A 57671-nucleotide genomic window follows, 5' to 3' on the forward strand; every position below is an offset into this window, starting at 1 on the left:
CCACGCCGCCGCCCGGCACACCTACGTCGCGACCGGCTTCGGCGGCTGGGGCCTCAGCGGCGGCGCCATGGCGGGACGCCTGCTGACCGATCTCATCCGGGGCAAGCAGCCGCCGTGGGCCGGGCTGTACGACCCGCGCCGGCTGCGCAGCACGCTGCGTGAGGCACCGGCCTTCCTGAAGCACCAGGCCCAGGTGGCGCGGCACTTCGTCGGCGACCGGCTGGGCCCCGCCGGCTCCGCCGCGCGCGTCGCCCCGGGCACGGGCGCGGTCGTCCGGGAGGGCGCCCGCCACTGGGCCGTCTACCGGGACGAGGACGGCACGGCGCACGAGGTGTCGGCGCGCTGCACCCACCTGGGGTGCCTGATCGCGTTCAACCCGGGCGAGAAGACGTGGGAATGCCCCTGCCACGGCTCCCGCTTCGACACCGACGGCCGGGTCCTTCAGGGGCCCGCGAACCGTCCTTTGGAGCGGCGGTCGCCAGAGCGGCGGTCGCCGGGGAGCGCGTCGGGGAACGCGTAGGGGCTCCCGGCAGATGCGGCGGTAGGCGTTTCAAGGGAAGGCTTCAAGGCGGCAGGAGGGCTCGGCCCTCCTGCCGATCACTTCCTGCCGCTCACTGCGGATCGCTGAAGGGCTCAGCCCTCCTCCGGACCGCCGTCCCTGCCCGGCGTCCGCCCGGAGCCCCTGCGGACCTCCGCGTCGCGCTCCGGACGGAGGTCCAGCATCTCGATCAGCAGCGCGAGGTCCTCGGCGTCCTGCGCGTGCTGGGCCACCGCCAGCCGGGCGCGCTGCCGTTCGTCCCGCGCCCAGGCGTCGTCCGTCTGGTCCGCTCCCTCACCGGTGGCGCCCCCGGTTCCGCTCGGCGGATCGGGCACCCCGGCGGGCGGACCGTGTCTCTCCTTCACGCTTCCATTGTCCGCCGCCCTCCGAGGAGCCCGCCTGCCGGGCCACCCGCGACGCCGGGCAAGGGGCGCCGGACGGGTGCGGGGTGAGGCGGGGAGCGGATCCCGCCGCGTCCGAACGGAGCCGTCCGGCGGCGGGGGTCCGCTCCCGCCGCCGGACGCTCCGGCGTACCGGCTCTAGCGGGACCGCAGCATCAGGTCCACTTCCTTCTCCTGGTCCCCCGCCGTGGCTCCCCGGTCCTCCACGCGGAACATCTCGCCCAGCTTGCGCGTCACGCAGTCCACGGCCTGGTCGCCGCCCTGGAGCTGGGCGCGGACGGAGCCGTCCAGGGAAGCGGGTGCCGCGCTCCCCCGCTCCTGTGACACGTCGAACTCGGTGCTCCAGATGGTGGGGTGGCCGCCGGGCACGTCCTTGGGGCGGTCGGACGGGTCGCGGTCGCAGGGGTAGACGTCGCCCAGCGCGTGGAAGACGGCATCGGCGTCCGCCGCCGTGCCTTCGCTGAGCTGCACCATGACGCGGGCGGCGGCGGACTGCTGCGGGCTGGGGGCCATGAGCCTTCTCCTTCGTCGTTCGGGTTCGGGTTCGGGTTCGGGTTCGGGTTCGGCTGGTGAGGTGGTCGGGTTCTCGGTGGGAGGGCCGGGTACGCGGATCGGGGTGCGCGCGGGGCGGGGAACCGCTCGCGGAAGGCCGTCGGAAGGGGCGGCGGACCTCACGGGTACCCTGCCTGGCCCCCGCCATATCCGCCCGGATCACACCCGGATCATGACGTCGGCCACGTGGTCCACACCCCGCCGCCGGGCGGCCCCCGGCACGGCCGCCGCCGTGTCACCCCGTAGAGCGAACAGGCCGGAACCCCCGTCGTGCCCGTGCCGGTCCGTGGCACGCTGACCCCCATGGACGAGCCTCTGGCCGACTGGGCGCGGCGGCGCCAGGAGCGGCGTGAACGGCACATCGGACGGCTGCGCGCGATCCCCCTCGCCCCCGGGGCGCGCGGAGCGCACGTGCACCCCCAGGCTCCGCGCATGATCGTGGAGTGGACGGGCGAGCAGTGGACGCCGGTCCAGGTCGTCGCCGACCTCGCGGCGGCGCGCGAAGTGCTCGACGCGCCGCGGCGTCCGGTCCCGCGGCCGTCCGATTCGGAGACGCGGCTGGACGACGGCCCGGGCCCGGGCCGTCACCGCAGGCCCGCCGTCTGACCCCTCCCCCACGTCGTCCGTCAGCGCTCCTTTTCGCTCCGCACAGCTCCTTTCCGCCCTCGCGTCCCCGGCTCGTCACCTGCTTTCTCACCGCCTCCGCTCGTCCGGCGCCGGCGCCGCGCTTCCGCTCATTCGACGGCGGCCTTCCTTCGCCCTTTTCGGCGTGCGGGCAGGCGTGCGGGCACACGCTTCCCCGTCATTCGGTGACGCTGCGAAGTCAGTCAATTGGCCGCGTCGGGCCCAAAGTCCTGGAATCCGCGTGACCGACGGCCGTAATCGGCGCGGACAGGCAAATGCGGGTCATCCTCCGGATGCCCGACGTACGTGACGTGGCTAACATCGAAGGCAGGAGGCGTTGGAACCCGCGTTTCCTCCCGTTATTTCGCCGGGACAGCGGGCAGCGCGCCATCGCCCGCGCGGACGTCCCTCGCCCCGGATGGCCCGCACGGACCGGGCCCGGGGAACGGGTAACCGGTCGTGCGACCCGGAAACCCCGGACTTCCTCCACACGAATTCTGGCTTCACACCCCAGTCGGGAAAGCGAACCACCTATGACCACCACCATTGCTCCGGCCGTCAACCGCTGGCGCGGTTCCGACGAGATTCCGGAGACCGAGGCGGCTTTCCAGCGGTTGGCGGGCCTGCCCGACGGGCCGGAGCGGCGCCGTCTGCGCGAGGAGCTGACCTGCGCCTGGTTGCCGCTCGCGCAACGGCTGGCGCTGCGTTTCCGCGACCGCGGGGAAAGCCTGGACGATCTCAAGCAGGTGGCGGCGCTGGGCCTGGTGAAGGCCGTGGACCATTACGACCCCGAGCGCGGTGACGCGTTCGCCAGTTATGCCGTACCGACGGTCGTCGGGGAGATCAAGCGGCATTTCCGCGACCACACCTGGGGCGTCCACGTTCCCCGCCGCGTACAGGAATTGCGGGCCAAGGTGCGCCTTTCCGTCAAGGAACTGGCCACCACCGCCGACGACCGCGCGCCGTCCGTCGGCGCCATCGCGGCGCATTCCGGACTGTCCGAGGAAGACGTCCTGTTGGGGCTGGAGGCCCTGGAAAGCTACCGGTCCCTTTCCCTGGAGGCGGAGCGCCCGGGGAGCGACGACGGATTCAGCCTGTACGGGAGTCTCGGCGAGCCGGAACCCGCTTACGAGACGGTCACCGAGCGGGAAGCGGTCAAGACGTACATGCGCCGGCTTCCGGAGCGTGAACGGCGCATTCTCTATCTCCGGTTCTTCTGCGACATGACGCAGAGCAGCATCGGCGAAGAACTCGGCCTTTCGCAGATGCACGTGTGCCGCATCATCCGGCGGACCTGCGACCAGATCCGCGAACAGGTCGAAGCGCCGGCCGAGACGGAAACGGACGACTCCCGGCGTCCGGCGGCGGTGTGAGCGGGCCGGTGTGCCCGTCGGCCCCGTGGCCACCGGCCCCTTGTGGAAACCCTTGGTTGGAGGAGAGTGACGACGATGCTGAGCCCTGACAAGAACGTGGTACGCGACCTCATATCGACCCACCGCGAGCTGCGGGAACACGTCCGTTCCCATCCCGGCGACACCGATCGACGGCGCCGGCTGGAGGATTCGTCCTACACCCTGTGCGTGATCATGGGCGAGCGCAGTGTCGGGGACGCGATGGACGCGGCCGAGCGGCACGTGCACCAGCCGGAGGGCGGGCTCACCGCTCCCCCGGCCCAGGGCGGCCGGACGGCTAAGGCACAACCGAACTGACCGGCGGCCCGCCCGATACGAGCACGGCCGAGTACAGCCCCTACAGCGCCGGAAGGCGACCGGATGGCCCCCGCCCCACCGGCGGTTCCGTCACCGGTCGCCTTTCCTGCCCACGCCGACCAGCGCCCGGCGCGGGATCATGAACCGCCACACCGCCGCGTCCTGGTCGTAGGCGGTGGTGCTCTCCAGCACCGTGCCGTCGTCGTTCGGGTAGCGGAAGATCGCGCGGGCCTGTTCCACCGCCCACAGGAACGCGGCCTGGTCGCCGAGCGCGTCCTGGGCCTTGCGCAGGCCGTACATGTTGACCAGGTACTCGCCGAGGCGGAGCTCCGCCTCTTCGGCCGTTTCCCCGGTGGAGGTGTACGGATCGTCGATCTCCAGGACCTCGTACGTGGCGTACCCGGCCTTGGCCAGGTGGCCACGGATCTCCTCCGGGGTGTAGTGCGCGTACTGGTGGCCCGTGAGCGAATGGCGGTCCACGACCTGGGCGAACCAGCGGTCCACCGGGGAACCGACCTGGAAGTCGTGCAGCACGAACGTGCCGCGCGGGCGCAGCACCCGGTGGGCCTCCATGGAGACGCCGAGCCGGTCGCCCGGGGCGATGTGGTGGGCGCCGTAGGCGAGCAGCACCGCGTCCACCGACTCGGGGCGGAACAGCAGCCGTTCGGCGCGCTGGAGCAGGGCCGGGACGCCGCTCGCCCACGCCGCTTCGATCATGTGCGGGGAGGCGTCGCAGGTGATGATGTCCAGGTCCCTGATGTCCAGCAGCGCGGCCACCCGCCACAGGAGGCCGTCGCCGCCCAGCAGGTCCAAGACGGCGCGGCGGTCCGGTCCGCCGGGCTGCCGCACGAACTCCAGCAGCCGCGCGATGCCTTGGGCCCGGGCCTCGGCGTTGAGCCGCTGGGCCCGGATGTAGGCCGGTCCCCGGCCGCCGTCGGTCTCGGCGCCGAAGTCGTCGCGGGCGGTGCCCGTTTCCGGGTGGTCGGCGATCCAGCATTCCGTGCGGTGCACATCGATGCGCCGGTGGATGTCCGGGTAGCGCGACCGCAGCCGCTCGATCTGCCCGCGGAGGTCCGTGCCGGAAACCGTTAAACCGTCAGCAATGTCCTCGGACACCGGTCCCCCGATCGTCGCGGTCCGTATACCGTCCGGCCTCAGGGCGGCCCCTGGCGGTGCGTCGATGAGGGGCTGGAACCGGCGTGTCGCGCCGAACCCTGAAAGGTAGTTGTATCCCGGGACCATCAAGGCCGCAATGGGTGTAGCGGCCCGGTTCCGGCCCCCGCAAGGCGGTGGATCGCCATTCCCGCACGTCGTTCCGTACGGGGCGGGGGCGGGCCGGGTTGCCGCGGTGACGCGGGCCGGGCGGGGCGGCCGGACGGGGGCGCGCACGGCGGAACGGGCCTGGGGTCATACAGTCCCCGGCCTTGGCGGTCGGGCTTCCCTCGTGGTGTCCCCGGCGGCCGGGGACACCACCCGGTCACCCGCCCTTCGTCATCCGCTCCCGCACGGCGCGCAGCGCGTCGCCCAGCAGGCGCGCGCCTTCCTCCGCCTCGGCGATCGTCAGCGTCATCGGGGGCGCGATGCGCAGGGCGGCGCCCGACTGCCCGCCCTTGCCGATCAGCAGACCGCGTTGCCGGGCCGCCTCCAGGAGCAGGTTGGCGGCCTCGGGGGACGGGTCGTCCGTGCCGGGGCGGACGAGTTCCACGCCGAGCATCAGGCCCCGGCCGCGTACCTCGCGGACGAGGTCCAGCCCGGCGGTGACCGCGCGCAGCCGCTCCAGGAGCACCCCGCCGACCCGGCGGGCGTTGCCCTGGAGGTCGTGTTCGAGCAGGTAGGTGAGGTTGGCCAGGCCTGCGGCCATGGTGACGGGGCTGCCGCCGAAGGTGGAGACGGAGTTGGCGGGGAGGGCGTTCATCACCTCGGCGCGGGCCACCACGCCGCCCACGGACATGCCGTTGCCGATGCCCTTGGCGAAGGTCAGCAGGTCGGGCGGGCCGCTCGCGGCGTGTGCCTGCCAGCCCCAGAAGTGCTCGCCGGTGCGGCCCCAGCCGGTCTGCACCTCGTCGGAGATCCACAGGATGCCGTGCCGGTCCAGCACCTCGCGGAAGGCCGCGTACAGGCCGTCGGGCGGCATCGTGAACCCGCCGACGCCCTGCACCGGCTCGGCGATCAGCGCGGCCACCGGCCCGGTCTGCCGCAGCAGGTCCTCCAGGTCGGCGACGCAGGCGGCGATGTACCCGGCGTCGTCCAGGTGCGCGTACGGGCCTCGGGTGCGCACGCCGCCGTGCACGTACAGCGTCTGGAACGGCGAGAGGGTCGTCGGGGACCAGGCCGCGTTGCCCGTCACGCCGACGGCCGAGAAGGAGCGGCCGTGGTAGCTGTTCCGCATCGCCAGGACCTGGTTGGAGCGGCGGTGGGCGGTGGCCAGGAGGAGCGCGGTGTCGGTGGCCTCCGTCCCGGAGGTGGTGAAGAAGACCCGCGCGTCGGGGATGCCGGACAGGGCGGCGATCCGCTCGGCCAGCTCCACCATGGGACGCGAGAGGTACAGGGTGGAGGTGTGCAGGATGCGGCCCGCCTGTTCGGCGACCGCCTTGGTGACCTCGGGCAGCGCGTGCGCCGTCATGGTGGTGAGGATGCCGCCGAAGAAGTCGAGGTAGCGGTTGCCGTCGGCGTCCCAGACGTAGCGGCCCTCGCCGTGGGTGAGCTCGATGGGCCGCTCGTAGTAGAGGGCGAGCCAGTCGGGCAGGACGCGGGCGTGCCGGGTGCGCAGGTCGCCGGTGGCTCCTGCTGTTCCGCCGGTGGCTCCCGCGCCCCCGGTGGCTCGCGTGCCGCCGGTCACGGCCGGACCAGCCCCTCGTACGCGTCCGGGCGCCGGTCCCGGTAGAAGGCCCACTGCTGCCGCACCTCGTCGATGAGGCCGAAGTCCAGGTCGCGCACGAGGAGTTCCTCCTTGGTGTCGCTGCCCACGTCGCCCACGAATTGCCCGCGCGGATCGACGAAGTAGCTGGTGCCGTAGAAGTCGTTGTCGCCGTACTCCTCCGTGCCGACCCGGTTGATCGCGGCGACGAAGTACTCGTTGGCCACCGCGGCGGCGGGCTGCTCCAGCTGCCACAGGTAGGCGGACAGGCCGCGGGAGGTGGCGGACGGGTTGTAGACGAGCTGCGCGCCGTTGAGGCCCAGTTGCCGCCAGCCCTCGGGGAAGTGCCGGTCGTAGCAGATGTAGACGCCGACCTTGCCCACGGCGGTGTCGAAGACCGGCCAGCCGGCGTTCCCCGGCCGGAAGTAGTACTTCTCCCAGAAGCCCTTGACCTGCGGGATGTGGTGCTTGCGGTAGCTGCCGAGCACGGTGCCGTCGGCGTCGATGACGGCGGCGGTGTTGTAGTAGAAGCCCGACTGCTCGACCTCGAAGACCGGGACGACCACCACCATGCCGGTCTCCCGGGCCAGCGCGCGCATCCGCTGGACGGTCGGCCCGTCCGGCACCGGCTCGGCCCAGCGGTAGTGCTCCGGTTCCTGGACCTGGGGGAAGTACGGGGCGTTGAAGACCTCCTGGAAGCCGATCACCCGCGCGCCCTGCGCGGCGGCGGCCCGGGCGTGCTCCTCGTGCTTCGCGATCATCGATTCGGTGTCGCCCGTCCAGGTCGCCTGGACCAGTGCGGCACGCACCACGTCGTCGGCCATGAGCTGCTCCTTTGCCGGGTGGGTTGCCGGGTGTCAGCTGTCAGGGCCACGCGGTCCCGTGGATCTCCGCGTGTGGGGCGACGGTAGGCCGCGGGGGGCGGGGTGACAAGACCGGGTGGCTCCGCCGGGGGGTGCCCACTTCAGGTCCGCCCGGCCCGGCCGGTGGCGGCTTTGCCGGTGGTCGGCGGCCTGCCATCTCAAACCCGTCCGGCTCAGCCGATGGGTAGTTCTGCTGATGATCGGCGGGCCGACACCTTCCAGCCCCTCCGGCCCGCACGAGTGGACGACAGCCCGCCAAATCAAGCCCCTCCGCCCGCACGAGTGGACGACGGCCCGGCAAATCAAGCCCGTCCGGCGATTGAGGACAACGCCCCCGGCGTTCACCGGTACCGAAGATCACCCACCGCCCGCCCACGAGCCCGCACGCGCGCTCGCCGGGGTGTCCTCAAACGCCGGACGGGCTGGAATGGGCGAACCCGCACCGGCCATCGCAGGCCCTGCCCCTTGACGCCGTCGGACAAGTGCGACACGTCGTCGCTCCCGTCACTGTGTCCTCAAACGCCGGACGGGCTGGATTCGGCGAGCCCGAACACGCGGCCCTGGAGCGTCCTCAAACGCCGGACAGGCTGGATTCGGCGAGCCCGAACACGCGGCCCCGGGAACGTCCTCAAACGCCGGACAGGCTGAAAGGGGCGGGCCGAAAGGGGACGAGCCCACCCGGCAAGGAACGGGCGGTCCCTGAACCGGACGAGGCGAAGGGTCCGGGGCGCCCCCAGCCCCGTCACCAGACACCCGTCACGCCACCGGCCACCGCTCATACCACCGTTGATCATCCTCCAGCTGCGCGGCCAGCGAGATCAGCAACGGCTCGCTGCTCGCCGGACCGAGGAGCTGGGCCCCCACCGGCAGGCCGTCCGCGAAGCCGGCCGGGACGTTGACGCCCGGCCAGCCGAGGACGTTCCAGGGCCACGCGTACGGGCAGGCCGCGATCATGGCCTGGTCCGTCTGCCAGCCGTTCATGCGGGCCAGCGTGCCGATGCGGGGCGGCGGCGCCGCCGTGGTCGGCGTCAGCAGGACGTCGTAGCGGCCGAACAGCGCGCCCACCCGGTGGCGCTGGCGCGCCTCCGCCGCCCGGGCCAGGCGCAGCACGCGCCCGCCGAGCAGCCGCCCCATGCCGGCCGCCGAGCGCGTGCGGCGGTCCAGCAGCGCGCGGTCGGGCACCCGGTCCGCCCACTGCCGCAGGCCCGCCGTGGCGCGCGGCACGAAGGCCAGGCCGATCAGCCCGTAGTCCGGTTCGGCCTCCTCCACGAAGTGGCCGAGGCGCGCGAGCGTGCGGGCCAGCGCGGTGACGGCGGCGCGCACCTGCGGGTGCAGCGGCTTGGGGGTGCCTGTGAACGGGGGTTTCCAGGACAGGGCGATGCGCAGCCGCCCCGGGTCGCGGCCCGCCGCGGCGTACGCGGACACCCGGCCCGGACGGTGCAGGTCGTCCGGGTGGTTGCCGCTGGCGGCGTCCAGCAGGAGCGCGGCGTCGCCGACCGTGCGGGCGAGCGGGCCGACGCAGGTGATGCCCTCGAACGACTCGGCGTCGGGCCAGGTGGAGATCCGGCCGCGCTGCGGTTTGATGCCGACCAGGTGGGTCCAGGCGGCGGGGATGCGGACCGAGCCCGCGCCGTCGGTGCCGAGCGCCGCGGGCACCAGCCCGGCCGCCACCGCCGCGGCCGAGCCGCCCGAGGAGCCGCCGGGGGTGTGCCCCGGGTTCCAGGGGTTGCGGGTGTCGCCGAACGCCGGGCCCTCGGTGAAGGGCCACTGCCCCAGCTCGCAGGTGTTGGTCTTGCCGACGATGACGGCGCCGGCCGCGCGCAGCCGCCGGACCACCTCGGAGTCCTCGGTCTTGGGCGGGAACTCCCCGGCGCAGCCGAACGCGGTCGGCTCGCCCGCGATGTCCGTGTCGTCCTTGACCGCCAGCGGCACGCCGAGCAGCGGCAGCCGCTCCCCCGCCGCCAGCCGCCGGTCCGCCGCCGCGGCCTCTTCGAGCGCCGCCTCGGCCCGTACCCGCCGGAAGGCGTTGACGGTGTCCGCGGTGGCCTCGATCCGCGCCAGCGACCGCCGGACCAGTTCGACGGAGGTCACCCGCCCCTCGGCCAGTTCCTTCACCTGCTCGGCCAGTCCCTCACCGGCCCGGCCCGCCACTTCCGTGGCCGTTTCCGTCGCTCTCAACGCCCGCCCCTTCGTCCGTACGCCGGGCCCGCCCGTACGGGGCTCCCCATACGCGCCGCGCCCCTCCGCGTGCCTGCCCTCGCGGACGGGCCCGCCGGCCGGCGCATGGCCCGCAGCCGCGCGCCCGTCCGTACGAAGAGACCTGTCCCCATGCCCGCACCCGTCCATACGTGCGAAATAGGCTCGTACGTACGAGTGTTGCGGACCCCTAAGAACGCCACCCGGGGCGTCAGGGACGCGGACACCCGGAGGGCGTCTCCGGGCAACTCCTCGGAGGCGGTTCCAGAGCACGCGCGGGAAGACGTTCCCAAGGGCCAGAGGACGAGAAGGCGAGAAGACGAGAAGACGAGAAGGCGGGAGAACGAGGGGACGCGAGGGCGTCAGGACGGGCCGGACGGACGGGCCCCGGTGGGGTGCCCCGAGCCGGGGAGCCTCACTTCACGGCAGGGCCCGCCCGGTCCGGCGTCCTCACCTCGCGGAGCCCGCCGGCCGGACCACCATCGCCGAGCCGCCGCCCCGGCGGACCTTCTCCGCCGCGGCGAGCCAGCGGCCGTCCGGGAGGCGCTGCACGCCGGTCGCCGCGCCGATCTCCGGGACGAGCTTGAAGACGTGGCCGAGGGCCTCCAGGCGGGCGCGCACCGGGTCGTCCCACAGGCCCGGTTCGAGCTCGGTGGCCGCCGCGTTGCGCTGGCTGGCGCGCGGCGCGGCGACGGCGTCGACCAGCGGCATGCCGCGGTCGAGGTGGTTGAGGAGGGTCTGCAGGACGGTGGTGATGATGGTGGCGCCGCCCGGCGACCCCACCGCCAGGACCGGGGCGCCGTGCCGGAGCACGATCGTCGGGGAGATCGAGGAACGCGGGCGCTTGCCGGGGCCGGGCAGGTTCGGGTCCGGTACGGCCGGGTCGGCGGGGGCGAAGGAGAAGTCCGTCAGCTCGTTGTTGAGCAGGAAGCCGCGGCCGGGGACGACGATGCCGCTGCCGCCGGTCTGCTCGATGGTGAGCGTGTAGGCGACGATGTTGCCCCACTTGTCGGCGACGGTCAGGTGGGTGGTGTTCTCGCCCTCGTACGTGGTGGGGGCGGGCTGCCCGCCGGTGGCGCACCGTTCGGGGTGGCGGGGGTCGCCGGGCGGGACCGGGCTGGTCAGCACCGCGTCGTCACGGATCAGGCAGGCCCGCGCGTCCGCGAACCGCTGCGAGGTCAGCCCCTTGGTGGGAACGGCGGAGAACGCCGGGTCGCCGACCCACCGCCCCCGGTCCGCGAAGGCGATCCGGCTCGCCTCGATGTAGCGGTGCAGGAACGTCTTGCGGTCGAGCTTGGCCAGGTCGCCCTTCTCCAGCATGTTCAGCGCCTGGCCGACGGTGGTGCCGCCGGACGCGGACGGGCCCATGCCGTACACGTCCAGCCCCCGGTAGGAGATCTTCGTGGGGGCGTGCGGGCGCACCCGGTAGGACCGCAGGTCGCGCAGGTCCAGGTCGCCCGGCCGGACCTTGCGCTCCGCGCCGGGGCGCACGGGGGGTGCCTGGACGGTGCGGATGATGTCCCGGCCCAGCCGTCCCCCGTAGACGGCGTCTACGCCCTCGCGCGCCAGTTCCCGGTACGTACGGGCCAGGTCCGGGTTCTTGAAGGTGCTGCCGATCACCGGCAGCGCGCCCTTGGGCAGGAAGAGGCGGGCGGTGGCGGGGAAGTCCCGGAACCGCTCCTCGTTGTCGGCGGTCTGCTTGCGGAACGTCGCGTCGACCGTGAAGCCCTTCCGCGCCAGCCGCTCGGCGGGCGCCAGGACCTCGCCGAGCGAGCGGCTGCCCCACTTGTCGAGCGCCGTCTGCCAGGTGGCGGGGGTGCCGGGGGCGCCCACGGAAAGTCCGCTGGTGATGGCCTCGGCGGAGGGGATCGGCCGGCCGTTCTCCAGGAAGAGGCCCTCGTCGGCGGTGCGCGGGGCGGTCTCCCGGCCGTCGAGCGTGCGGACGGCGCGGGACTTCGCGTCGTAGTGGACGAAGTACCCGCCGCCGCCGACGCCCGAGGAGTACGGCTCGGTGACGCCGAGCGCGGCGGCGGTGGCGACCGCCGCGTCCACCGCGTTGCCGCCCTTGCGCAGCACCTCGATCCCGGCGGCCGAGGCGTCCGCGTCCACGCTGGCCACCGCGCCGCCGTACCCCACGGCGAGCGGCGTCTTGGCGGGGGTGCGGGGCGCCGCGGCGTTTTTCTCAATGCGGTGAAATTTTCCCGTTTCCTTGGCAGCCCGTGGCGCGCCTGGTGGCGAGGTGTCGGGCTCGGCCTGGGCGGCGGCCGGGACCGCCAGCAGGGAACCGGCCAGCGCGGTGGTCACCCCGAGCACGGACCAGCGCCGGGCGCGCGGGGCGGCCCGGTCGGGACGGGTGTGCGGTCGGGTGGCCGGCGTGCGGCCGGGCACCGGGAGGGCTTTCCCCAGGCGGGCGGTCACCGTGCGGCCGGGTGTCGGGCTGGCCTTCGTCATATGGGCGGTCCCTTCAGGCGAACGGCGGGGCGCGCGGCGGCGCGCACGGGCGCGCGGCAGCCGGCGGCAGGGGGCCGGAGCCTACCTCCGGGATCCCGGGTGCGACAGAGCGCGCCGGGGCGTATCCGGGTGCGCCCGGACGCACGGGAGGACCGAGGAGGGCCGGGCGGGCCGGGGAGTCCGGGCGGGCGGGGAGCGGGAGCGGTCCTGGCGGCTCCGGTGGGACGCGGGGCCACCGATCGGTCCCGGTCCGTCCGCCGGTCGGCCGTGCGGCGCGGCCGGGCGGCGCGGCCGGGCGGCGGCCCCACCTGGGAGACAATCACACGTTGGCGGCGACCACATCCGGGAGGCGACGCCGCCCATGAGGGGACGCCACTCGTGAGGCGACCGCCCACCCCACCCCAAATACGAATCGAAAAAACCAATTAGGTACGGTGGAACCGTGCGACTGACCAAGAGCACCGACATCGCCCTGCGCATGGCCATGCGCCTGGCGGTGCTGGACGACACCCGCCACGCGCCGACCACCCGCGAGGTGGCCGAGGCCATCCAGGTGCCGTACACGCACGCCGCGAAGGTCGTCAGCAGACTGCGCCACCTCGGGGTCGTGGAGGCGCGGCGCGGCCGGGGCGGCGGGCTGTCCCTCACCACGGCCGGACGCACCGGCTCACTCGGTCACCTGGTGCGACAGCTGGAGGGGGTGGGTGACGTGGTCGGCTGCGAGGACGATCCACCCTGCCCACTCCGCGCGGCGTGCCGGCTGCGGGGGGCGCTGCGCGTCGCCCAGGAGGCGTTCTTCGCCGCGCTGGACCCGCTGTCCATCGGCGATCTGGTGGAGACGCCCACCGGCCCGCTGCTGCTGAGCCTGACCCCCCGCCCGGAGAGCTGACGCGCCCCCAGTAAGACGGACGCTTCACCCGGAACGGAACCCGGCACAACGCCACAGGTCAGCGGCACCGCGCTGCCCTAAATACGAATATCGAATACCAGAAAAAGGGAGCCCTCGTTGCTGTCACCGACCTCCGCCCAGACCGTACGCGCCACCCTCCCCGCCGTCGGGGCGGCCATCGGAGAGATCACCAAGCTCTTCTACGACAAGCTGTTCACGGCCCACCCGGCGCTGCTGCGCGACCTCTTCAACCGCGGCAACCAGGCCGAGGGCACCCAGCCTCAGGCGCTGGCCGGCTCCATCGCCGCCTTCGCCACGTACCTGGTGGAGCACCCGGACGAGCGGCCCGACACGATGCTCGCCCGCATCGCCCACAAACACGCCTCCCTCGGGGTGCGCGCCGACCAGTACCCGATCGTCCACGAGCACCTGTTCGCGGCCATCGTCGAGGTGCTGGGCGAGGCCGTCACCCCCGAGGTCGCGGCGGCCTGGGACGAGGTCTACTGGCTGATGGCCAACGCGCTCATCGCCCAGGAGAAGGCCCTGTACGCCGGGGCCGGGGTCGCCGAGGGCGAGGTCTGGCGCGAGTACCGCGTGGTCGCCCGGTCCGAGGAGACCGACGACGTGGCCACCTTCGTGGTGCAGCCGGCCGACGGCGGCGCGGTGCCGGCGTCCCGCCCGGGCCAGTACGTCTCCGTGCGGGTCGAGCTGCCCGACGGCGCCCGGCAGATCCGCCAGTACAGCCTGAGCGGGCAGCCGGACGAGGGGCTCCAGTTCTCCGTCAAGCGGGTCCACGAGGACGCCGCCGGCGCCCCGGCGGGCGAGGTCTCCAACTTCCTGCACGACCACTTCCACGGCGGCGAGACGCTGCGCGTCAGCGCGCCGTTCGGCGACGTGGTCCTGGACGGGGGCGACCGCCCGGTGCTGCTCGCCTCCGCGGGCATCGGCTGCACCCCGATGATCGGGATGCTCACGCACCTGGCCGCCACCGGTTCCGGCCGCCGCGTCATCGCCGCGCACGCCGACCGCACCCCGCTCACCCACGCCTTCCGCGGCGACTTCCTGGGGCTCGTCGAGAAGCTGCCGAACGCCACCGCCGAGATCTGGTACGAGGAGCCGGGCGCCGAGGCGTCGGGCCGCGCGGGCCGCATGGACCTGTCGGCCGTGGAGATCCCCGCCGGGACCGTCGCGTACCTGTGCGGCCCGGTGCCGTTCATGAAGGCCGTCCGCGCCGAGCTCCTGGAGGCCGGCGTGGCCGCCGCGGACATCCACTACGAGGTGTTCGGGCCGGACCTGGGGCTGTAGTCCTCAAAGACACGGACACGGACACGGACGCGGGTCCGGCCGACCGGCGCGAGAAGCGCTGGGGCCGGGCCCGCGACGGCATGGAACGCGCCGGGCGCCGGGTCGCCCGCACGTCACCGGCGCACGCCACCGGCTGCCGGGAGCGCCACCGGTGAACGCCCCGGGCCCCCGCCGGCCCGGCGCCTCAGCCCTCCGACACCTCGGCATACACCTGAGAAAGCTCCGGCGCCCCCACGTCGGCCCACTCCTGCCCGGCCCGCACGACGTCGATCTCCCGGCCGGAGGCCAGCCGCACCACCGGCCGGCCGCCCGGCCAGACCTGCCAGACCGCGCCGCTGATCGTCCGCACCAGCACCGTGCCGAGGTAGAGCCCGGCGTCCGTGCCGAGCCACACCACCACGTCCGGGTCGGTCCGCCAGACCGGCTGGAGCTGGTCCAGCGCCTCCAACGACCTCGGGGAGTCGTCGAGTTCGACCCCCGCGTCGGCGGCCTGGGTGCGCAGCAGCTCGCACTCGGACAGCAGGTCCGTCACGCCCGCGGGGTCGGTGTGCGCCGCCACGGCGAGGGCAGGCGCACGGTCGGGGCTCGCACGCCTGCGCCACTTGTCCAGGCGCCACTTGTCCAGAAAGGGCACGTTCATGGGCGTAGCGTCCCACCCGTGCCCGGACGGTGGCCACAGGCGCGCGCCGGGCGGGACGGAGCCGGGGCGGGCGCGCGGAAGGCCGCGCGGGTCAGACGTCCAGGTCCACCACCACCGGCGCGTGATCCGACGCTCCCTTGCCCTTGCGCTCCTCGCGGTCGACGTACGCGTCGGAGACCGCCTTGGCGAAGGGGGCGTTGCCGTAGACGAGGTCGATGCGCATGCCGCGGTTCTTGGGGAAGGCGAGCTGGCGGTAGTCCCAGTAGGTGTACGGACGGTCGTACTTCAGGGGGCGGGGCACCACGTCCGTCAGGCCCACCTCGCGCAGGGAGGTGAGCGCGGCGCGCTCGGCGGGCGTGACGTGCGTGGAGCCGGTGAAGACGGACGGGTCCCAGACGTCCTCGTCGGTGGGGGCGACGTTGTAGTCCCCGAGGACCGCGAACGGGCGGCCCGCGCCCGCGTCCCCGGCCACCGCCGCCCGCAGCGCCTCGAACCAGCGCAGCTTGTACGCGAAGTGCGGGTGGTCCACCTCGCGGCCGTTGGGGACGTACACCGACCAGACCCGCACCGGGCCGCAGGTGGCGGAGACGGCGCGGGGCTCCTGGGCGCCGTCGAAGTCCGGGCCGTCCGGCAGGCCGTGGACCACGTCCTCCAGACCGGCCCGGGAGATCACCGCCACGCCGTTCCACCGGCCGTCGGCGTTCACCGCGGCCTCGTAGCCCAGCTCGCGCAGCGCCTCGTGGGGGAACTGCTCGGCCGTGCACTTGGTCTCCTGGATGCAGAGCACGTCCGTACCGGAGCTCTGCAGCCAGGCCAGCAGGCGGGGGAGGCGGGCGGTGATCGAGTTGACGTTCCAGGTCGCGATGCGCATGTCCGTAAACCTACCGCCCGGCACTGACAGCCGACCGGTGACGGCCGCCGAGCTGCGGAGTCCTCACCGCACCCGGGTCCGCTCCCCCGCCGCCAGGCGGTCGTGTTCGGCGCGCCCGAGCTGGCCGAGCATCCGGTCGTAGACCGGTCGGGCGTGGTCCTGGAGGAGGCTGTCGTGGATGTCGACGGCCCGGCGCGGCCCGACCTCCCGGAGGTAGTCGATGACCTCGGAGACCTTGTTCCACGGCGCGTGCACGGGAAGCAGCAGCGTGTCGACCGTACGGCCCTCCGGGACGGTGAGCGCGTCGCCGGGGTGGAAGACCGCGCCGTCGACGAGGTAGCCGACGTTGGTGATGCGCGGGATGTCCGGGTGGATGACCGCGTGCATCTGACCGTGCACCTCCACCTCGAATCCGGCGGCGGTGAAGGTGTCGCCCTCGCCCACGGTGTGCACCCGGCCGGGGAAGGCGCCCGCGATCTGGTCGGCGACGGCGGCCAGCGTCCAGATCTCGGCGGCCGGGTTGTGCTCCATGCCCGCCCGCAGCCGGCCCTCGTCGAAGTGGTCCGCGTGTTCGTGGGTGATCAGGATGGCGTCCGCGCCGAGGGCCGCGTCCTCCTCGCTGAACCCTCCCGGGTCGATGACGAGCGTGCGCCCGTCCTTCTCCAACCGGACGCAGGCGTGGGACTTCTTCGTCAGTTCCATGTCCGCCATCTTGCCGCGCGCCCGGGCCCGGGGCCGTGCCGGGGCGTACGCCGATGCGCCACCCGGGTACGGCCACCCGGGCGTCCCCGACCGGCGCCACCGAACAGGAACAAGGACGGCCCTCAGCCCTCCGGCGTGGTCTCCTCGCGGATCACCCGCTGGGCCGTGGCGAACGCCGCGCCCGCCGCGGGCACGCCGCAGTAGACCGCGGTGTGCAGCAGGACCTCCTTGATCTCGGCGGGGGTGAGCCCGTTGCGCAGCGCGGCGCGGGTGTGGGCGGCCAGCTCTCCGTGGTGGCCGGAGGCGACGAGCGCGGTGAGCGTGACGATGCTGCGGGTACGGCGGTCCAGCCCGGAGCGGTTCCACACCTCGCCCCACTCGTAGCGGGTCACGAAGTCCTCGAAGTCCCCGGTGAACCCGTCGGCCTCGGCCGTCGTCCGGTCCACATGGGCGTCGCCGAGCACTTCCCGGCGGACCTTGACCCCGCGCTCGTACGTCCCCGTGCCCACCATCTCCGGCTGCGGGACGCCCGCCTCTATGGCGGGCGGCACGCCCTGGGGCGGCCGGGCGAGCACCGTCGTGACACCGGGCACGGCCGGGGCCGCCGCGCCCGGCCTGTCGTGCCAGGCGCTGGAGAAGTGCCGGACGAACAGGTCGGTCACGGCGGCCGGCTGCTCGACGGGCGCCAGGTGCGAGGCGCCGGGGACGAGCGCCAGCGCGGCGTCCGGGATGCCGGCGACCAGGGCGCGGGCGTCGGTGGTGGGCGTCACCTGGTCCTCGGAACCGGCCACCACAAGGGTGGGCACCCCGATCCGCCCGAGCGAGGACCGGACGTCGAAGGACGCCAGCGCCTCGCAGGCGGCGATGTAGCAGCCGGGGTCGGTGGTGCGCACCATCTGGACGGCCCACTCCACGATGGCCTGCTGGGAGCCGGCGAACGCGGGGGTGAACCAGCGCTCGGGCGAGGTGCGGGCGATCGGGTCGAGCCCGTTCGAGCGGACCACCACCCCGCGCTGCCGCCAGGCGTCGGGCGTGCCGTACCGGGGCGAGGAGGACACGAGGGCGAGCGAGGTGACGCGGCGCGGCCGGGTGAGCGCGAGCTGCGCGCCGACGGCGCCCCCGAGGGAGCACCCCGCGTACCCGAACCGCTCCACGCCCAGCCCGTCGAGGGTGGCCACGAGGCGGTCGGCCAGCTCGGCGACGGAGGCGGCCGGATGGGCGGGCGAGCCGCCGTGGCCGGGCAGATCGAAGCGGATGACGCGCCACTGCCGGGTCAGCTCGGGAACCTGCCGGTCCCACATGTGCCAGGTGGTCCCCAGGGCCGCGCCCAGGACCAGGCACGGCGCGCCCTCCGGCCCGTCACAGCGGTATTGCAGGGTCATCGTCGTCGTCTCGCTCACCCGCCCGACCCTCTCATTCGTCACGAGGTGCCACCTCCCCGGGGCGAACCTAGCGGGTCCCGGCTCTCTTGCGACCGCGGGTCCGGGCACCGTCGGAATCCTCAAGCGTCCGGGTACCTGTCAGGCCCTGGGGCTCGCCCGGCGCGGGCCCGCGCCGAAGCCGAGCAGGCACCTCGTCCGCCGGTCGGCGGGGAGTTCGGGGAGGTGACCGCGCGCTCCGGGGGGTCAGGGACGGGGGTCCGGCCGGTCGAAGGGGATGACCGTTCGGTACTTGCCGCCGGCCGTCTGCCGGGGTGGCTCCTCGGCGCGCTGGAGCGTGACGTGGTCGAGTTTGTTGTCGGTCAGGAGGCGGGTCAGTTCCCGGTGCGCGATGTGCCACACGCCGTCGGGGTCGGCGCCGGCGGCCGTTCGCAGGCGTATGCGCAGGGTCGACGGGGCGGTCTGCTCGACCTGGAACAGTTCGACACCGGGAGTGCGGTCGAAGAGGGTGCCGAAGGCCAAGGGGGCGAGCTGTACGGGAGCGTTGCCGGGGGTGGGGAAGGTGAGGATGTCGCCCGCGCGCCCGCGTACGCGGATCGCGGGCAGCGGATTGCCGCAGGGGCACGGGTCGGGGCGCAGCAGGACGCTGTCCCCCAGGTCGTAGCGCAGGAACGGCTGCACGCGGTTGGCCAGGTTGCTGATCAGCACGGTGTGCGAGAACTCGCCGGGCGGGGTGGGCCGGTGATCGGCGTCGACGGGTTCGAGCACGGCCCAGTCGCTGTTGACGTGGTACCAGCCGTGGGCGCAGCCATGGCTGAGGTAGGTGCACTCGGTCGCGCTGTACATCGTGCGGACCGTGGTGCGGAAGGCACGGGCGATCCGGTCGGTGTCGTGCGTGGTCATCGTCTCGCCGGCCGGCTGGACCAGCACCGGGTCGATGCGCAGGCGGCCCGCTTCCTGCTCGGCGGTGAGCAGCATGATCGTACTGGCGTAGCCGATGACGAAGGCGGGGCGGTACTCGTTGAGCGCGGCCACCAGTCGCGGCATCGGTGTGTGCACCGAGAACGCGCGGAGCCGCTTGCTGCGCCAGCCACCCGCCCGCTGTGTGCGGGAGTAGGCGGCGAAACCGACATAGTGCCCTCCGGTCGCCACGAGCTGGGCGAAGCGGCCTCCCCCCGCGGCTGCCCGCAGCAGGCCGGCGGGACCCAGCCACGAGGCGAGCGCGCGGGTGGTGAGCGCAGCCGCCACGTCCATGTACCGGTCGTCGAGGACGAACAGGCCGCGACGGCCACTGGTGCCCGAAGTGGTGGCCACCATGTACCTGCCGAGGAACCGCTCTCCGATCCGGCCGGGATCGTCGCTGAAGGCGCGCACCGTCTCGTACGTGACGGCGCGGTCGGTCGCCCAGTCGTCGAAGTGCTCCATCAACGTCTTCTTGTCGGTGACGGGCAGCAGCGCCGGGTCGTGCACCCGCTCGGGCAGGTCGCGGTAGAGACGGCGGTAGTACGGGGAGGTGGCGCGGGCACGGGCGACCATGTCGGCCAGCCGGTCGCGCCGACGCCGCGCGAGGCCGGGTAAGCCCTCCTTGCGGGCCCTGCGGACATCCCGTCCCAGCCACGCCGCGTTCTCGGTCATCGTGCGGTACTCCTTTGACGTACGGGGGCAAACGGCAGCCCGAGCTGTCCCAGGACGGCGAGGAAATAGGCTTTGACCTCTTGCGCGCTGGTGGTGTCGGGGTGCGTGGCGAGGTGTTGCAGGGCCGCGCCGCTGAGCAACTGCTGAAGGATGTCCGGGTCACTGCCGGGGGGAAGCTGCCCGGCCGCGCGCGCCCGCTCCAAGGTGGTACGCACCGCGAGGCCGCGGTGGCTGCCGTGGGCCCGGTGGTAGGCGCGCAGCAGTTCGGGCAGGTCGTCGATGGTGCCGTAGAGACGGCGGATCAGTCTGCGCGCGCGGGGATCGCTGAGGTGGTCGGCCCAGGCCGTGACCATGCTGTCGATGTCCGGCCAGTGCATCGAGCCGGGATCCACGTCGCGGTACTCCCATTCGACCGCTCGCACCAGCAGGTCGGTCAGGGTCGGAAAGCGCCGGTAGACGGTGGCACGGGTGACGTTGGCGCGCCGTGCCACCTGCTCGATGCTGGTCCAGCCGGCGCCGCGTTCGATGAGCAGATCGAGGGCCGCCGTGAGGATGGCCTCGTCCGCCTCCCGGCTGCGCGGCCGGCCGGGAGTGCCTGAGGACGGGTTCGGCGAGGGGGTGGGGCGTCCTTGTGGATCGCTGTGGGACTTCACAGCATTACGATACAGCGCTGCTCTGTATTGCAATAGGGAGGGCGGTGTGTGATCACGCCTGGCGCGATCGGTGCGTTCCGGTGCGATCGGTGTGTGCGATGCGTGCGGTGCCCTCGTCTCCGCGGGCGGCCGGAGCCCGGTTCACGCCCCCGCCGCCGGTGCGAGGGAGAGATCCCGGAACCGGGCGTAGCGCCCTTTGCGTCGCAGCAGTTCGTCATGGCTGCCCTCCTCCGCGATCCGGCCGCCGTCCAGGAAGACGACGCGGTCGGCGCGTTGGACGGTGCGCATGCGGTGCGCGACCATCACGACCGTCCGGCCCGCCATCAGGCGCTCGATGCCCTCGTGGACGGCCGCCTCGTTCACCGGGTCCAGGGCGGACGTGATCTCGTCCAGCAGCACGATGGGCGCGTCCTTCAGCAGCGCTCGGGCGATCGAGACGCGCTGGCGTTCGCCGCCCGACAGCAAGGCGCCGCCCTCGCCGACCTGTGCCGCCCAGCCGCCGGGCAGCCGCTCGATCACCTCGTCCAGCCGCGCCGCGGTGGCCGCCGCCCGCACCTGCGCCTCGGTGGCGCCGGGGCGGCCGAGTCGTACGTTCTCCTCGATCGTGCCGTCGAAGAGGTACACGTTCTGGAAGACGATGGCGATCCGCTCCGTCAGCACCTCCGTGCTCATCGCGCGCACGTCCACGCCGCCCACGCGCACCGCGCCCTCGTCCACGTCGTGGAACCGGGCCAGCAGTTGCAGCAGGGTGCTCTTCCCCGCGCCCGACGGCCCGACGACGGCGAGCCGCTGCCCCTCCGGCACGGACAACGACACGTCGTCGATCACCGTGCGCTCGCCGTGCCGGAAGGTGACGGACGCGAACTCCAGGCCGTGGCCCGTCGGCCGGACCGGTTCGGCGGGCTCCGGAAGCGGCTCGGTGCGCAGGATCGCGTCGAGGCTCGCCAGCACGGAACGGGCGCCGCGCAGCCTGCCCGCGATGTCCGTCAGCGACAGCAGCGGATCCGCGCTGCGGGCGGCCAGCACCAGGACCGTCAGGACTTCGGCGACGCCGATGTCCCCGCCGAGCGCGAGCCAGGCGCCCAGCGTCAGCAGCACCGTGAACACCGCCTGCACCGTGAGCGTCAGGCCCAAGGCGCCGGGCAGCGCCGTCAGGGTGGACCGGCGGGAGGCGCTCCGGACTTCCCGCAGGGAGTCGTCGAGCAACCGGAACCGTTCGGTGGTCCGGCCTCCGGCGCGCAGCACCGGCTGGGCCCGGAGGTATTCGATGACCCGCCCGGTGGCCTCGTGGTCGCGGGCGGCGCGTTCGGCGTCGCCGGCGGCCATCGAGCGTCCCGTCCGGACCTGGATCGCCGCCACGACCGGTACGGCGGCCAACGCGGCCAGGCCCATGCGCCAGTCGAAGGCGAGCATCACGGCCACGATCGTCAGCGGCGTCACGCAGGCGAAGACGAGCGGCGCCAGAAGGTGCGCGATCACGCTCATCGCCTGTAGGACGCCGCGGCTGGCCAGAACGGACACCTCTCCGACGCGGCCGGCGCCGTACCAGCCCAGCGGCAGTCGCGAGAGGTGGTCGCCGAGCCGGTGGTACGTGCCGCGCAGGAGCGCGGTCCCGACGCGGAAGCCGGACAGATCGCTGACGTAGCGCAGTACGGCGTAGAGCGCTACGGCGGCCCCGAACGCGATCAGCCAGGGCCGGGCGTCCGCCGGCGTCCCACCGAACAGGGCCCGCAGTACGGGGACCAGCAGGGCGTAGGACAGCCCCTCGGCGATCGCGGTCGTCGTCATCAGGGCCACGGTGCGCAGCGTCGGCCGGGCGTGCTCGTGGCCGAGGACGCGCAGCAGCATGCGGATCATCGGGGGTCGTCTCCTTGCGGTAGGCCGTGCGGTAGGCCTTGCGGTAGGCCTTGCGGTAAGTCGCGTGGTGGGTCTTGCGGTGGGGCTTGCGGCAAGCCGCGCGGTAGGTCGCCGGGGATGTCCGCGAGGGCGGGGGCGCCGGGTGCGTGGGGGTTCGCCGTCCGCTCGTCGCCGGTCACGCGTACGCCGCTTTCGGTGGTCACGGCCGCTCCTCCCGGTCCGGGGCGTCCGCGTCGGCGTCGGCATCCGCTTCCGCTTCCGCGTCCCCGTCGGCACCGATGTCGTCCGTCGGCTGGTGCGACCGCCAGAAATCGGCGAACCTTCCTCCCCGCGCCAGCAGTTCGGCGGGCGCGCCGCGCTCGACGATCGCCCCGTCGTCCAGCATCACGACGGTGTCGGCGTCCGTGATCGTCTCCAGGCGGTGGGCGATGACCACCAGGGTTCGGTCCCCGGCCCGCGTCGCCAGGGCGCGGCGCACCGCTTGTTCGGTCTGCGGGTCGGCGAAGGCGGTGGCCTCGTCGAGCACCAGGATGGGGGTGTCGGCGAGCAGGGCGCGGGCGAGTGCGATCCGCTGCTCCTCGCCGCCCGAAAGGCCGGCGTCCTCGCCGATCACCGACTCGTAGCCGCGGGGCAGTTCGAGGACGCGTTCGTGGATGTTCGCCAGCCGGGCGGCACGCACGATGTCGTCGCGGTCGGCCCGCGGGACCGCCAGCGCGATGTTCTCCGCGACCGACGCGCGCAGCAGCCGTACGTCCTGGAAGACGAAGGAGACCCGCCGGTACAGCTCCCGGCTGTCGAGTTCGCGCAGGTCGACACCGCCCAGGGTGACCGCGCCGTGGGTCGGGTCGAAGAACCGGGGCAACAGGTTGACCAGCGTGGACTTCCCGCTTCCCGACGGCCCGACGATTGCCGTGACCGTCCCCGGCTCCAGCACCAGGTCGATCCCGCGCAGCACCTCGCGACCGGATGCGTAGGCGAATCGGACGTCACGCAGTTCCACGCGGTGCCCCTGCGGTGCGCGCGGATGCGCGGGCTCCGGCAGCGGGGGCACCTCCAGCACGTCCCGGATCCGGCCGACCGCGCGCCGGGCGGCCTGCAGGTCGTCGAAGCCGTGCCCGAGGGCCGCCACCGGAGCGGTCAGTCCCAGCCCGAGCAGCAAGAAGGGCAGCAGGTCGGCCGGGGCCAGGCCACCGTTGGTGATCAGGGCCGCCCCGCCGATCAGCACGACCAGCAGGACGAACGGCGGCGACAGCGCGAGCTGCATCCCCGCGGCGATTCCGGAGATGCCGCGCACCCACCGGCGGAAGGTCCCGACGAACTCGTCCGCGGCCGTCAGGAACTTGCGGTGAGCGCGCCCGGAACCACCGAACGCCTTGACCACGGAGATGCCCTGCACGAACTCGACGGCGGAATTCGAGATCCCTCCCATGGCCGCGTCGAACTCCTCCTGTTCGCGCAGCCGGGTCGGCGTCATCATCAACGGGACCAGGGCCACCGCCAGTACCACCGGAATCAGCGTGATCAGGGTGAGCCGCCAGTCGACGGAGAACAGGTAGACCAGCGACACCAGCGGCACCACGAACGCGGAGACCAGCTCGCCCGGGGCATGGGCGATGAACGGGTGCACGGCACTGACGTCCTCCCCCACCACCTTGGCCAGCTCACCGGTCCGGCGCCGGGAGAACCAGCCGATCGGTACGCGCCCCAGCCGCGCGGCCAGCTGCCGGCGGAACGTCAGTTGCACCCGGTCGTCGAGAAGGTGCCCGATGGCCGACGAACCGGCCGTGAACAGCAGCCGTACGAACATGCCGACCGCGCCCGCGATCACGGCGGTCCAGACGTGGCCGTGATCGACCGGGCCCGGCGACAGCAGCACACGGCCCAGCTCGACGACCGCCAGCAGCGGCGCCAGGCCCGCGAGAGCGCCGACGACCTGGAGGAGGACGACGGCGGTGAAACTGCCCACGTAGGGGCGCAGCAGCCCGGCGGCCGGGCTCCTTTGCCCCGCCGGGTTCTTTCCGGCCGGGTTCTTTTCCGTCGCGGCATCGGCATCCGGTGGTGGTGCGTCGTCCTGCTCGCTCGTTTTGGCGAGGTTCGTGGTGGTCATCGCGCTCCCGTCTGCGTCAATCCGGTCTTCGCCGATTCGGTCGCCGGGTCCGGTCGTTGGGCGATCTGGTCGTCGGGCGATCCCGTCGTCGGGCGAGGGCGATCCCGTCGTCGGCGCTCCCGTCATGCCCAGGCCCCTGGCCGACCCGATGGCCATCCCCCTGGTGCGGCCCATCGGCGGTGCCGAGCGGCAGGTGGCGCCGCTCGGCACCGCCGATGAAAGGCCCGCTACGGCCTCACTCGACCAGGGCGCGGCGCAGCACCGCGCCGAGTGTCGCGAGTTGACGCTGCGAGACGTCGGCGGACTGGATCGCCATCGACCCGTGGAAGGTGCCGGGCCACTGGCGCAGCTCGACCGACACGCCTGCCCGCAGCAGACGGAGCGCGTAGTCGATGCCTTCGTCACGGTTCGGGTCGAACTCCGCGGTGGCGACGTAGGCCGGCGGCAGGCCGGACAGGTCGTCGGCGCGGGCCGGTGCGGCGTACGGCGTGGCGGGCTCGGAGCCCAGGTAGTTGCCCAGGGCGACGGCGCGTACGGAGCGCGTGTTCCAGGGGGTGTCGGTGAAGTTCCGCGCCGACCAGGTCTGCTGGCGGTCGTCGAGGATGGCCTCGTTGATCAGTTGGAAGCGGATCGGCGGCCCCTGCTCGTCACGGGAGCGCAGGGCCACCGCCGCCGCGAGGTTTCCGCCCGCGCTGTGGCCGCCGACCGCGATCCGGTCCGGGTCGACGCCGAGTTCGGCCGCGTGTGCGTGCGTCCAGGCCAGTACGGCCCAGACGTCGTCCAGGGCGGCCGGGAACCGGTTCTCGGGGGACAGCCGGTAGGCCACCGAGATCACCACCGCGCCGGAGGCCGCCGCGATCCGGGCCGCCCACTGGTGCTCGGTGTCGAGGGTGCCGACGGTCCAACCGCCGCCGTGCATCCAGATGACGGCGCCTTGGGCCTGGGCCGGACGGTAGATCCGCACCGCCACGTCCGGATCGGCGGGCACCGTGCGGTCCTGGACCTCCATGCCCGAGGTGTCCGGTGCCGGGCGCGCTGCGGCGGCCTCGGCGTAGATCTTGCGGCAGGTCTCCGGGTCGGCCAGGTCGGCCGAGGGGAGCAACGGGAGAAATGCTTCGAGTTCGGGATCCATGGCGGTCATCCTCACCGTCACCCGCCCCCGGAGTCGTCCGCCACCCGTCGGGTATCCGGCCCCGTTCACGCGCCGATCGGCGCTCAACCGCCTCCCGCGGACGCCCTATCCTCCTGGCATGGAGGCACTGGCCGTACGGCTGTCCGGTTTGGACGCGCAGGTCGAGGGCGCGATCCGCGTCGTCATGTTCTACGACACGCTGATGCGCCGCCGGGTGGATCTCCCGGCGCTCGCCCGGGCTTCGGCGGGCCTGGCCGAATGCGTGGCCGGGATCCGGCTGCACGGCACGGGCCGGACGATCCGCATGGCGCCCGACGGACGGCAGGCACCCGACCCGCCGCCACCGGCGTCCAGCACGGCGCCGATCACCCTCGACGAGGAGGAGATCGGCACGGTGTGGCTGGAACGCCCCGGCCCGCCCACCGCGCTCGACGAGGCGCTCCTGGACCGGCTCGCCATCGCCGCCGCGGCGGTCGCCGAGCGCTACGGACCGGCCCGGACCACCATGGCCGACCCCGCCCTCGTCGAACTCGTCATCGGCTCCGACACCGACGAGGCCGCCAGGGCGCGGGCGCTGCGCCTCCTGGGTTTCGCCGCCGACCTGCCGGTCCACGTCGCCGCCGTACGGTCGGAGCTCCCGCTCGACCGGATCGGCGGCCTGATCTGCCCGGCCCGCCCCGTGAAGGCGGCTCTGCTCGCCGACGTGGGCGTCATCCTGACGACCACCATGAACCCGAACCTGTTCCCGGCGGGCGTACGCGCGGGCATCGGCTCCGACGCCCGGAGTCCCGATCGGTCCTGGCGGCAGGCCCGCACCGCCCTCCGCTTCACCACCACGTCCCGGCCCGTCGTCCGTTACCGCGACCTGGGAGCGCTGGCGCTGCTCGCGCACGTGCCGGAGGACGCCGCGCGGGAGAACTCCGACGTGGCCGCGATAGCCCGCGTCGCCGGCACCCCGGAAGACCTGGAGACCCTGGACGCCTACTGCGCGACCGGCGCCTTACGCCGGGCCGCCGACCTCCTCCACCTGCACCACAGCAGCGTCGCCCGCCGGCTCGAACAGATCGGCAAAACCCTGGACATCGACCTCACCGAGCCCGCCGGACTCATGCGGGCACGACTCGCCCTCGCCATGTGGAGGCTGCTCGACGAATGAGGCGGCCGGGGGTGTTGGCAGGACGGGACCGGGCTTCCCCTGCCATCCGCACGCATCCCGCCAACGCCGTCAGAACACGTTCGCCGACGCTGTCAGGACACATCCCGTCAACGTCGTCGGAACATGTTCGCCGACGCCCTCCGAACACATCCCGCCAACACCGTCAGAACACGCTCGCCAACACCCTCCGAACACATCCCGCCAACACCGTCAGAACACGCTCGCCAACACCCTCCGAACGCATCCCGCCAACACCGTCAGAACTTGACCGTGGACGCCACGTACACCACCGGCTGCCCCGGCTCGTCGAAATGCACGGTGATGTTCTGCGAGGGCTGCGGGGCCTCGCCCTGGTGGCGGGTGCCCGCCCAGCGTCCGTCGCCGGTCAGGTCCCAGCCGACCCGGGCGGCCTGGGTGTCGGTGATGGTGATCTCGCCGTCCTGGAGGGCGGTGCGGCTGGTGCCGATGTACTGGAGGTAGTGGTCGAGGTCCGCTTCCTTCGCCCGGAACTGCACGAAGAGGGTGCTCTTCTGCCAGGTGTTGGTCTCGAAGTAATAGACCGATGTGGCGTCGGTGGGCACCGGGACGTTGTAGATGCGCTGCTGGAGCTTGGACGGGAAGGCGTTAAACAGGCCGGTGGACGCCGCCTCCTCCTCCTTGTTCTGGCCGCTGTCCCGGCTCTGCTCGGCGGAGATGACGATGTAGCCCGCAGGGATCGCGATCAGCAGGAAGATGATCAGGGCCATCAGCCAACGGCGCCCGCGGGGAGCGCGCGGCGTGTCCCCCGGGTCGGGCAGGGGCTGCGGGGTGTCGGTCATGGCCGGGTTTTCCGTCTTCGTCATGGCCGGTTCCGTATTCGTCGTCGGGCGGCGGAGGTCCGTGCCCCCTGCCCGGTCTGTGTCGGAGGGCGGATGCGTCCTCGGGCGGCGGGGGCCGTCCCCACCCACCCGGTCCGTACCGGTACGCGCCGGGGACTCCCCCCGCACGTCGATAAGCGCCGGGGACTCCTCCTGCACGTCGGTACGCGCCGCGGAGACCTGCCGCTCGTCGCTATGCGCCGAGGAGACCTCCCGCGCGTCGGTATGCGCCGGGGTCCCCTCGTCCGCGTCCGTGGGCGCCGAGGACTCCCCTCCCGCATCGTCACGGCCCGGGGGCTCCCCGGCGGCGTTGTCGCGCGCGGACGGCTCCCCGGCCGCGACCGGCGCCGCCCGGCGGGTCGTCGGCGCCGTCCGGCCGGTCGTCGGCGCCATCATCGGCGCCCCGCTTGTTCGTAGCGCGCGTTGCGTTCGACGCGTCGGCGGTTGGCGCGCCGGAAGCGGCGGGCGACGAGCCGGGCGAGGTCGGCGGCGCCGACCATGCCGGCCTCCGGGCCGAGCTGGGCCTTGGCGATGCGGGCCTCGGGGCGGTAGCCGCGGCCGGTGAGGGTGCGCCGGAAGGCGTCCCGGGCGGGGCCGATGAGCAGGTCGTCGGCGGCGCTGACGCCACCGCCGATGACGAAGCAGGAGGGGTCGAGGGCGGCGGCCAGGTTGGCGATGCCGACGCCGAGCCACTGGCCGATGTCCTGGAGCAGTTCGACGCACATGGCGTCGCCCTCGCGGGCCAGCTCGGTGATCAGCGGCCCGGTGATGTCGGGGATGCGTCCGCCGACCCGTTCGATGATGTTGTAGGCGACCGGCGAGTCGGCCGCGGCCAGCTCGCGCGCCTCCCGGACGAGGGCGTTGCCGGAGCTGTACTGCTCCCAGCAGCCGCGGTTGCCGCACGGGCAGCGGTGGCCGCCGGGCACGACCTGCATGTGCCCGAACTCCCCGGCGACCCCGTACTTGCCCCGCTTGACCTGCCCGTCCTCCAGGATGGCGCCGCCGATGCCGGTGCCCAGGGTGATCATGACGAGGTGGTCCTCACCGCGTCCGGCACCGAACCGCCACTCGGCCCAGGCGGCCGTGTTGGCGTCGTTGTCGACCATGACGGGCACCGCGAGGCGGCCGGCGAGGCGGTCCCGCAGCGGCTCGTTGCGCCAGTTCAGGTGGGGGGCGAACAGCACGCGGCTGCGGTCGGCGTCGACCCAGCCGGCCGCGCCGATGCCGACCGCGTGCACGTCGTGCCGGTCGGAGAGGTCCAGCACCAGGTCGATGATGGTGTCCTCGACGACCTTGGGACTCTTGGACTTGTCCGGGGTCTCGGTGCGCAGCTGCTCCAGGATCACCCCGTCGGCGTCCACCACGCCCGCCATGACCTTGGTGCCGCCGATGTCGATGCCGACCGTGGGCACGCGGGGGGCGGTCAGGTGCGAGCGCCGTTCGCGGGTGCCGACGGTGCGCAGCACGGTGGCCCGGGCCGCCCCGCGGTGGACCCGTTCGCGGTACATGCTCATGCGTGGGCTCCGCCCCGGCCGGCGCCGTCCGCGCGCGGCACTCCGTGGTGGCCGACCGTCTCGCCGTGCCCGCTCATCGGCCCGCTCCTTCGCCGTGCCGGCGGCCGGTGGGGCTGCCGTTGCGGTGGGGGTGGCGGCGGCTGCGTGCTCGCAAGAGTCGTCTCGTCCCTGCGGATGTCGGGAGGCCGGGGCCTCGGCGTGGATGGTTCGTTGCGATTGTGCCTCACCCGCGCTCCGCACTGCATGGCGGCGCGGGGGTGGTGGCGGCGGTCCGGGCGGGCCCTCTCAGTGGGTGGGGTGCCCGCCCAGGTGGTCCGGGGAGGGGGCCCGCGCGAGTTCGTGGCTGAGCTGTTCCAGCTCGCTGCCGCCCGCCATCTGGCGGGTCAGCTCCTCCAGGGCGATCTCGTCCTTGGTGTGGCTGCCGGCCATGGCGCCGCGCTTGAGCAGGACGAAACGATCACCGACGAGGTAGGCGTGGTGCGGGTTGTGCGTGATCAACACCACGCCGAGTCCGGCGTCCCGCGCCGCGGCCACGTACTTCAGGACCACGCCGGACTGCTTGACGCCGAGCGCCGCCGTCGGCTCGTCCAGGACGAGGACCTTGGCGCCGAAGTAGACGGCGCGGGCGATGGCCACGCACTGCCGTTCGCCGCCGGACAGCGTGCCGATCGGCTGGTCCACGTCGCGCAGGTCGATGCCCATGCGGGCCAGCTCCGAGCGGGTGGTCTCGCGCATCAGCCGGGTGTCCAGCCGCTTGAAGGGGCCCTTGCCGCGGGTCGGCTCGGAACCCAGGAAGAAGTTCCGCCACACCGGCATCAGGGACACCACGGCCAGGTCCTGGTAGACGGTGGCGATGCCGCGGTCCAGCGCCTCGCGCGGGGAGGACAGCCGGGCCGGTTCGCCCTCGATGGCGAAGGTGCCGGCGTCGTGCTGGTGCAGCCCCGCGATGATCTTGATGAGGGTGGACTTGCCCGCGCCGTTGTCACCGAGCACGCAGGTGATCTCCCCCGCGCGCACCTCCAGCGAGACGCCCTCCAGCGCCTTGACGTTCCCGTAGAACTTGCTGACGTCGGCGAGCTCGACCAGCGGCGCGGCCTCGGTGCCCACCGAGGCACCCGTGCCCGTCCCGGCGCTCTTGCCCGTCCCGGCCCCGGTGTCCGTCGTCCGCCCGTCGCTCGCCGGGTCCGTCATCGGCCCGGCACCTTCGGCGCCCGTCACCCGCGCGTCGCTTCCGCCGCCCCTCACCCGCGCGTCGCCTTCGCCGCCCGTCATCCGTCCGTCGCCTTCGCCGCCCGTCATCTGCTCGCCTCCGCCCGCTTGCGGACCCATGCGTTCAGCAGCGTGGCGAGCAGCAGCATCGCCCCGAGGAAGAACTTGTACCAGTCCGGGTTCCACTGCGCGTACACGATGCCCTTGCTGGTCATGCCGAAGATGAAGGCGCCGACGGCGGCGCCGATGGCCGAGCCGTAGCCGCCGGTCATCAGGCAGCCGCCGACCGCCGCCGCGATGATGTAGAGGAACTCGTTCCCCACGCCCTCGCCGGACTGGATCGCGTCGTACGAGAACAGCAGGTGCTGCCCGGAGATCCACGCGGCCAGGGCGACGCCCATGTACAGACCGATCTTGGTCTTGTTCACCGGGACACCGACCGCCCGCGCGGCGTCGGCGTTGCCGCCCACCGCGAAGATCCAGTTGCCGACGCGGGTGCGCAGCAGGATCCAGGTCGCCAGGGCGACCAGCGCGATCCACCACAGGATCGTCACCTGCACGTCCACGCCGCCGATGGTCAGGTGCGAGGCGAACAGCACCCGCGCCGAGTCGAAGCCCTCCATGTCACCGATCGTCTTGGTGGAGACGGTGCCGCTGATCAGCTTGGTGAACCCCAGGTTCAGGCCGGTCAGCATGAAGAAGGTGCCGAGCGTGATGATGAAGCTGGGGAGTTTCGTCCGGGTCAGCAGGAAGCCGTTGAAGAACCCGATGGCCAGCGTGACCAGCAACGACACCCCGACGCCGACCCAGGTGTTGGCCGTCATCTGGTAGCTGAACATCGACGAGACCAGCGCCGAGCTGACCACCATGACGCCGGCCGACAGGTCGAACTCGCCGCCGATCATCAGCAGCGCCACCGGGACGGCCATGATGCCGATGGTCGAGGAGGCGTACAGCACCGTCGACAGGCTCGACGCCCGCAGGAAACTGTCCGCCGCGAACGAGAAGAAGACGAAGACGGCGATCGCGCCGACCACCGCGCCCAGCTCCGGGCGTCCCAGCAGGCGGCGGCCCGGCGACCGGCGCAGCAGCCGCTCGTCCGGCGTCCGATCCGCCGGTGCCTCCTTGCGTACGGAGACCCGCGCGCCGCTCATCGGGTCCTCCGCTCGGTGTACTTACGCAGCGCGGCGGCGTCCTTCTTGGTGAGGATCTGCGGACCGGTGAGCACCGGCTTGCCGCCGCCGAGGACATCGGCGTTGTACTTGTACAGCCACAGCAGGTCCACGGCCTGGTAGCCCTGGAGGTAGGGCTGCTGGTCGACGGCGAACCCGAGGGTCCCGTCCTCCAGGCCCTTGGCGACCTGCGGGTTCAGGTCGAAGGTGTCGATCTCGGCCTTGCTGCCCGCCTGCTCCTTGGCCTTGACGGCGGTGGGCGCGAACGGCGCGCCGAGCGTGACGACGGCGTCGATGCCGGCGTCGGCCTGGAGCTTGGACTCGATGCTCGACTGGACGTCGGGCATGTTCGTGCCCTCCACGTACAGCTTCTCCATCGTGCCGTCGAAGGTCTTCTTCGCGCCGTCGCAGCGCTGCTCGTGCCCGACGTTGCCCTGCTCGTGCAGGACGCACAGCGCCTTCTTCCTGCCGCGCTTGTTCAGCTCCTCGCCGACGGCCTCGCCGGCGACGGTCTCGTCCTGGCCGATGTGGGTGAGCGCGCCGTACGCCTTGGAGACCTCGGAGCCGGAGTTCACCGTGATCACGGGGATACCGGCCCGCTCGGCCTTGGCGACGACGTCCTTCATGGCGTCCGGCTTGGCCAGCGTGACGATCAGCCCGTCGACCTTCTGGTCGATGTAGGACTGCACGAGCTGGCTCTGCCGCTGCGCTTCCTTGTCGTGCCCGTAGACGAACTTGATGTTGTCCTTCGCCGCGGCCTGCTCGGCGCCGCTCTGAACGATGTCCCAGAACGTGTCGCCGTCCCCCGAGTGGGTGACCATCGCGAAGGTCCACCTGGGGGTGTCGACGGCGGCCCGGCCGCCGGCGGCCCTGGCGGCGCGCTCGTCCTCGGCGCGCTTGCCGCCCGTGCTGCTGCATCCCGCCAGGGATCCCGCGAGCACCGCTGCCAGCACGACGCTCACCGCGCGTACCGCTGTCCGAACCCTTGCCACGAGGTCTTGCCCTTCTCCCTGTCGCTCCCTGTCGTCACTCCGCCGTCACTCCGCGCTGGGTGCGCGGGCCGCGTACCCGGGCACCGACCGATCGGTCCCGGCCGCCCAAGTATCCGTTACGACTGTTCTGCGGGGGTTCATGGGGTCCGGCGCACGGCGTATCGCCGGTGATTCCGGGGTGGCGACGGGCCCACCGCGGCCCGGTCGGTCCACGGTGGGGGATTTCTAGCGGTGGCGGCGGAAGCCCGTCAATGGTTTTGTCCGAACATTCTTACGGTGCTAGGGGTGACCTTCCGGCGGATGATTACGGAGCGTTACGATGAGCGGGTGGGGTCGTGACTACGGTCCGTGACGATCGGTGGTCGCGGTCACGGTCGCGGCTGCGGATCGCCACGAGTGACAAAGAGCGGCAGGCAGGGCGTGGATCCGCCCGCCGGACCATCGGCTCAGGGGCCCGTGAGAAGCCGGCTCAGGGGACGTAAGAGAAGCCTCGCTCAGGGCCGGCCGTACGAGAAGCCTGGAGAAGCCTGATCAGGGCCGAACGAGGAGCTGGAACTCGAAGGCGTAACGCGAGGCGCGATAGACGTGCGCGCCGAACTCCACCGCGCGGCCGGTGTCGTCGAAGGTCGTCCGCCGCATGGTGAGCAGCGGCGCGCCCGCCTCCTCGCCGAGCAGCCCGGCCTCGTCCGCCGTGGCCGCCCGCGCCCCGATCGCCTGGCGGGCGCTGTGCAGCGTGATCCCGGCCCCGCGCATGAGGCGGTAGAGGCCGGTCTCCTCCAGCCGTGCGGTGTCGGCCTTGATCAGGTCGAGGGGGAGGTGGTTGACGAGGTGGGCGACGGGCTCGCCGTGCGTCAGGCGCAGCCGCTCGATCAGCGCGACCTCCGTCCCCTCGGCGACACCGAGCGCCGCCGCGACCTCGGCGCCGGCCCCGGTGGTGGTGTTCCGCAGGACCCGGGTGGCCGGTTCCAGCCCGGCCGCCTCCAGGTCGTCGTACAGGCTGCTCAGCTCCAGGGGACGCTTGACCTGGCTGTGCACCACCTGAGTGCCCACGCCCCGGCGGCGCACCAGCAGCCCCTTGTCGACGAGCGCCTGAATGGCCTGCCGGACGGTCGGCCGGGACAGGCCCAGGCGCCCGGCGAGTTCGATCTCGTTGCCGAGAAGGCTGCCGGGGGTGAGCTTGCCGGTCTCTATGGCCGCTTCGAGCTGCTGGGACAGCTGGAAGTAGAGCGGGACCGGACTGCTCCGGTCCACGCTGAACTGAACGGTGCTCCCGGCGCTCGCATCGCGTCTTCCCACGCTGGGGAGCGTATCCCCCGCCCCGAATGACGGGAAGTCCGGTGGTCAGGTTGTCCGGACATGGGGCGTCGGCCACATCCAGTCCGTCCACATCCAGCCCGTCCGGCGATTGAGGACAACGCCCCCGGCGTTCACCGGCACCCACACCAGCGCCCGCCCCGCCCGACAAGCGCTGCCCGCGTCACCGGCCGTCCTCGCGCACAGGCCCGGCCGGACCACCGGTGCCGCCGCACCCGTGTCCCGGGGGCACACGGTGCCGGGGCCGGGGCCGGCTGCGCCGCCACGTACGCAAAGGAACAACCGGCGACGCGGGCCGACCGCAACTGCACGCGGACCGGCCGCTACCACCGCACCGGAAGCTGCTCCGTCCCCCGGATCAACATGCCGCTGCGCCACTTCAGCGCATCCGGCTCCGCGTCCAGTGCCAGGCCGGGGCAGCGGTCCAGCAGGGTACGGACGGCTATGCGGCCCTCCATACGGGCCAGCGGCGCGCCGAGGCAGAAGTGGATGCCGTGGCCGAAAGCGACGTGGCCGCGCGCGTCGCGCGTGATGTCGAAGTCGTCCGCGGCGGCGAACCGCTCGGGGTCCCGGTCCGCGGAGGCCAGGGCGACCAGCACCATCGCCCGGGCCGGGATCACCGCCCCGCCGACCTCGATCGGCTCGGTGGTGAACCGCCAGGTCGCGGTCTCCACCGGGCCGTCGTACCGCAGCATCTCCTCCACCGCGTTGTCCAGGAGGGACGGGTCCGCCCGCAGGGCCGCGAGTTGCTCGGGGTGCTGGAGCAGGGCGCGCACACCGTTGGAGATCAGGTTGACGGTCGTCTCGTGCCCGGCGACCAGCAGCAGGAAGGCCATGCCGGTCAGCTCTTCGCCGGCGAGCCGGTCGCCGTCCTCGTCGCTGGTCCGTATCAGGGCGCTGAGCAGGTCGTCCCCCGGGTTGTGCCGCTTCTCCTCGATCAGGACCGGGAGGTACCGGGCCATCGCCCGTTGCGCCGCTTCCGCCGCCTCCTGGCTGGTCGGTGCGACCATCTCGTTGGACCAGGCCCGGAAATCGTCACGCTCAAGGTCCGGTACGCCCAGCAGTTCGCAGATGACCGTCATGGGCAGCGGAAAGGCCAGCGCCTCCACGAGGTCGGCGCGCCCGTCCGGGGAGGCCAGCATGGCGTCCACCAACTCGTCGGTGATGCTCTGCACGCGGGGGCGGAGCGCTTCCACGCGGCGGGAGGTGAACTCCTTGGCCACGAGCTTGCGCAGCCGGGTGTGCTCCGGCGGGTCGCTGTCCAGCATGTTGACGAGGGTCTTTTCCTCCTCGGTGGCCTCCGTCGCCCCGTAGGTCGTCCAGTCCTTGCTCAGCCTCTGATCGGCGAGCACGGACCGCACCTCGTCATAGCCGACGACCAGCCAGGCTTCCTGGCCGTCCGGGAGGCGCACGAAGTGCACCGGCCCCTCGGCGCGCAGCTTGGCGTAGTACGGGTAAGGATCGGCGACGAAATCCTGGCCGTAGGCGCCCAGGTCAACGATGTCCGGCATGTGCAACTCCGCCCCTCGTGTTGCATAACAGGTGAGCCTCACCGTACGTAGCCCCACGTCCCCTGGCATCGACCCGAAGGAGGAGAGCGGAAGCGGCCGGTCCTCCTGCCGCGGTAGCACGCGCCGCAGGGACCTGACGGTCAGTCAGTTACCCGTCACGCCACGTCCATCGGCAAGTGCGGGCCGGGGAAAAACCGGAGTGACGAACCACCGTGACAACATCCCTCCGCGTACGCCGTCCGGACTCCTCCCCGCGTCCTGCCACACCTCTCCCCGTCCGGCCACATCCCTCCCCGCGTCCTGCCGCATCCCTCCCCGCGTCCGCCCAATCACTTGGCCCCCGGGCCTCAGGCCGTGAAACCCCTGGCCGCTGATCCCGTGCCCGCCTCGGGCGGGGCGACGTCGGCTAGGCGGGCGAGGAGTTCGGCTGCCCGCTTGGCGACGGTGTCGCGGTCGCCCTCCGCGAGCGAGGCTCCCATGCCCACCGCGACCGCGCCCGCGGCTATCCACTCCGGCGCGCTCTCGATCGTCACGCCTCCCGTTGGCACCACGGGCGCCTGCGGCAGCGCCGCGCGGACGTCCCGCAGCCAGTCGGGACGGTGCGCGGAGGCGGGGAAGAGCTTGAGCGCGTCCGCGCCCAGCTCCATGGCCCGGACCATTTCGGTCGGCGTGGCCACACCCGGGAAGACCGGGATGCCGTAGCGGTGTCCCGTACGGATGACCTCGGCGTCCAGACTCGGCGAGACCAGGAAACGGGCGCCCGCGTCGACGGCCATCCGAGCTGAGGTGGCGTCCAGGACCGTGCCCGCGCCGATGACCGCGTCGTCACCGAGCTCACGGGTGAGCGTCGTGACCGCCTCCAGCGCGAAAGGCGTGGTCAGCGATATCTCCAGACTGGTGATCCCGGCGGACAGCAGGGTGTCGGCGGTCGCACTCGCCTCGTCGTAGGACTCACTGCGAACAATGGCGAAGACGCGCTGCGCCAGTGCTGCCCGGGTGATCTCCCAGCGGTACACGGCAGTTCGCCGCCTTTCCTCTTTTCCATCGCCGAACGCTCGATGTCGCCTCACCGCACCCCACATGGAGCCACGGCACCTCCTGGCCGGGCGGCGCCGCCGGTGACCACCTCCGGCCCCATTGCCGCCGATGCCCGCCCATTCATCGTTTCCCCCGGAACGCTACCGGGGGCCACTGACAAATCTCTCCCGGGGGTACGCCACCCGACGCCGCACAGCTCAGGAAAAGGCCGTACTGCCGGGGTCGGACGGGGCCCTCCGAAGTCCGACGGGGACCATCGGGGGCCGCCTCGGGACCCGCCGTCGTATACGCAGAAGTGGCGGCCGGGACGCCGGGTATCAGCCCGCGCGCCCCTGCCGCCACCTCGCCGCCACCTCTTGGCGGAGCCTCGTCTCAGCAGCCGCGGTCGACGAGGTCGAAGGACCGGTAGTGGTCGGCCGTGTAGTAGTCCTCCTGGTACTTGGAGCCGGTCACGATGCGCCGGGCACCCCGGTCCGGCGAGCCCGGCGTGATGACGGTGTACTCGTGGTAGTACCCGGAACGCTGCGCCGGCAGGATGCGCTCGCGGTTCTGGAACACCGTCCCGTCCTTCGAGTACGGGAACGGCCCGCCCTTGGCGATCAGCCGCAGCGTGTCATGGGCCTGCGACGGCAGGTCCGAGTAACAGATCTGCCCAACCGAAGCCGCCTTCGCGGCAGGGGCGACGGTAGCGACATGCGCGGTAACGGCCACCGGCGCGGAAACCGGCGTGGCGGCAACCGCCGACCCACCGAAAACCAGCGCCGACGCCAGCGCACCCAGGGCACCAATACGGGAAATACGCGCGGCACGGGAACCCCGGGCCGACCGGGAAAGAGGGGGAGTCTTCATGGACACCACAATGACGCGCGTAGACAGGCACCTGTCAACCCAACTTCCTCGTGTTTTCCGGGAGTTCATCGGGGGTGGGGGATGTTCATCGGGGCGAGGTCGGGATTGTTGGGGCTATTTCGGGCGGTGGGGTGAGGGCGGGCGGGAGCGAGGTGGGGGCGCAGCGGGCCCCGAGGGCTGTTCTCGTCTCATGTGATGCGCGACGGGACGGCGGGTCGGGGTGGGGTGGGGTGGTGAGACCGAGTACACAACGTCGGGGTACGCGCGGGTCCGCGGCACGGCTGGGCGATATGGGGCGCGGCGCCTTGCTCACACGTCTCCGGGCCATCAATTCCAGCTTCCCGCTCGCATTTTCCCTTTTCGCACGTAGGATCGATGCCATCTTCGCGGCCGAGCATCAAGCCGGAGGGGCTGAGCGACATGCGGCTTCGCCATCCTCTACGGGCACCCGGCGCCAGGGCTCGAACATGAATCGAACTGATTGAAATTACGGGTGCTGGCCGACAAAACGCCAGGTCGGGAAGTGTCGGCCCCGCGCGTGCGGGGGTGGTCCCCGCAGGTCAGCGCCTACATGCGAAAATCGTCCGTCGGCCCCGCGCGTGCGGGGGTGGTCCCGTCCCGGCCCTTCTTCGTGGTGTACTCCACCAGTCGGCCCCGCGCGTGCGGGGGTGGTCCGTTTGGTGAATTCATTGAGTGGATCAAAGATCTGTCGGCCCCGCGCGTGCGGGGGTGGTCCGCGGGACGGGCCGACGAGTGGATGGGAAACACCGTCGGCCCCGCGCGTGCGGGGGTGGTCCGCAGACCGTCCGCCAGGAGCTGGCCGCCGACCCGTCGGCCCCGCGCGTGCGGGGGTGGTCCCCCGCAGGAGCCGATCAGTGCGGACGCCCGCTGGTCGGCCCCGCGCGTGCGGGGGTGGTCCGGAGTGCGCCAGCAGCGCGGGATCCCTGTTTGCGTCGGCCCCGCGCGTGCGGGGGTGGTCCCGTCTCCCACGACGAGCGCTCCCGGGCCCTGCGGTCGGCCCCGCGCGTGCGGGGGTGGTCCTCCGTTCACCCCGAACAAAAACCACCGCCCCCGGTCGGCCCCGCGCGTGCGGGGGTGGTCCCGGAGCGACCTCCCGGCCGACTGCGCCCCCGGCGTCGGCCCCGCGCGTGCGGGGGTGGTCCGTGCAGCATGGCCTACCCGGACGGGATCGGCGAGTCGGCCCCGCGCGTGCGGGGGTGGTCCGCCCGGCGCCTGACCGGCCGGACCGGCGCCCTGGTCGGCCCCGCGCGTGCGGGGGTGGTCCCCGGACTACACCTGGCCCACCTGCACCGCCTGCGTCGGCCCCGCGCGTGCGGGGGTGGTCCGTAGCCCTCATCGCCGGGGGTCCACGTCTCGGTGTCGGCCCCGCGCGTGCGGGGGTGGTCCGCCAGGCCGTCCGGCAGGGGGAGGAGACCGGCGGTCGGCCCCGCGCGTGCGGGGGTGGTCCGGCGGCCTCCGGGTCGGTCACCTGCTCCATGAGGTCGGCCCCGCGCGTGCGGGGGTGGTCCGCAGGCTAAGGACCTAGGCGCGACGACTCAGTTGTCGGCCCCGCGCGTGCGGGGGTGGTCCGACAGCGCCATCGTCGCGGTCGAAGACGACGGAAGTCGGCCCCGCGCGTGCGGGGGTGGTCCGCGCCTCCTCGTGGCTGACCGCGACGCGCTGCTGTCGGCCCCGCGCGTGCGGGGGTGGTCCGCCCCGGATGGTTGGCCAGCTGTGGTCGGGCCGGTCGGCCCCGCGCGTGCGGGGGTGGTCCGGGGGCGCAAGGCGCCTCGCAGCGGCCTCGCGCGTCGGCCCCGCGCGTGCGGGGGTGGTCCAGGCAATCCGCAGCAAGGGCAGTTCGCGGAAGCGTCGGCCCCGCGCGTGCGGGGGTGGTCCTAGAAACGCGCCCGGCCTCCGACCCGCCCGGACGTCGGCCCCGCGCGTGCGGGGGTGGTCCCGTGCAGAGTTCGATGTGGCGGAGGTACCGGCCGTCGGCCCCGCGCGTGCGGGGGTGGTCCTTCCGCGACTACGCGGTAAGGCGGAATGGCTGAAGTCGGCCCCGCGCGTGCGGGGGTGGTCCGATGATCCGGTCGTACAGCGGGGCGATCGGGGCGTCGGCCCCGCGCGTGCGGGGGTGGTCCGCCCGCGCTGGGCGGGAGCTGGACGGGCCGCACGTCGGCCCCGCGCGTGCGGGGTGGTCCCCCCGGACCGATCACTTACGGGCGATTCGGCGGTCGGCCCCGCGCGTGCGGGGGTGGTCCGAGCGCGGCACCGACGATTACCGTCCCCTTTACGTCGGCCTCGCGCGTGCGGGGGTGGTCCAAGCATTTGGCGGAGAATTCGGGGAAATGCAGTGTCGGCCCCGCGCGTGCGGGGGTGGTCCTCCGCTACGCGTCGGGATTGGGTTTCTATACCTGTCGGCCCCGCGCGTGCGGGGGTGGTCCCTCATCAACGTCCCCCTCACCGCAGATGTCAAAGTCGGCCCCGCGCGTGCGGGGGTGGTCCCTCTTCGGCCTGGCGCAGCAGGTCGGCGCGACGGTCGGCCCCGCGCGTGCGGGGTAGCCCGCTCCCCACCCCGAACCCTCGCTTTACCTATCAGGCAAAATTTTTGCCTCTAAGGTCAACCTCTTCTATACCGGACACATGACCGACCACCCCGCCGAGTCACCCCCACCCCCCACCCGCTCGGCACCCCACTCCCCCAGCCGGGCAACCGAACCGAACCCCGCCCAGGGCCCCCGCACGGCCGCGCCCGCCGACGAGGCGACCTCCGACTCCCCCGCCACCCCACTCACCCCTCAGGCAACCGACCTCCCCTCGGTTGCCCCGCGGCTGCGGGACCTGCGGATGCGGAGCAAGCTCACTCTGGAGGCGGCGGCGCGGCGGGTGGGGCTGTCGCCGGCGCATCTGTCGCGGTTGGAGACCAATCGGAGGCAGCCGTCGCTGCCGATGCTGCTGGCGTTGGCACGTACGTACGGGACAACGGTATCGGACCTTCTGGGCGAGACAGCGGCCGAACGGGACCCCATCGTGCGGGCCGCTCGGGCCGAGCCATCGGAGGCCGGCGGCTGGACGTATTGGACGGCGGGCGGGGCCGGTCGGGCCATGCAGGCGCTGCGGGTGCGCGTTCCGATGCGGGCGCAGGGCGATCTGGTGCGGGTGCACCCCGGCGAGGAGTGGCTGTACGTCCTGAAGGGGCACCTGCGACTCGTCCTCGGCGAGACGGTGCACATCCTGGAGCCCGGCGACGCCGCGCACTTCGACTCGCTGACCCCGCACCGCATCACGGCGGCCACCCCCGAAGGGGCGGAGCTGCTGTTCGTGCATACATTGCTGCAGAGCGGCGCAGCCGGGCTGTGCCTGGGCGATGCGGCGCCCCACCACGGCCTGTGAGCGAAAGAAGGAAACCTGATCATGCCTGACGAGCCCATACCCCCGGCGTCGTCCTCCGCGTCATCCTCCGACTCGTCCACTCCTGCGGACCCCTCGGCCCCCGCCTCCGCTCCCAAGCCCGAGAACAGCACGGCCCAGAACAGCACGGCCCAGAACATCTCCGCGCAGAACACCTCGGCCCAGAACACCTCGGCCGCCCCTTCCGCCCCCGGCAGCACCGAGGCCCCCGGCGACGGCGCCGCCCGCCCGCGGACCTACGTGGAGAACAAGCCCCCGCTCGGCGTCTACGTGCGCGTCTTCATCTACGTGGTGGCCACCCACGTCCTGCTGGGGTTCTTCTACTTCATCATGGTCATGGCCAAGTCACGCTGACGAGAGGCGCGGAACGAGGGACGAGGGGACGAAGAGGCGAGGAGGCGAGGAAGTGTCGGCCCGCCCCTGAGGCAGCCGCCGACGACCAGGCCGTCCCCGCGACCGCGACGCCCGGTCCGTCCCCCGAGCACATGCCAAGACCCGCGGCGCTCCTGTCACCGCGGGCCCGCATCCGGTCGCGGGTGCTCGCGGTAGGCGGCGCCCACCGGCGGGTACACCCCTCATGACGTGGCCGACGGCGGACGGCCGTCGCCGCCACTCAGCTCACCGAGGCATGCCGCGTTCCGCCTTCCACCGCACGTCGCAGGCGTACCCGCCGACGCGGTGCCGCGCGGATCCGGGCCCCTCGTGCCCCGAGTTGCCGCGCTCACGAAGGACACCTCATGGCTGACCGCCTCACCCGTGCCCGTCCGAGGGTTCGCGCCCTGGGAGGACCGACCGTGGTCATCGACCACTGCGGCCTCCGCCTCGTCACCGACCCCACGCTCGACGCGGCGGGCGGGACCTACGACGCGGGCCCGGTCACCCTGCGGAAGACCGAGGGCCCGGCGGCCACGGCAAAGGACATCGGCGCCGTCACCGCCGTCCTGCTCTCACACGATCAGCACCCCGACAACCTCGACACCGCGGGGCGGGCCTTCCTGGACACGGTGCCGCTCGTCCTGACCACCCCCGAGAGCGCCGACCGTCTCGGCGGCATGGTCGTCGGCCTGCCTCCTTGGCGCGGCGTCCACCTGCCCTGCCCCGACGGCGGCACGCTGACCGTCACCGCGATACCGGCCCGGCACGGGCCCGAGGGCACCGAGGTCATCACAGGAGCCGTCACCGGTTTCCTGCTCAGCGGTACGGACGCGGAGACGGTCTACATCAGCGGCGACAACGTGGACACGTCGGTGGCCACTGAGGTGCGCCGACGCCACGGTGACGTCGACGTCGCCGTGCTGCACCTAGGGGCAGCGCAACTCGCCCGCACGGGACCGGCGCTGCTGTCGATGAACGGGGAGCAGGCGGTGCGAACGGCCAAGGTCCTCGGCGCCCGCGTGGTCGTCCCCGTCCACCACGACGGGTGGGCGCACTTCACCGAGGGCCGGGAGGGGATCGTCGACGCCTTCGCACGGGCCGACCGTGCCGCACTGCTGGCCTGGCCCGAGGCGGCGTAGTTCGGTGGAGAGTGGTCGAAGAAACCCTAGGTGATCCGGTGCGCGGCGCGCGAACCGCCACCCGGGCCCACCGCCGCGCACCCCGTGTCAGGGCTTGAAAGGCCCGCCGGTCAGGCTCCGCGCACCTTGAGGCGTCTTCCGGCGTCGGTACCGTGGGCGGCGGACCGCGTGGCCGCACCGGCGCGTACGGCGCGTTCCTCCTCGTACGGCGTGGGCGCGACCGTCACGCCGGGCGGGTCCGCGCGTCCCCACCACCGAGGAGGACGACCCCATGTCCCACACGCCCGATGACGCGCCCAGCGCTCACAGCGCGACTCCCGACAGCGCGCCCGGCATCACTCCGCACGGCACCGCCCCCTACGGCGGGATGGGCGCGGAGGAACTCCTGGACAACGCCGCCCGGGAGCTGGCCCCCGCCGAGAACCCCCTCGTCGACGCGATCTCCGCCGGCACGGCACCCCGAGAGGTCTTCGCCGCCGTGGCCCTCGAACAGCGGCACGTCATCCCCTCCGACCGCACCAGCTTCGGCCACCTGGCGCGCCGCGCGGCGGACGCCCCGCCCACAGCCGCGTTCTTCGACCTGCTGGCGGAGGGCGAGACAGTGGCCCTGACCAGGCTGGCCGGTCTGACGTCCGCCTGCGGCCTGACAGAGAAGGAGACCTCCGGGTACGAGCCGCGGCCCGGCTGCCAGGGGTACCCCGCGTACGTGTCCTGGCTCGCCCTGCACGCGGAACCCGTCGACGTCGTGATCGCGCTGACCGCCAACTTCGCGGCCTGGGGCCGGTACTGCGCGACCGTCTCTCAGGCCATGCGCGAGCACTACGCCTTCGGGGCCGAGGCACGGGCCTTCTTCGACTTCTTCGCGGAGCCCGGCCCCGAACTGGACGACCGGGCGCGCGCCGCCGTCCGGCACGGTCTGGAGACCGGTGCGGTGACCCTCCACCTGGCCCACCGTTACGGCCGCCTGCTCCAGGCGTACGAGGAGATGTTCTGGGGGGCGCTGCTTCCTCCGGAGTGAGGGCGACGCTTCTTCCTCCGGGGCGAGGGCGGCCCTTCTTCCTTCGGGGTGAGCGGTGGCAGGGTCCCGTCCGTGCTCAGCGCGGACGCATGGCAGAAACGCGGACGCACGGCAGGAGTGCGGACGCACGGCAGAGGGGAGAGCCGGTCGGTCGGGACGCTTCCCGACCAACCGGCCCCGCTGCTCGCTCTCCTCAGCCCCTCGCTGCACCAGGAGCCAATCCCAGGGGAACAGGTCCCTGGGCATCAGCTCCCTGGGGAACAAGCCCCTGGGGGAACAGGTCCCCGGGGACCAAGCCCCCGAGGCTGAGATCGCGGGGGATCAGCTCCCCGGGGACCGGACGCCTCAGCCCCGTTCGAGCAGTTCGCCCGCCGGTTCCGTCAGCGTGCCGCCGTCGTTGATCCGCTGACCGCGCAGCCAGGTGGAACGAACGACGCCGTACAGGGTCTTGCCCGCGTACGCGGTGATCTTGTTGCGGTGCTGGAGCTCGTCCGCGTCCACGGTGAACGTCTCGTCCGGAGCAAGGACGGCGAAGTCGGCGTCCCGGCCGGGCTCGATGGCGCCCTTCCGGTCCAGGCCCACCAGCGCCGCCGGCGCGGTGGACATCCAGCGGACGACGTCCTCCAGCGAGTGGCCGCGGGCGCGGGCGGCGGTCCAGATGGCGGGCAGGCCGAGTTGGAGGGAGGAGATACCGCCCCACGCCTGGCCGAAGTCGGGGGTCTTCAGGTCGGTGGTGGAGGGCGAGTGGTCGGAGACGATGCAGTCGATCGTGCCGTCGGCGAGGCCCTGCCACAGCGCGTCCTGGTTGGACGCCTCGCGGATGGGCGGGCAGCACTTGAACTCCGTGGCGCCGTCGGGGATCTCCTCGGCGGTCAGGGTCAGGAAGTGCGGGCAGGTCTCCACCGTGATCTTGACGCCCTCGGCCTTGGCAGCCGTGATCAGCGGCAGCGCGTCGCTGGAGGACAGGTGCAGGACGTGCACCCGTGCGTTCAGCTTCTTCGCCAGCGCGATGAGGCCGGCGATCGCGTCGTTCTCGGACGCGCGCGGGCGCGAGGCGAGGAAGTCGGCGTACTTGGGGCCACTGGGCTGCGGCGCCGCCTCCAGGTGGCCCGGGTCCTCGGCGTGCACGATCAGCAAGCCGTCGAAGCCCGCGATCTCGGTGAGCGCCGCCGCCAGTTCCTCCTGGTTCACCTCGGGGAACTCCTCCACGCCCGAAGGCGACAGGAAGCACTTGAACCCGAAGACCCCGGCGTCGTGCAGCGGACGCAGGTCCTTGACGTTGCCGGGTATCGCGCCGCCCCAGAAGCCGACGTCGATGTGGGCCTTGTCGCGGGCCACCTCGCGCTTGGTGTCGAGGTGGGCGGCGGTGGTGGTCGGCGGGAGGCTGTTGAGCGGCATGTCCACGAGGGTGGTGATGCCGCCGGCCGCCGCGGCGCGGGTGGCGGTCCAGAAGCCCTCCCACTCGGTGCGCCCGGGATCGTTGACGTGGACGTGCGTGTCGACGAGGCCGGGAAGCAGGACGTCGTCACCGAAGTCCTCGACCCGCGCCCCGGCCGGCACCTCGGCGTCGTACGGCAGCACCGCCGCGATCTTCCCGTCCTTGACGGTGACGGACGCGGCCCGCGTCCCCTCCGGCGTGACGACCCGCCTGGCACGCAGCACCAGCTCTACCTCGGACACCCAGTCCTCCCCTTTCGTGTTCTTCTGCCTTGGTTTCCGTACGTCGTTCGGTACGGGTTCTGTTCGTTCGGTGCGTTTCCACGCGTTCGGTGCGCTTCCGTGCGTTCCGTGCCCTCGGTGCGGTCGGCGCGTTTCTCCTTCCGCACGTCCGATGTGGATTCCGGATGTGGATTCCGCATGTCCGGTGCGGATTCCGGGCGTTCGGTGCGGGTTCCGGGCGGGCACTCGGGGTGCATTGCGGGCCGCGGATGCGCTCGCTCGCTGACGACGCCTCCGCGCGGCAGATCGGCACGCCGGCACCTCGGCGTATCGGCGCACCGGGGGCGGTTCAGCAGCAGCCGGGCGAGTGGCCGCTGCCCGGTCCTGCCCCTACGAACCGAAACGCGCAGCCCGAAGAAATCCGGAGAGGGCAGAAGAGTGCCGCCCCGAGCCGAAACCGAGCCGACCGAGGAGCGCTCCCCGGGCCGGCATCCGCCTCAACGGACCACCCACCTCTCCCGCACGCCGTCCGGCACTTTCGCACTACGGAATTCAACGAACTGTTGAACGGAGTCTTCACTCAGGACCGCGCTCCGTCAAGACCCTTCCTTGGACGGCGCTCCCGCCTCCGAACCGGCCCCGGGCCTCGTCAACGGCCCCATCACCGGGTCCGCACCGCCCGATCCGGCCTCCCCGACCGCTCCGACCTTCCCGGCCCGGGACGGGACGACGGCATCGGGTACCGGCTCCCGCTCGCCGCCCCTGCCCGCGTCCACGCGGGCCCCGGATACCCGTCCCCGCCCCGACACCAGGTAATAGATCCCGCCCGCGATCCCCATCCCGAAGACCCAGGAGAACGGCGCCACATCCTCGAACGCCTTCACCAGCGCGAGCACCGCCGACACCGCCGCGGCCGGGACGAAGGCGAGCACCGCCTTCGGGTTGTAGCCCCGGCGGTAGTGGTACGGGCCCGCGCGGTCCGCCGAGAACAGCGCGTCCACATCGATCCGGCCCCGCCGCACGTAGTAGTAGTCCACCAGCAGGATCGCCACCAGCGGCCCCAGGAAGGCCCCGAGCGCCCCCAGGAAGTACTGGATGACCAGGGCGGACGAGTACAGCTTCCACGGCATGACGAGCACCGCCAGCACCGCCGTGATCATGCCGCCGCGCTTGAAGTCGAGGTATTTGGGGGCGAGGTTGGCGAAGTCGTAGGCGGGCGAGACGAAGTTCGCGACGACGTTGATGCCGATGGTGGCGACGACGAAGGACAGGGCTCCGATGACCGTCACGACCGGGTTGTCGATCTTCTCGATCACCTTCACCGGGTCGTAGATCGCCTCGCCGAAGACGGAGATCGTGCCCGCGGTGACGAGCACGGCGACCACCGCGAAGGCGGTGAAGTTCACCGGCAGTCCGAGCAGATTGCCGCGCCTGTAGGAGCGGTGGTCGGGGGTGAAACGCGCGAAGTCGGCGTAGTTCAGCACAAGCGTCAGAAAGGTCGCGACCGTCAGGCTGACCGCGATCAGGCTCTCCCTGACCTGCTCCCCGGCCCCCAGCCCCGTCAGACTGCGCGTGAGCGAGATGTCCCCACCCGCCTTGACCAGCAGATATACCGCGAGCGCCAGCACGACCAGCCAGACCACAGGGCCGGTCGCGAAGTCCTGGACCTTGCGGATGAACTCCATCCCCCGGGTCAGCAGCACCGCCTGGAGCCCCCACATCACCATGAAGGAGATCCATCCCAACGTGGACAGCCCGAGGAACGAATTCTGGTGGTACGCGGCCAGACCGGGCGCCACTTGGATGGCCAGCAGCACCACCGCCGTCGAGGCCAGCCAGGTCTGGATGCCGTACCAGGCCACTGCCATGACGGCACGCAGAAGTGCGGGGATGTTGGCCCCGTACACGCCCCAACTCGCCCGGGCCAGAACGGGGTACGGGACGCCGGTGCGGTGACCGGCGTGACCCATGCGGTTCATGAACCAGTGGACGATGCTGATGCCGACCAGCAGCGCGAGGAAGACCTCCCAGGCGGGCAGCCCCAGCACGAACAGGCTGGAGGCGAAGGCGTAGTTGCTGATGGCGTGGGTGTCGGACATCCACAGGGCGAAGATGCTGTAGGTGCGCCAGTTCCGTTTGGCGGCCGGCGCCAAGTCCTCGTTGAAGAGGCGCGGGTCGGGGCGCCATTCCGAGCCACCGGCCGGGGTCGCCCCGGGCCCAGGTGCGGGCCTCGCCTCCCCACCGTTCTCCGATTTCGGTCTGTGCTTCGAGGGTGTTGCCACGGTGCCTCCCGAGGGGTTGGAGGGAGCCCGAAGTGAGCGCGGCTCGTGTGCAGCAGGACGGAGAGAGTCGGAACGAGTGCGGTGGGGCGGGGTGACGGAGCAGAACGTTCCGAACCGGAACCGGAACGGGAGCGGGAACGGACCGAGCCAGCGCGGACGGAGTCAGCACGGACGGCACCCGCACCCGGCGCGCACCCAGTAGACATCAGTTGTCTGACGTTTCGACCCGCGAAGAAAGGCCGACGGTTCCGCCACCCCGACCGTCCCGACCAGCCCCCAAATGAACACTGAGCGGCCAAGCTCCGATCGCCTTCGGTCGCGGCGGGGCAAAGCTACGCGCCGTGCTCGTCGTCAACCCCAACTCGATGACCGCCTCGGCGAACTTCACCGCCGCGGCCACCCCGTCCACCACCGGCACTCCGAGCGCCGCCTCGACCTTCTCCTGAAGCCCGGCCATGCCGCCGCAGCCCAGGCACACGACCTCGGCGCCGTCCCGTACGACCTCGCGGGCGGTGTGGGTGATCACCCGCACCGTGCGGTCCGGGTCCTCCTCCAGTTCCAGCACGCCGAGCCCGGTCCCCCGGACCGCGGCGCACCGCTGGAGCAGGCCGGCGGTCAGCAGCCGGTCGCGAATCTGCGGGACGGCGCGGTCCAGGGTCGTGACGACGCCGTACGCGTGACCGAGCAGCATCGCCATCTGGGCGGCGCACTCGGTGATGTCCAGGACGGGGACGTCCAGCAGTTCCTGCGCGCCTTCCCGGCCCGGTTCGCCGAAACCGGCCATGACGAGCGCGTCGTAGGGGGTGTCCAGGGTGGCGAGGCGGTCCAGAACGGCCGCCGCGCTGAGGTAGCCCTCGAAGTGGCCCTCGATCGATTCGGGTCCCCAGAGGGGTTCGGTGGCGATGATCTCCGTGCCGGGGGCGGCCACGGCGGTGGCGGTGGCGCGGATCGCAGCGGTCATGGACGCCGTGGTGTTCGGGTTCATGACGAGAATGCGTCTGTCACTCACATGAGACTCCAGCGCTTTGGAGGATTCCACAGAATGGACAGCGTCTTTCGCCTAGCAGAACGTAGCTACGGCCACTGGCAGCGTCAAGAGATCGTCAGCAGTGCGGGCCCCTAGCTGCGACGAAGCCTCTGACCGGCACGAACGAGCGTGCGATAGGCCGTGTGTCCACCGGAACAGACCGGTAGGCTGCTTCGGGTCGGTCCCCGCTCCCGCAAGACCGAGCCGAGGCCCGAGACCACCAGCCCCGAAAGGAACGCGTCGTGCCGCCGTCCAGCGCCAGCACTACCGCCGCCGCAGCCAAGCCCGCAGCGAGCGGCGGTGTCCAGTCCCTTGAGCGCGCCTTCGACCTGCTGGAGCGGATGGCCGACGCCGGTGGCGAGGTCGGCCTGAGCGAACTCTCCGCCAGCAGCGGACTGCCGCTCCCCACCATCCACCGCCTCATGCGCACTCTCGTCGCCTGCGGCTACGTCCGCCAGCAGCCCAACCGCCGCTACTCGCTCGGCCCCCGCCTGATCCGCCTCGGCGAGAGCGCGTCCCGCCTGCTGGGCACGTGGGCCCGCCCGTTCCTGGCCCGGCTCGTCGAGGAGACCGGCGAGACCGCGAACATGGCGCTCCTGGACGGCGACGAGATCGTGTACGTGGCCCAGGTGCCCTCCCGGCACGCCGTCCGCATGTTCACCGAGGTCGGCCGCCGCGTGCTGCCGCACTCCACCGGCGTCGGCAAGGCCCTGCTGGCCAACCACCCGCCGGAGGAAGTCCGCGCCCTCCTGGGCCGCACGGGCATGCCCGCCGCCACGGAGAAGACGATCACCGACCCGGACACCTTCCTCGACGCCCTCTCCGACGTCCGCCGCCTCGGCTACGCCGTCGACGACAACGAACAGGAAATCGGCGTCCGCTGCATCGCCGTCCCGGTCCCCAACGCCCCGACGTCGGCCGCCATCTCCATCTCCGGCCCGACGGGGCGTGTGACGGAAGCGTCGATGGACAAGACGGTGCCGGTGTTGCAGCAGATCGCGGATGAGTTGTCGTTGGCGTTGGTCAGCCAGGGGTCGGTTTAGGGGCTTGGGCTGCGGGGGCCGGGGGCGGATGTGGTTCGCTCCGTCGGCTCGGTTGCCGAAGTTGGGCCTGCTCTATGGCGCGGGGCATCATTTCGGTGCCCCGTCGTGGCCTGCGTTGCCATCCGGGTTTGCTGGTAGGCGTGCACTGGCGACCGAGCCTCGGGGCAGCCTGAACGAGAGAGACGTCCTGCGGTTGCCATTTCCCGGTGACCGCATTCGTCTGCGCGCTGTCGTGAGGGGTGGGCTCCTGCAACGGGGGTGCCGCCAGCCGCGACCACATGCGCGTACAGCCCTGCTGATCCTCCTCGGCCTCCTGAAACAGGGAACGCAGGGCACAGGCATATCCACCTGCCCCCTTGCACGCCGCCGGTCGCTTCCCCGCCGTACACACTCCGCAGGGCTGCGGTGACATCTCCCCTGCCACCGGACGACGCACACGGATCTCGCTCGAACGTTCCCTTTTCGCACGTAAGCTTGCCAAGGGCTTCGCAGCCGAGCAGCCGCCCGGGACAGCTCCTGACCACCAAGGCGCTGCGCGCCTGCACGGGCGTCCGGCGCTTGCATTCGAACGCGAGTCGAACTGATTGAAATGGTGGGTGTCAGCGCGCAAAGGGCCAGGTCGGGAAGTGTCGTCCCCGCGCGTGCGGGGGTGGTCCTACGTCTGGGTCGACTTCGGGTCTGGGCGATACGTCGTCCCCGCGCGTGCGGGGGTGGTCCGGCCCCGCTCCATCTCTCCGAGGGTAGGTCGCGGTCGTCCCCGCGCGTGCGGGGGTGGTCCGTTCTACGTCTGCGAGACGACCGCAGATGAGGTGTCGTCCCTGCGCGTGCGGGGGTGGTCCCGAGGATGAGGACGCGGCGTGCGGCGAGAACGGGTCGTCCCCGCGCGTGCGGGGGTGGTCCCCAGGCGTGCGCCGCGTCCGTCACGGAGTAGCGGTCGTCCCCGCGCGTGCGGGGGTGGTCCCCGAGAACATCGGTGATTACTCGTATTCGCTTTGTCGTCCCCGCGCGTGCGGGGGTGGTCCCCGCGTGGACCGTGACCGCCCGGGGCCCGGAGAGTCGTCCCCGCGCGTGCGGGGGTGGTCCGGCATTGCCGAGCGCGGCCGCGAGATCCTGTCCGTCGTCCCCGCGCGTGCGGGGGTGGTCCGCGGCGGGCAACCTGTGAAGTTCCGCACCGAGCGTCGTCCCCGCGCGTGCGGGGGTGGTCCGCGAGCATGAGCGACGTGCCACCTACCGCCGCGGTCGTCCCCGCGCGTGCGGGGGTGGTCCCAGCTCTCCGGCGCCGCCTCCGGAATCGCCATCGTCGTCCCCGCGCGTGCGGGGGTGGTCCCGCTACATGCCACCTGGCTGCGGCCGGGCCCGGCGTCGTCCCCGCGCGTGCGGGGGTGGTCCGACGGCCACGGTGACCATCGGTCGCAGCAGCAGTCGTCCCCGCGCGTGCGGGGGTGATCCGTCCCGCACCCAGTTGCGCGCGTTGCCCGCGTCGTCGTCCCCGCGCGTGCGGGGGTGATCCGCGTGTCGGAGAGCTGGCGGAGGGCTTCCTCCGGTCGTCCCCGCGCGTGCGGGGTGATCCGGCGTTCACCGCGGCGCGCGACTTCGAGGACCAGTCGTCCCCGCGCCTGCGGGGGTGATCCTGCCCTTCGCAGCTCCGCCATCGTGTCCCACCGGTCGTCCCCGCGCGTGCGGGGGTGGTCCGGCCGCGGTCCCGTTCGGCGGTGGGCTGATCATGTCGTCCCCGCGCGTGCGGGGGTGGTCCCGCGGCGGCGGCCAGGAACAGCAGGGCCAGGGCGTCGTCCCCGCGCGTGCGGGGGTGGTCTTCACTGGGCACCGCACTATCTCGGCCCGGCTCGGTCGTCCCCGCGCGTGCGGGGGTGGCCCTCCGATGAACATGCGGCTTGAGCTGCGCGACATGTCGTCCCCGCGCGAGCGGGGGTCGTCCTCGTTCTTCGGCGGTGTCGTCGTGACGCAGCCGGTCGTCCCCGTGCATGCGGGGACGACCCCACGCACGGTCGCAGGCCCAGAAGCGACCCCACTCCACCCCGCCACACGCCATGCGATAAGCAAGCCCCCATGACCCCAACCCCCGCGTCCCCCCACCCCTCCACCGCCGGCCTCCTCCTAGCCGCAGGCGGCGGCCGGCGCCTAGGCGGTCGACCGAAAGCCCTGCTGCCATTCCAGGGCCGCCCGCTCGTCGAGCACGCCGCCCGCACCCTCCGCGAAGGTGGCTGCGACCCCGTCCACATCGTGCTCGGCGCCGCGGCCGACGAGGTCCACGACACCGCCGACCTCGCGGTTTACGCAACGGCCGTCAACCCGGACTGGGCCCACGGCATGGGCTCCTCCCTGCGCGTGGGTCTGGCGTCGCTCGCCGGTACCGGCGCGGGCGCGGTGGTCGTCTGTCTGGTGGATCAGCCGGGCATCGGGGCGGTGGCAGTGGCGCGCCTGGTCGCCGCGTACGAGCAAGGGGCAGACCTGGCCGCGGCCACGTACGGCGGCCGACGCGGACACCCGGTGCTGTTCGGCGCCGACCGCTGGGCGGATGTGGCCGCGAGTGCGGAGGGCGATCGTGGGGCACGCGCCTATCTGAAGGCACATGAGGGAGAGATCACGCTCGTCGAGTGTGGTGATGTGGCCGAGGCGTACGACATCGACACCCCCGCCGATCTCCAGCGTCTCCGCTGATCACACGTTCCGCCGCCTGCCCGTCCCGGCCGTCCGCATCCCTGCCAAAGTCCGCACCCCCGCACCCCCGCCCCGTCCGCCACTCATCCCACCCGACACAGGCAAGCCCACCAACCCCGCCCCACACAGAGACAAGTCCACGCATCACCCCCACCCCACACAGACACAAGCGCACGCACATCACCCCCACCCCACGCACCCACCACCCCACACACCCACCCACCGGCCCCCACCCCACACCCCCCACCTGGCACTCAGAGCCATTTGATCATCACATTCTGTCGATCAAGAGAATCTCGACATCAACAAACCATTGAAGTTCCGCGATAAGGAAACTACTCTCCACTGGTCAGAAGCGCCCTGAATCCCAGACGGCGCCCGCGACCGTATCCCGGAACCCGCGGCACCCCGTGCCGTGTGCGTGCCCCGGCGGTTGCCAGGCACCGCCGCTGAATGGAGTGACAGCCCATGTCCGCACCAGCGCCGTCCCCGCTGGCCATCGTCGACGTCGGCCCCGAACAGACCCCCGCCCGCCAGGACGAGGTCCTCACCGAGGACGCGCTCGCGTTCGTGGCGGAGCTGCACCGCCGGTTCACCCCGCGCCGTGACGAGCTGCTGGCCCGCCGCGCCGAGCGGCGTGCCGAGATCGCCCGGACCAGCACGCTGGACTTCCTCGCCGAGACCGCTCACATCCGCGCGGACGACAGCTGGAAGGTCGCCGAGGCGCCCGCCGCCCTCAACGACCGCCGGGTGGAGATCACCGGTCCCACCGACCGGAAGATGACCATCAACGCCCTGAACTCGGGCGCCAAGGTCTGGCTCGCCGACTTCGAGGACGCCTCCGCCCCCACCTGGGAGAACGTCGTCCTGGGCCAGCTCAACCTGATCGACGCCTACGAGCGCCGCATCGACTTCACCTCCCCCCAGGGCAAGACCTACGCGCTCAAGCCCGCCGAGGAACTCGCCACCGTCGTCATGCGCCCCCGCGGCTGGCACCTGGAGGAGCGTCACCTGCGTCTGGACGGCAAGGCCGTTCCCGGTGCGCTGGTGGACTTCGGGCTGTACTTCTTCCACAACGCGAAGCGGCTGATCGACCTCGGCAAGGGCCCGTACTTCTACCTCCCGAAGACGGAGTCGCACCTGGAGGCCCGCCTCTGGAACGACATCTTCGTCTTCGCTCAGGACTACGTCGGCATTCCGCAGGGCACCATCCGCGCCACCGTCCTGATCGAGACCATCACCGCCGCGTACGAGATGGAGGAGATCCTCTACGAGCTGCGCGACCACGCCTCGGGCCTGAACGCCGGCCGCTGGGACTACCTCTTCTCGATCGTGAAGAACTTCCGTGACGGCGGAGAGAAGTTCGTCCTCCCGGACCGCAACGCGGTGACGATGACCGCGCCGTTCATGCGCGCGTACACCGAACTCCTCGTGCGCACCTGCCACAAGCGCGGCGCGCACGCGATCGGCGGCATGGCGGCCTTCATCCCCAACCGCCGTGACCCCGAGGCCAACGAGCGCGCCCTCGCCAAGGTCAAGAACGACAAGGACCGCGAGGCCGGTGACGGCTTCGACGGGTCCTGGGTCGCGCACCCCGACCTCGTCCCGGTCGCCCGTGCCTCCTTCGACGCGGTGCTCGGCGACGCCCCGAATCAGAAGCACCGGCTCCGTGAGGACGTCGACGTCAAGGCCGCCGACCTCATCGCCATCGACTCGCTGGACGCCAAGCCCACCTACCAGGGCCTGATCGACGCCGTGCAGGTCGGCACCCGCTACATCGAGGCGTGGCTGCGCGGCCTGGGCGCGGTGGCCATCTTCGGCCTGATGGAGGACGCGGCCACCGCCGAGATCTCCCGTTCGCAGATCTGGCAGTGGGTGGACGCGGGCGTCGTGTTCGAGAACGGCGAGAAGGCCACGGCGGAGCTCGTCCGCACGGTCGCCGCCGAGGAGCTGGCGAAGATCCGCGCCGAGGTCGGCGAGGACGCCTTCACCTCCGGCAAGTGGCAGCAGGCGCACGACCTCCTGCTGTCGGTCTCCCTCGACGCCGACTACGCGGACTTCCTGACGCTTCCGGCGTACGAGCTGCTGGGTTGATCGGTCCGGCAAGACCGTTGTACTTGTACACGTCTCCGTCCTGGCCTTGCCGGGGCGGAGACGCCGTCCGTCCCACCACTGACACGTCAGTCAGTACGGGCGGGTAAGGCGTAACGCCTCCGTTCTTCTGCCGTCAGTTCCCGCGTCATGCTTGCCACGTTCGCCAAAAGAGACGCGGCAACCTGCTCTCCTGTTTCCTCCGGGAGAACCCACACATACCTGATGTGCTCTTCGCAGGTCAGCAGCAACGTACGACTGTCATCCGACCAGTGGGCGTCCAGCACCTGCTGGGATTCCAAGCGGCAGACTGCGTGACATTCCCCAGTGGTGGCGATCCAGAAACTCACCCATCCCTGCCCGGATGGCCCACCCCCGGCTACCGCCACATACTTCCCATCGGGCGACCACGCCAAAGCCTGGGCACCTCCGCCCACGCGCCCGGTTCGCAGCTGCTCACCGCTCCAAGCATCCCAAAATCTTATGTAGGCATCGCCCCCGAGAGACGCAATCGTCTGCCCGTCCGGTGACCAGCACATCGCCACAACCGTTGCCGCGCGGCTTTGACCGCTCATGACGCGAGCGCCGGAGCGTGCGTCCCAGACGGCAAGCCGCCCGTCCTCTTTCGCTCCCGTCAACAGCCGGCCATCGGGGCTCCAGGCCAGCACCTTGCTCAACCGATCGGCTCCCGCCATCACTGCCACGCGTCTGCCAGTGGCGGGGTCCCACGTCTCGATCCGGTCCGGCTCGCCCCGTAAGAGTTGGAAGAAGTCGTGACTGATGGTCGCAAGGAGAAAGCCGTCGGGAGACCAGGCGACCCTATCGATGAGGAGGTCCGGGGTGAGCACGGCGCAACGCCGCGCGCCGGTTACGTCCCAGATCTCCACCTGTCCGTGAAAGGCAACGGCAAGAACACTCGCTTCCGGTCTCCAACACACACGGGTAGGAGTCTCTTCCTCAGGCGCAGACAGCACCAAAGCTTCGGCCACATTTCCAGGTTGTGTAATGCCTACACTCCCCCACCCACGAATCGTGGCCGCTACTCGATTCGAACTCCATGACGTACTACGAAGAACACCCTGGCAAAGTCGACGGACTCGACCTGTCCCCACACTTCCGATCGAAACGCTCCCGACATCCGTACGCCAAGCGATCCACGTGCCGTCACCGCGCCATACGATTTTTTCCGCACTGTACGAGAGCGCGAAGGACCGCTGAATACAGCGGTCGGCGACACACCATATCTTCAAGTCCGACGCGACCTCAGGGAGGAGACTCCCATCGGATGCAACGGCAATGAAGCGGGCATCAGGCGACCAGGCGAGTCTGCTCGCCCCGCCGCCAACCTCCCATTGTCCCATCACCTCGCCGTCACCGGCAGCTCTGATGCTCAGCAAGCCTGAGGACAGAATCGCCACCTTGCTTCCATCGGGCGACCATTCCGCATCGGGGCCCGGGTGCAAGTCCTCCTCATCGCTTTCCCATTCCACATGCCATAGTTCGTTCACCCCCATCGCGTTCATCACCGAAAGGCCGCTGTGGCCTACGACGACCAGGCGCCTGTCGTCCGGTGAATACTTCAACGCAATGGCATGGGCGGCTGACGCACCTCGTACACTGACACGGGACCCCCGGAACTCTACAAGATCGAGTCCAGAATACCCGAGCTGAGCCGCCAGGTGATTCCCATGGAACGAGATACCAACAGTCGGGTCCGGCCATGCACGGACTGCATCCGCCACCACGTATTCCCGGGTACCCACAGTTTTTCGCACAACGAGATCACCATCGGATATCACCCAATACGCGTTCCCCGAATCGTTGAAACTCGCGGCTCCGAGGAAACCAAGGCCGAGGTCCCTCTCGCCCACCAGATCCCCTTCCACGCTCCACACGCACATGCAACCTTCCGAACCAATAGTCAAGATATTTCCGCGCTCCTCATCCCAGCCCAGAGCCAGGACTCTTCCGGCATGACCGAAGAGGAGTCGCTCCTTGCCTGGCTCCTGAGCGATCCCCCACAGCGTCAGGAGGGCCGTCCTCGTCGGCGCATATTCGCGGACGGCAGCTGAGGCGAGAGCGAGGACCAGTTCGCTGTCGCCACCTTGCAGAAAGACGTTCTGGGCCCACATGGCGGTACGGTTTGCGCGGGTCTCAACATCTGCCATCGCTTCCGCCCGCGAGGCGGCTATCAGCCCTCTGAGAGAGGACGACACGGAGCGCGCAGCTACCGCTTCCTCAGCTTCCCGCAGGCTCCGTCCCCGCAGGAGGTCGTCCAGTGGTCGGCCTTTCAGCCCCCAAGCCTGCGCGCGACGTTCCAGTTCGGTGAGCAGACGCAGTGCGGGTTCGTGGCGGGTGATCAACCGACGGAGCCGGGGCCAGTGCTTGAGCACTGCCTCATGCACCAGGTCGAAAGCGGACCCGGACTCGGTATCCACCACCAGGCGCGCAGAGAGCAATCCCTCGATAATCAAGAGCTGTTGATCATCAAGGTCGTTCCTCCTCACAGAACTTCTAAGAGACCCCCGCTCGTCCCAAGAAACGAACCTCAGCAACACCGCGTCGATCTCCTCGGTAGAGTGGGATCTCAGCAACGTTGTGTACACGTCTTCGGCATGACGGCCGATGGCTTCGGGGAACGGGCCGGTCCTCTCGTATACGTTCCGACTTATTTCACGGTCCGGTCCGACGTTTCTGTACAACTCGCGCAACAGCGCTCCGAGCAGGGGTAACGTATCTCCGGCCATAGCCTCCCACACGAGAGAATCCGCGACGTCGTCGGTGAATTCGACCCCGGCCGCACGTGCCGGCCGAATCACTACGTTCCGAAGTTGATCAGGCCCGAGAGGAGCCAGCAGGCGGGTGGTACGGAAAAGGTCAGGGAAATGGTTCCGTGCCGATTCCGGGACACTTTCCGGGGACAGAGCAGCAAGTACGTAGATTTGCGGACATGCACGCAATGCGGAGTCGATAAGAGCGAGAAAAGCATTGCGTTCCTGTTGGGGAGCGGTTCGGAACACGTCCTCCAACTGATCGATGACGAGGACGGTGCTGGCATGCCACCGCTGTGCAGGAAGTAGTGACGCGACCGTCTTCCGCGGTATGCACAGGGGCGACGTTGCGACCTCTTCCGCTTCCCGACGGAGTTCCTCGGCATGCCGCACGATCGCGTCCCCGGCCGCCGCGCCGTTCCCCTCGTACAGTGCTTGCGCCAGAGCCGGGAAAGGCGCGCCCCCTGGCCGCATCGGCCCGAGGACGCGCCATCGCCGCCCCAGTTGGGGCAGCACACCGGCCGCGATGAGCGAAGACTTGCCGCTGCCGGACGCCCCCACGACCGTGATGAAGCGTTGCCGTAGAGTACGTCCGGACGATAGTTGGCGGATAACCCACTCTTTATCGGCATCCCGGCCGAAGAAGACGGCGGCCCGGTCCTCCGCAAACGCTTCGAGTCCGGGGTACGGGCTATCGTCACGATCCCAGGAGACTTGGCGGCGGGCGGCTCGCCGTCGCAGCAGTTCCCAGACGACCATTCCGGTGATCCCCGCCGGCAACCAGACGGCGGCGTACCGGTCCACGAGGCGCAGCGGGCCCCACCAGTCCGAGGGGTCCGCCGTCACGAGGTTGGTGCCGAGCCCGAAGACGAGTCCGGCAAGGAACGGCATGAGTTGAAGTGGGGACGCGTGAAATTTCTTCACGGCTTCTCCCGCCGTGTGGCTTCCGAAAAGCCTACGACCCCACCCCTAGTCGTCAAGCCAACGTTGACTTGTCCCTACCCCACCACCGCCCCCACCCCCACGAACCCGCAGATCAGCACGAACAACACCGCCAGCAGTGGCCAGGCGAAGCGCAGGTACTGGTCATAGCCGACCTTGGCGAGGGAGACGCCGCCCATGATGACGGCGGTGGTGGGGACCCAGAGGTTCATCCAGCCGCTGGCGGCCTGCCAGGCGGTGACGACGACGGCGCGGGAGGCG

Annotated in this window: 44 protein-coding genes and 2 CRISPR repeat arrays (2 of these 46 cut by a window edge); of the genes, 14 read left to right on the forward strand and 30 right to left on the reverse strand. The window is 71.8% G+C overall.

Annotation, left to right across the window (positions count from 1 at the left end; all coding sequences use genetic code 11):
- On the forward strand, positions 1-520 hold the final stretch of the coding sequence (locus ABZX96_RS05410) for an FAD-dependent oxidoreductase (RefSeq protein ID WP_355538215.1). It extends 1049 nt beyond the left edge of the window; only the last 520 of its 1569 coding nucleotides appear in the window; the start codon falls outside the window, past its left edge; its stop codon occupies positions 518-520.
- Between the two features lie 113 nt (positions 521-633).
- On the opposite strand, the gene ABZX96_RS05415 is transcribed toward ABZX96_RS05410, so the two are convergent.
- Together ABZX96_RS05415 and ABZX96_RS05420 are read right to left on the reverse strand one after the other, a co-directional pair.
- A complete protein-coding gene (locus tag ABZX96_RS05415) occupies positions 634-903 on the reverse strand; it encodes a hypothetical protein (RefSeq protein WP_355538218.1) in 270 nt (89 codons plus the stop codon).
- Between the two features lie 174 nt (positions 904-1077).
- Positions 1078-1452: a hypothetical protein gene (locus ABZX96_RS05420; protein ID WP_355538221.1), complete on the reverse strand. Its 375-nt coding sequence runs from the start codon at positions 1450-1452 to the stop codon at positions 1078-1080.
- A 342-nt stretch (positions 1453-1794) separates the two neighbouring features.
- Here ABZX96_RS05420 and ABZX96_RS05425 point away from each other — a divergent pair, with 342 nt between their 5' ends.
- The 3 genes from ABZX96_RS05425 to ABZX96_RS05435 all read left to right on the forward strand — a co-directional run bounded on the left by ABZX96_RS05425 (position 1795) and on the right by ABZX96_RS05435 (position 3824).
- Positions 1795-2097 (forward strand): DUF6087 family protein, encoded by a 303-nt coding sequence (locus tag ABZX96_RS05425; protein WP_355538224.1) that lies wholly within the window; start codon positions 1795-1797, stop codon positions 2095-2097.
- Between the two features lie 551 nt (positions 2098-2648).
- The gene (locus ABZX96_RS05430) at positions 2649-3488 is read left to right on the forward strand and encodes a SigB/SigF/SigG family RNA polymerase sigma factor (protein ID WP_355538227.1); all 840 of its coding nucleotides are present in this window, start codon (positions 2649-2651) and stop codon (positions 3486-3488) included.
- 75 nt (positions 3489-3563) lie between these two features.
- A complete protein-coding gene (locus tag ABZX96_RS05435) occupies positions 3564-3824 on the forward strand; it encodes a DUF5133 domain-containing protein (RefSeq protein WP_355538230.1) in 261 nt (86 codons plus the stop codon).
- A 90-nt stretch (positions 3825-3914) separates the two neighbouring features.
- Here the strand turns inward: ABZX96_RS05435 and ABZX96_RS05440 are convergent, their stop codons facing one another.
- The 5 genes from ABZX96_RS05440 to ggt all read right to left on the reverse strand — a co-directional run bounded on the left by ABZX96_RS05440 (position 3915) and on the right by ggt (position 12191).
- Positions 3915-4940 (reverse strand): methyltransferase domain-containing protein, encoded by a 1026-nt coding sequence (locus ABZX96_RS05440; RefSeq protein ID WP_355538233.1) that lies wholly within the window; start codon positions 4938-4940, stop codon positions 3915-3917.
- Positions 4941-5301: 361 nt separating this feature from the next.
- Positions 5302-6594, reverse strand: coding sequence for an aspartate aminotransferase family protein (locus ABZX96_RS05445; RefSeq protein WP_355538619.1), 1293 nt, complete (start codon positions 6592-6594; stop codon positions 5302-5304).
- 65 nt (positions 6595-6659) lie between these two features.
- A complete protein-coding gene (locus tag ABZX96_RS05450; protein ID WP_355538236.1) occupies positions 6660-7505 on the reverse strand; it encodes a nitrilase-related carbon-nitrogen hydrolase in 846 nt (281 codons plus the stop codon).
- Positions 7506-8300: 795 nt separating this feature from the next.
- Positions 8301-9722 carry an amidase gene (locus ABZX96_RS05455; RefSeq protein ID WP_355538239.1) on the reverse strand — a complete coding sequence of 474 codons (1422 nt, stop codon included), beginning with the start codon at positions 9720-9722 and terminating at the stop codon, positions 8301-8303.
- 468 nt (positions 9723-10190) lie between these two features.
- Positions 10191-12191: a gamma-glutamyltransferase gene (gene ggt, locus ABZX96_RS05460; RefSeq protein ID WP_355538242.1), complete on the reverse strand. Its 2001-nt coding sequence runs from the start codon at positions 12189-12191 to the stop codon at positions 10191-10193.
- A gap of 442 nt (positions 12192-12633) precedes the next feature.
- On the opposite strand from ggt, the gene ABZX96_RS05465 reads away from it, so the two are divergent.
- Complete coding sequence (locus ABZX96_RS05465) at positions 12634-13080, forward strand: Rrf2 family transcriptional regulator (protein WP_355538245.1); 447 nt, start codon at positions 12634-12636, stop codon at positions 13078-13080.
- 117 nt (positions 13081-13197) lie between these two features.
- On the forward strand, positions 13198-14385 hold the full coding sequence (locus ABZX96_RS05470) for a globin domain-containing protein (protein WP_355538247.1): 1188 nt from the start codon (positions 13198-13200) through the stop codon (positions 14383-14385).
- A gap of 184 nt (positions 14386-14569) precedes the next feature.
- Here the strand turns inward: ABZX96_RS05470 and ABZX96_RS05475 are convergent, their stop codons facing one another.
- The 9 genes from ABZX96_RS05475 to ABZX96_RS05515 form a co-directional block, all read right to left on the reverse strand.
- Entirely contained in the window at positions 14570-15025 is a 456-nt protein-coding gene (locus ABZX96_RS05475; protein ID WP_355538249.1) for a DUF6278 family protein, read from the reverse strand.
- A 91-nt stretch (positions 15026-15116) separates the two neighbouring features.
- Positions 15117-15896 (reverse strand): exodeoxyribonuclease III, encoded by a 780-nt coding sequence (locus tag ABZX96_RS05480; RefSeq protein WP_355538251.1) that lies wholly within the window; start codon positions 15894-15896, stop codon positions 15117-15119.
- A 63-nt stretch (positions 15897-15959) separates the two neighbouring features.
- Complete coding sequence (locus tag ABZX96_RS05485) at positions 15960-16598, reverse strand: MBL fold metallo-hydrolase (RefSeq protein WP_355538253.1); 639 nt, start codon at positions 16596-16598, stop codon at positions 15960-15962.
- 122 nt (positions 16599-16720) lie between these two features.
- Complete coding sequence (locus tag ABZX96_RS05490) at positions 16721-17980, reverse strand: alpha/beta fold hydrolase (RefSeq protein WP_355538621.1); 1260 nt, start codon at positions 17978-17980, stop codon at positions 16721-16723.
- A gap of 243 nt (positions 17981-18223) precedes the next feature.
- Positions 18224-19612: a phenylacetate--CoA ligase family protein gene (locus ABZX96_RS05495; RefSeq protein WP_355538255.1), complete on the reverse strand. Its 1389-nt coding sequence runs from the start codon at positions 19610-19612 to the stop codon at positions 18224-18226.
- On the reverse strand, positions 19609-20265 hold the full coding sequence (locus ABZX96_RS05500) for a TetR/AcrR family transcriptional regulator (RefSeq protein WP_355538258.1): 657 nt from the start codon (positions 20263-20265) through the stop codon (positions 19609-19611). Before ABZX96_RS05500 ends, ABZX96_RS05495 begins: the two co-directional genes overlap by 4 nt.
- Before the next feature lie 141 nt (positions 20266-20406).
- Positions 20407-22122 (reverse strand): ABC transporter ATP-binding protein, encoded by a 1716-nt coding sequence (locus ABZX96_RS05505; protein ID WP_355538261.1) that lies wholly within the window; start codon positions 22120-22122, stop codon positions 20407-20409.
- Positions 22123-22321: 199 nt separating this feature from the next.
- Positions 22322-24229 carry an ABC transporter ATP-binding protein gene (locus ABZX96_RS05510; RefSeq protein WP_355538264.1) on the reverse strand — a complete coding sequence of 636 codons (1908 nt, stop codon included), beginning with the start codon at positions 24227-24229 and terminating at the stop codon, positions 22322-22324.
- Positions 24230-24464: 235 nt separating this feature from the next.
- The gene (locus ABZX96_RS05515) at positions 24465-25361 is read right to left on the reverse strand and encodes an alpha/beta hydrolase (RefSeq protein WP_355538267.1); all 897 of its coding nucleotides are present in this window, start codon (positions 25359-25361) and stop codon (positions 24465-24467) included.
- Between the two features lie 118 nt (positions 25362-25479).
- Between ABZX96_RS05515 and ABZX96_RS05520 the strand changes: the two genes are divergently transcribed.
- Positions 25480-26517: a helix-turn-helix domain-containing protein gene (locus ABZX96_RS05520; protein ID WP_355538270.1), complete on the forward strand. Its 1038-nt coding sequence runs from the start codon at positions 25480-25482 to the stop codon at positions 26515-26517.
- A gap of 257 nt (positions 26518-26774) precedes the next feature.
- On the opposite strand, the gene ABZX96_RS05525 is transcribed toward ABZX96_RS05520, so the two are convergent.
- The 9 genes from ABZX96_RS05525 to ABZX96_RS05565 form a co-directional block, all read right to left on the reverse strand.
- Complete coding sequence (locus ABZX96_RS05525) at positions 26775-27359, reverse strand: hypothetical protein (RefSeq protein WP_355538273.1); 585 nt, start codon at positions 27357-27359, stop codon at positions 26775-26777.
- Between the two features lie 407 nt (positions 27360-27766).
- On the reverse strand, positions 27767-28888 hold the full coding sequence (locus ABZX96_RS05530) for an ROK family glucokinase (RefSeq protein ID WP_355538276.1): 1122 nt from the start codon (positions 28886-28888) through the stop codon (positions 27767-27769).
- 285 nt (positions 28889-29173) lie between these two features.
- Positions 29174-30079 carry an ATP-binding cassette domain-containing protein gene (locus ABZX96_RS05535; RefSeq protein WP_355538624.1) on the reverse strand — a complete coding sequence of 302 codons (906 nt, stop codon included), beginning with the start codon at positions 30077-30079 and terminating at the stop codon, positions 29174-29176.
- 104 nt (positions 30080-30183) lie between these two features.
- Positions 30184-31251 carry an ABC transporter permease gene (locus tag ABZX96_RS05540; protein WP_355538279.1) on the reverse strand — a complete coding sequence of 356 codons (1068 nt, stop codon included), beginning with the start codon at positions 31249-31251 and terminating at the stop codon, positions 30184-30186.
- Entirely contained in the window at positions 31248-32261 is a 1014-nt protein-coding gene (locus tag ABZX96_RS05545) for a sugar ABC transporter substrate-binding protein (RefSeq protein ID WP_355538282.1), read from the reverse strand. The genes ABZX96_RS05540 and ABZX96_RS05545 overlap by 4 nt, the downstream gene beginning before the upstream one ends.
- 531 nt (positions 32262-32792) lie before the next feature.
- On the reverse strand, positions 32793-33512 hold the full coding sequence (locus ABZX96_RS05550; RefSeq protein WP_355538627.1) for a GntR family transcriptional regulator: 720 nt from the start codon (positions 33510-33512) through the stop codon (positions 32793-32795).
- Between the two features lie 386 nt (positions 33513-33898).
- Entirely contained in the window at positions 33899-35086 is a 1188-nt protein-coding gene (locus ABZX96_RS05555) for a cytochrome P450 (RefSeq protein ID WP_355538285.1), read from the reverse strand.
- Positions 35087-35433: 347 nt separating this feature from the next.
- Positions 35434-36102, reverse strand: a complete 669-nt coding sequence (gene eda, locus ABZX96_RS05560) for a bifunctional 4-hydroxy-2-oxoglutarate aldolase/2-dehydro-3-deoxy-phosphogluconate aldolase (RefSeq protein ID WP_355538288.1) — start codon at positions 36100-36102, stop codon at positions 35434-35436.
- Between the two features lie 394 nt (positions 36103-36496).
- Positions 36497-36973, reverse strand: coding sequence for a ribonuclease (locus ABZX96_RS05565; RefSeq protein ID WP_355538291.1), 477 nt, complete (start codon positions 36971-36973; stop codon positions 36497-36499).
- A gap of 525 nt (positions 36974-37498) precedes the next feature.
- A CRISPR array of direct repeats spans positions 37499-39539; the repeat unit is 28 nt; unit sequence GTCGGCCCCGCGCGTGCGGGGGTGGTCC.
- A 77-nt stretch (positions 39540-39616) separates the two neighbouring features.
- Here ABZX96_RS05565 and ABZX96_RS05570 point away from each other — a divergent pair.
- The 4 genes from ABZX96_RS05570 (at position 39617) to ABZX96_RS05585 (ending at position 42916) form a co-directional block, all read left to right on the forward strand.
- Positions 39617-40366, forward strand: a complete 750-nt coding sequence (locus tag ABZX96_RS05570) for a helix-turn-helix domain-containing protein (protein WP_355538294.1) — start codon at positions 39617-39619, stop codon at positions 40364-40366.
- Positions 40367-40387: 21 nt separating this feature from the next.
- Positions 40388-40738 carry a DUF6126 family protein gene (locus ABZX96_RS05575; RefSeq protein ID WP_355538297.1) on the forward strand — a complete coding sequence of 117 codons (351 nt, stop codon included), beginning with the start codon at positions 40388-40390 and terminating at the stop codon, positions 40736-40738.
- Positions 40739-41121: 383 nt separating this feature from the next.
- Positions 41122-41898, forward strand: coding sequence for an MBL fold metallo-hydrolase (locus tag ABZX96_RS05580; protein ID WP_355538300.1), 777 nt, complete (start codon positions 41122-41124; stop codon positions 41896-41898).
- A 271-nt stretch (positions 41899-42169) separates the two neighbouring features.
- Complete coding sequence (locus ABZX96_RS05585) at positions 42170-42916, forward strand: transcriptional regulator (protein ID WP_355538303.1); 747 nt, start codon at positions 42170-42172, stop codon at positions 42914-42916.
- A gap of 345 nt (positions 42917-43261) precedes the next feature.
- Here the strand turns inward: ABZX96_RS05585 and allB are convergent, their stop codons facing one another.
- From allB to ABZX96_RS05600, 3 genes are all read right to left on the reverse strand, one after another.
- On the reverse strand, positions 43262-44596 hold the full coding sequence (allB, locus tag ABZX96_RS05590; RefSeq protein WP_355538306.1) for an allantoinase AllB: 1335 nt from the start codon (positions 44594-44596) through the stop codon (positions 43262-43264).
- Between the two features lie 575 nt (positions 44597-45171).
- Positions 45172-46728 (reverse strand): NCS1 family nucleobase:cation symporter-1, encoded by a 1557-nt coding sequence (locus ABZX96_RS05595; RefSeq protein ID WP_355538630.1) that lies wholly within the window; start codon positions 46726-46728, stop codon positions 45172-45174.
- 334 nt (positions 46729-47062) lie between these two features.
- Positions 47063-47842, reverse strand: coding sequence for an aspartate/glutamate racemase family protein (locus tag ABZX96_RS05600; RefSeq protein ID WP_355538633.1), 780 nt, complete (start codon positions 47840-47842; stop codon positions 47063-47065).
- Between the two features lie 284 nt (positions 47843-48126).
- Between ABZX96_RS05600 and ABZX96_RS05605 the strand changes: the two genes are divergently transcribed.
- From ABZX96_RS05605 to aceB, 3 genes are all read left to right on the forward strand, one after another.
- Positions 48127-48927: an IclR family transcriptional regulator gene (locus ABZX96_RS05605; RefSeq protein WP_355538309.1), complete on the forward strand. Its 801-nt coding sequence runs from the start codon at positions 48127-48129 to the stop codon at positions 48925-48927.
- A 628-nt stretch (positions 48928-49555) separates the two neighbouring features.
- Positions 49556-50924: a CRISPR direct-repeat array (repeat unit 27 nt; unit sequence GTCGTCCCCGCGCGTGCGGGGGTGGTC).
- A 70-nt stretch (positions 50925-50994) separates the two neighbouring features.
- The gene (locus tag ABZX96_RS05610) at positions 50995-51606 is read left to right on the forward strand and encodes a nucleotidyltransferase family protein (RefSeq protein WP_355538312.1); all 612 of its coding nucleotides are present in this window, start codon (positions 50995-50997) and stop codon (positions 51604-51606) included.
- Between the two features lie 468 nt (positions 51607-52074).
- Entirely contained in the window at positions 52075-53700 is a 1626-nt protein-coding gene (gene aceB, locus ABZX96_RS05615) for a malate synthase A (protein ID WP_355538315.1), read from the forward strand.
- Between the two features lie 86 nt (positions 53701-53786).
- Here aceB and ABZX96_RS05620 read toward each other — a convergent pair whose 3' ends face one another.
- Both ABZX96_RS05620 and ABZX96_RS05625 read right to left on the reverse strand, forming a co-directional pair.
- On the reverse strand, positions 53787-57392 hold the full coding sequence (locus tag ABZX96_RS05620) for a hypothetical protein (protein WP_355538318.1): 3606 nt from the start codon (positions 57390-57392) through the stop codon (positions 53787-53789).
- 74 nt (positions 57393-57466) lie between these two features.
- A protein-coding gene (locus ABZX96_RS05625) for a YfcC family protein (protein WP_355538321.1) crosses the window boundary here: on the reverse strand, positions 57467-57671 show its final stretch. The gene runs 1310 nt beyond the window's last position; only the last 205 of its 1515 coding nucleotides appear in the window; the start codon falls outside the window, past its right edge — the gene reads right to left on this strand; its stop codon occupies positions 57467-57469.

It is taken from the genome of Streptomyces sp. NPDC003077 (assembly GCF_040611095.1).
Classification (GTDB): domain Bacteria; phylum Actinomycetota; class Actinomycetes; order Streptomycetales; family Streptomycetaceae; genus Streptomyces.

What these genes read in the sequence shown, in the direction of transcription:
- ABZX96_RS05420 (WP_355538221.1), bottom strand. Translation starts at nt 1,452, where the DNA reads ATGGCCCCCAGCCCGCAGCAGTCCGCCGCCGCCCGCGTCATGGTGCAG.
- ABZX96_RS05425 (WP_355538224.1), top strand. Translation starts at nt 1,795, where the DNA reads ATGGACGAGCCTCTGGCCGACTGGGCGCGGCGGCGCCAGGAGCGGCGT.
- ABZX96_RS05430 (WP_355538227.1), top strand. Translation starts at nt 2,649, where the DNA reads ATGACCACCACCATTGCTCCGGCCGTCAACCGCTGGCGCGGTTCCGAC.
- ABZX96_RS05435 (WP_355538230.1), top strand. Translation starts at nt 3,564, where the DNA reads ATGCTGAGCCCTGACAAGAACGTGGTACGCGACCTCATATCGACCCAC.
- ABZX96_RS05450 (WP_355538236.1), bottom strand. Translation starts at nt 7,505, where the DNA reads ATGGCCGACGACGTGGTGCGTGCCGCACTGGTCCAGGCGACCTGGACG.
- ggt (WP_355538242.1), bottom strand. Translation starts at nt 12,191, where the DNA reads ATGACGAAGGCCAGCCCGACACCCGGCCGCACGGTGACCGCCCGCCTG.
- ABZX96_RS05475 (WP_355538249.1), bottom strand. Translation starts at nt 15,025, where the DNA reads ATGAACGTGCCCTTTCTGGACAAGTGGCGCCTGGACAAGTGGCGCAGG.
- ABZX96_RS05480 (WP_355538251.1), bottom strand. Translation starts at nt 15,896, where the DNA reads ATGCGCATCGCGACCTGGAACGTCAACTCGATCACCGCCCGCCTCCCC.
- ABZX96_RS05485 (WP_355538253.1), bottom strand. Translation starts at nt 16,598, where the DNA reads ATGGAACTGACGAAGAAGTCCCACGCCTGCGTCCGGTTGGAGAAGGAC.
- ABZX96_RS05490 (WP_355538621.1), bottom strand. Translation starts at nt 17,980, where the DNA reads ATGACCCTGCAATACCGCTGTGACGGGCCGGAGGGCGCGCCGTGCCTG.
- ABZX96_RS05495 (WP_355538255.1), bottom strand. Translation starts at nt 19,612, where the DNA reads ATGACCGAGAACGCGGCGTGGCTGGGACGGGATGTCCGCAGGGCCCGC.
- ABZX96_RS05505 (WP_355538261.1), bottom strand. Translation starts at nt 22,122, where the DNA reads ATGATCCGCATGCTGCTGCGCGTCCTCGGCCACGAGCACGCCCGGCCG.
- ABZX96_RS05510 (WP_355538264.1), bottom strand. Translation starts at nt 24,229, where the DNA reads ATGACCACCACGAACCTCGCCAAAACGAGCGAGCAGGACGACGCACCA.
- ABZX96_RS05515 (WP_355538267.1), bottom strand. Translation starts at nt 25,361, where the DNA reads ATGGATCCCGAACTCGAAGCATTTCTCCCGTTGCTCCCCTCGGCCGAC.
- ABZX96_RS05520 (WP_355538270.1), top strand. Translation starts at nt 25,480, where the DNA reads ATGGAGGCACTGGCCGTACGGCTGTCCGGTTTGGACGCGCAGGTCGAG.
- ABZX96_RS05525 (WP_355538273.1), bottom strand. Translation starts at nt 27,359, where the DNA reads ATGACGAAGACGGAAAACCCGGCCATGACCGACACCCCGCAGCCCCTG.
- ABZX96_RS05530 (WP_355538276.1), bottom strand. Translation starts at nt 28,888, where the DNA reads ATGAGCATGTACCGCGAACGGGTCCACCGCGGGGCGGCCCGGGCCACC.
- ABZX96_RS05535 (WP_355538624.1), bottom strand. Translation starts at nt 30,079, where the DNA reads ATGACGGACCCGGCGAGCGACGGGCGGACGACGGACACCGGGGCCGGG.
- ABZX96_RS05540 (WP_355538279.1), bottom strand. Translation starts at nt 31,251, where the DNA reads ATGAGCGGCGCGCGGGTCTCCGTACGCAAGGAGGCACCGGCGGATCGG.
- ABZX96_RS05555 (WP_355538285.1), bottom strand. Translation starts at nt 35,086, where the DNA reads ATGCCGGACATCGTTGACCTGGGCGCCTACGGCCAGGATTTCGTCGCC.
- ABZX96_RS05565 (WP_355538291.1), bottom strand. Translation starts at nt 36,973, where the DNA reads ATGAAGACTCCCCCTCTTTCCCGGTCGGCCCGGGGTTCCCGTGCCGCG.
- ABZX96_RS05570 (WP_355538294.1), top strand. Translation starts at nt 39,617, where the DNA reads ATGACCGACCACCCCGCCGAGTCACCCCCACCCCCCACCCGCTCGGCA.
- ABZX96_RS05575 (WP_355538297.1), top strand. Translation starts at nt 40,388, where the DNA reads ATGCCTGACGAGCCCATACCCCCGGCGTCGTCCTCCGCGTCATCCTCC.
- ABZX96_RS05580 (WP_355538300.1), top strand. Translation starts at nt 41,122, where the DNA reads ATGGCTGACCGCCTCACCCGTGCCCGTCCGAGGGTTCGCGCCCTGGGA.
- ABZX96_RS05585 (WP_355538303.1), top strand. Translation starts at nt 42,170, where the DNA reads ATGTCCCACACGCCCGATGACGCGCCCAGCGCTCACAGCGCGACTCCC.
- ABZX96_RS05600 (WP_355538633.1), bottom strand. Translation starts at nt 47,842, where the DNA reads ATGAACCCGAACACCACGGCGTCCATGACCGCTGCGATCCGCGCCACC.
- ABZX96_RS05610 (WP_355538312.1), top strand. Translation starts at nt 50,995, where the DNA reads ATGACCCCAACCCCCGCGTCCCCCCACCCCTCCACCGCCGGCCTCCTC.
- aceB (WP_355538315.1), top strand. Translation starts at nt 52,075, where the DNA reads ATGTCCGCACCAGCGCCGTCCCCGCTGGCCATCGTCGACGTCGGCCCC.